57 protein-coding genes (1 of these 57 only partly in view) are annotated in these 55,266 nt (G+C 71.1%); 15 read left to right on the forward strand and 42 right to left on the reverse strand.

Annotated elements, in window-relative coordinates:
* Positions 1-143: 143 nt before the first annotated feature.
* Both AB0A95_RS16375 and AB0A95_RS16380 read right to left on the reverse strand, forming a co-directional pair.
* Positions 144-1,097, reverse strand: coding sequence for a zinc-binding dehydrogenase (locus AB0A95_RS16375; protein WP_357556553.1), 954 nt, complete (start codon positions 1,095-1,097; stop codon positions 144-146).
* A gap of 66 nt (positions 1,098-1,163) precedes the next feature.
* Positions 1,164-1,628: an Lrp/AsnC family transcriptional regulator gene (locus AB0A95_RS16380; RefSeq protein WP_357556554.1), complete on the reverse strand. Its 465-nt coding sequence runs from the start codon at positions 1,626-1,628 to the stop codon at positions 1,164-1,166.
* Between the two features lie 59 nt (positions 1,629-1,687).
* Here AB0A95_RS16380 and ddaH point away from each other — a divergent pair, with 59 nt between their 5' ends.
* A complete protein-coding gene (ddaH, locus tag AB0A95_RS16385) occupies positions 1,688-2,521 on the forward strand; it encodes a dimethylargininase (protein WP_357556555.1) in 834 nt (277 codons plus the stop codon).
* A gap of 60 nt (positions 2,522-2,581) precedes the next feature.
* Here the strand turns inward: ddaH and AB0A95_RS16390 are convergent, their stop codons facing one another.
* Both AB0A95_RS16390 and AB0A95_RS16395 read right to left on the reverse strand, forming a co-directional pair.
* Positions 2,582-3,769 carry an ABC transporter substrate-binding protein gene (locus AB0A95_RS16390; RefSeq protein WP_357556556.1) on the reverse strand — a complete coding sequence of 396 codons (1,188 nt, stop codon included), beginning with the start codon at positions 3,767-3,769 and terminating at the stop codon, positions 2,582-2,584.
* A gap of 80 nt (positions 3,770-3,849) precedes the next feature.
* The gene (locus AB0A95_RS16395) at positions 3,850-4,647 is read right to left on the reverse strand and encodes an alpha/beta hydrolase (protein ID WP_357556557.1); all 798 of its coding nucleotides are present in this window, start codon (positions 4,645-4,647) and stop codon (positions 3,850-3,852) included.
* Positions 4,648-4,730: 83 nt separating this feature from the next.
* Here AB0A95_RS16395 and AB0A95_RS16400 point away from each other — a divergent pair, with 83 nt between their 5' ends.
* The gene (locus AB0A95_RS16400; protein ID WP_357065961.1) at positions 4,731-5,333 is read left to right on the forward strand and encodes a bacterial proteasome activator family protein; all 603 of its coding nucleotides are present in this window, start codon (positions 4,731-4,733) and stop codon (positions 5,331-5,333) included.
* A gap of 3 nt (positions 5,334-5,336) precedes the next feature.
* Here the strand turns inward: AB0A95_RS16400 and AB0A95_RS16405 are convergent, their stop codons facing one another.
* The 3 genes from AB0A95_RS16405 to AB0A95_RS16415 form a co-directional block, all read right to left on the reverse strand.
* Positions 5,337-6,149 carry an HAD family hydrolase gene (locus AB0A95_RS16405; protein ID WP_357556558.1) on the reverse strand — a complete coding sequence of 271 codons (813 nt, stop codon included), beginning with the start codon at positions 6,147-6,149 and terminating at the stop codon, positions 5,337-5,339.
* Positions 6,149-6,970, reverse strand: coding sequence for an HAD family hydrolase (locus AB0A95_RS16410; protein WP_357556559.1), 822 nt, complete (start codon positions 6,968-6,970; stop codon positions 6,149-6,151). Before AB0A95_RS16410 ends, AB0A95_RS16405 begins: the two co-directional genes overlap by 1 nt.
* Before the next feature lie 531 nt (positions 6,971-7,501).
* On the reverse strand, positions 7,502-8,245 hold the full coding sequence (locus AB0A95_RS16415; RefSeq protein ID WP_357556560.1) for a hypothetical protein: 744 nt from the start codon (positions 8,243-8,245) through the stop codon (positions 7,502-7,504).
* 131 nt (positions 8,246-8,376) lie between these two features.
* Here AB0A95_RS16415 and AB0A95_RS16420 point away from each other — a divergent pair, with 131 nt between their 5' ends.
* From AB0A95_RS16420 to AB0A95_RS16430, 3 genes are all read left to right on the forward strand, one after another.
* Positions 8,377-8,808 carry an OsmC family protein gene (locus tag AB0A95_RS16420; protein WP_357065949.1) on the forward strand — a complete coding sequence of 144 codons (432 nt, stop codon included), beginning with the start codon at positions 8,377-8,379 and terminating at the stop codon, positions 8,806-8,808.
* Between the two features lie 153 nt (positions 8,809-8,961).
* Entirely contained in the window at positions 8,962-9,324 is a 363-nt protein-coding gene (locus AB0A95_RS16425) for a metallopeptidase family protein (protein WP_357556561.1), read from the forward strand.
* A gap of 102 nt (positions 9,325-9,426) precedes the next feature.
* Entirely contained in the window at positions 9,427-10,149 is a 723-nt protein-coding gene (locus tag AB0A95_RS16430) for an AIM24 family protein (protein ID WP_357556562.1), read from the forward strand.
* 50 nt (positions 10,150-10,199) lie between these two features.
* On the opposite strand, the gene pheA is transcribed toward AB0A95_RS16430, so the two are convergent.
* The 5 genes from pheA to AB0A95_RS16455 all read right to left on the reverse strand — a co-directional run bounded on the left by pheA (position 10,200) and on the right by AB0A95_RS16455 (position 13,698).
* A complete protein-coding gene (gene pheA, locus AB0A95_RS16435) occupies positions 10,200-11,156 on the reverse strand; it encodes a prephenate dehydratase (RefSeq protein ID WP_357556563.1) in 957 nt (318 codons plus the stop codon).
* 10 nt (positions 11,157-11,166) lie between these two features.
* Positions 11,167-11,793, reverse strand: a complete 627-nt coding sequence (locus AB0A95_RS16440) for a hypothetical protein (RefSeq protein WP_357556564.1) — start codon at positions 11,791-11,793, stop codon at positions 11,167-11,169.
* A gap of 84 nt (positions 11,794-11,877) precedes the next feature.
* Positions 11,878-12,267 carry an ACT domain-containing protein gene (locus AB0A95_RS16445; RefSeq protein ID WP_357556565.1) on the reverse strand — a complete coding sequence of 130 codons (390 nt, stop codon included), beginning with the start codon at positions 12,265-12,267 and terminating at the stop codon, positions 11,878-11,880.
* A gap of 66 nt (positions 12,268-12,333) precedes the next feature.
* Entirely contained in the window at positions 12,334-12,792 is a 459-nt protein-coding gene (locus AB0A95_RS16450) for a hypothetical protein (RefSeq protein ID WP_357556566.1), read from the reverse strand.
* A 168-nt stretch (positions 12,793-12,960) separates the two neighbouring features.
* Positions 12,961-13,698: a hypothetical protein gene (locus AB0A95_RS16455; protein ID WP_357556567.1), complete on the reverse strand. Its 738-nt coding sequence runs from the start codon at positions 13,696-13,698 to the stop codon at positions 12,961-12,963.
* A 163-nt stretch (positions 13,699-13,861) separates the two neighbouring features.
* Between AB0A95_RS16455 and AB0A95_RS16460 the strand changes: the two genes are divergently transcribed.
* A complete protein-coding gene (locus AB0A95_RS16460; protein WP_357556568.1) occupies positions 13,862-15,079 on the forward strand; it encodes an arginine deiminase in 1,218 nt (405 codons plus the stop codon).
* A 158-nt stretch (positions 15,080-15,237) separates the two neighbouring features.
* Here AB0A95_RS16460 and AB0A95_RS16465 read toward each other — a convergent pair whose 3' ends face one another.
* The 12 genes from AB0A95_RS16465 to AB0A95_RS16520 form a co-directional block, all read right to left on the reverse strand.
* Positions 15,238-16,125: a DUF5926 family protein gene (locus tag AB0A95_RS16465; RefSeq protein WP_357556569.1), complete on the reverse strand. Its 888-nt coding sequence runs from the start codon at positions 16,123-16,125 to the stop codon at positions 15,238-15,240.
* A gap of 124 nt (positions 16,126-16,249) precedes the next feature.
* On the reverse strand, positions 16,250-16,699 hold the full coding sequence (locus AB0A95_RS16470) for an ATP-binding protein (RefSeq protein WP_357556668.1): 450 nt from the start codon (positions 16,697-16,699) through the stop codon (positions 16,250-16,252).
* Positions 16,700-16,760: 61 nt separating this feature from the next.
* Entirely contained in the window at positions 16,761-18,215 is a 1,455-nt protein-coding gene (locus AB0A95_RS16475) for a PAS domain-containing sensor histidine kinase (protein WP_357556570.1), read from the reverse strand.
* 46 nt (positions 18,216-18,261) lie between these two features.
* Entirely contained in the window at positions 18,262-19,050 is a 789-nt protein-coding gene (locus AB0A95_RS16480; protein WP_357556571.1) for a glycerophosphodiester phosphodiesterase family protein, read from the reverse strand.
* Positions 19,051-19,060: 10 nt separating this feature from the next.
* Positions 19,061-19,396, reverse strand: coding sequence for a rhodanese-like domain-containing protein (locus tag AB0A95_RS16485; protein WP_357556572.1), 336 nt, complete (start codon positions 19,394-19,396; stop codon positions 19,061-19,063).
* 58 nt (positions 19,397-19,454) lie between these two features.
* A complete protein-coding gene (locus AB0A95_RS16490; protein ID WP_357556573.1) occupies positions 19,455-20,417 on the reverse strand; it encodes an LCP family protein in 963 nt (320 codons plus the stop codon).
* 182 nt (positions 20,418-20,599) lie between these two features.
* A complete protein-coding gene (locus AB0A95_RS16495; protein ID WP_357556574.1) occupies positions 20,600-21,862 on the reverse strand; it encodes an LCP family protein in 1,263 nt (420 codons plus the stop codon).
* 175 nt (positions 21,863-22,037) lie between these two features.
* Complete coding sequence (locus tag AB0A95_RS16500) at positions 22,038-23,264, reverse strand: LCP family protein (RefSeq protein WP_357556575.1); 1,227 nt, start codon at positions 23,262-23,264, stop codon at positions 22,038-22,040.
* A 65-nt stretch (positions 23,265-23,329) separates the two neighbouring features.
* Positions 23,330-24,307: an NAD-dependent epimerase/dehydratase family protein gene (locus AB0A95_RS16505; RefSeq protein ID WP_357556576.1), complete on the reverse strand. Its 978-nt coding sequence runs from the start codon at positions 24,305-24,307 to the stop codon at positions 23,330-23,332.
* Positions 24,308-24,388: 81 nt separating this feature from the next.
* A complete protein-coding gene (locus AB0A95_RS16510) occupies positions 24,389-26,080 on the reverse strand; it encodes a cation acetate symporter (RefSeq protein WP_357556577.1) in 1,692 nt (563 codons plus the stop codon).
* Positions 26,058-26,423, reverse strand: coding sequence for a DUF485 domain-containing protein (locus tag AB0A95_RS16515; protein ID WP_357556578.1), 366 nt, complete (start codon positions 26,421-26,423; stop codon positions 26,058-26,060). The genes AB0A95_RS16510 and AB0A95_RS16515 overlap by 23 nt, the downstream gene beginning before the upstream one ends.
* A gap of 175 nt (positions 26,424-26,598) precedes the next feature.
* Positions 26,599-27,351 carry a flavin reductase family protein gene (locus AB0A95_RS16520; protein WP_357556669.1) on the reverse strand — a complete coding sequence of 251 codons (753 nt, stop codon included), beginning with the start codon at positions 27,349-27,351 and terminating at the stop codon, positions 26,599-26,601.
* Between the two features lie 413 nt (positions 27,352-27,764).
* On the opposite strand from AB0A95_RS16520, the gene AB0A95_RS16525 reads away from it, so the two are divergent.
* A complete protein-coding gene (locus AB0A95_RS16525; protein WP_357556579.1) occupies positions 27,765-28,517 on the forward strand; it encodes a GntR family transcriptional regulator in 753 nt (250 codons plus the stop codon).
* 58 nt (positions 28,518-28,575) lie between these two features.
* Here the strand turns inward: AB0A95_RS16525 and AB0A95_RS16530 are convergent, their stop codons facing one another.
* Both AB0A95_RS16530 and AB0A95_RS16535 read right to left on the reverse strand, forming a co-directional pair.
* Positions 28,576-30,279: an ABC transporter permease gene (locus AB0A95_RS16530; RefSeq protein WP_357556580.1), complete on the reverse strand. Its 1,704-nt coding sequence runs from the start codon at positions 30,277-30,279 to the stop codon at positions 28,576-28,578.
* Positions 30,264-31,028, reverse strand: coding sequence for an ABC transporter ATP-binding protein (locus AB0A95_RS16535; RefSeq protein WP_357556581.1), 765 nt, complete (start codon positions 31,026-31,028; stop codon positions 30,264-30,266). The genes AB0A95_RS16530 and AB0A95_RS16535 overlap by 16 nt, the downstream gene beginning before the upstream one ends.
* A gap of 114 nt (positions 31,029-31,142) precedes the next feature.
* Here AB0A95_RS16535 and AB0A95_RS16540 point away from each other — a divergent pair, with 114 nt between their 5' ends.
* Positions 31,143-31,610 (forward strand): hypothetical protein, encoded by a 468-nt coding sequence (locus AB0A95_RS16540; protein ID WP_357556582.1) that lies wholly within the window; start codon positions 31,143-31,145, stop codon positions 31,608-31,610.
* Between the two features lie 108 nt (positions 31,611-31,718).
* On the opposite strand, the gene AB0A95_RS16545 is transcribed toward AB0A95_RS16540, so the two are convergent.
* Both AB0A95_RS16545 and AB0A95_RS16550 read right to left on the reverse strand, forming a co-directional pair.
* A complete protein-coding gene (locus AB0A95_RS16545; RefSeq protein ID WP_357556583.1) occupies positions 31,719-31,907 on the reverse strand; it encodes a hypothetical protein in 189 nt (62 codons plus the stop codon).
* A 125-nt stretch (positions 31,908-32,032) separates the two neighbouring features.
* Positions 32,033-32,320 carry a hypothetical protein gene (locus AB0A95_RS16550; RefSeq protein WP_357556670.1) on the reverse strand — a complete coding sequence of 96 codons (288 nt, stop codon included), beginning with the start codon at positions 32,318-32,320 and terminating at the stop codon, positions 32,033-32,035.
* 339 nt (positions 32,321-32,659) lie between these two features.
* On the opposite strand from AB0A95_RS16550, the gene AB0A95_RS16555 reads away from it, so the two are divergent.
* A complete protein-coding gene (locus tag AB0A95_RS16555) occupies positions 32,660-33,427 on the forward strand; it encodes a DUF5753 domain-containing protein (protein ID WP_357556584.1) in 768 nt (255 codons plus the stop codon).
* The gene (locus AB0A95_RS16560; RefSeq protein WP_357556585.1) at positions 33,424-33,609 is read left to right on the forward strand and encodes a DUF397 domain-containing protein; all 186 of its coding nucleotides are present in this window, start codon (positions 33,424-33,426) and stop codon (positions 33,607-33,609) included. The genes AB0A95_RS16555 and AB0A95_RS16560 overlap by 4 nt, the downstream gene beginning before the upstream one ends.
* Before the next feature lie 105 nt (positions 33,610-33,714).
* On the opposite strand, the gene AB0A95_RS16565 is transcribed toward AB0A95_RS16560, so the two are convergent.
* The 3 genes from AB0A95_RS16565 to AB0A95_RS16575 are packed head-to-tail and all read right to left on the reverse strand — an operon-like array spanning position 33,715 to position 37,149.
* On the reverse strand, positions 33,715-35,355 hold the full coding sequence (locus tag AB0A95_RS16565) for a cation acetate symporter (RefSeq protein WP_357556586.1): 1,641 nt from the start codon (positions 35,353-35,355) through the stop codon (positions 33,715-33,717).
* Position 35,356: 1 nt separating this feature from the next.
* Positions 35,357-35,770: a hypothetical protein gene (locus tag AB0A95_RS16570; RefSeq protein ID WP_357556587.1), complete on the reverse strand. Its 414-nt coding sequence runs from the start codon at positions 35,768-35,770 to the stop codon at positions 35,357-35,359.
* Positions 35,771-35,814: 44 nt separating this feature from the next.
* Positions 35,815-37,149: a DUF4173 domain-containing protein gene (locus tag AB0A95_RS16575; RefSeq protein ID WP_357556588.1), complete on the reverse strand. Its 1,335-nt coding sequence runs from the start codon at positions 37,147-37,149 to the stop codon at positions 35,815-35,817.
* On the opposite strand from AB0A95_RS16575, the gene AB0A95_RS16580 reads away from it, so the two are divergent.
* Positions 37,148-37,660 carry a hypothetical protein gene (locus AB0A95_RS16580; RefSeq protein WP_357556589.1) on the forward strand — a complete coding sequence of 171 codons (513 nt, stop codon included), beginning with the start codon at positions 37,148-37,150 and terminating at the stop codon, positions 37,658-37,660. The genes AB0A95_RS16575 and AB0A95_RS16580 overlap by 2 nt on opposite strands.
* Positions 37,661-37,745: 85 nt before the next feature.
* On the opposite strand, the gene AB0A95_RS16585 is transcribed toward AB0A95_RS16580, so the two are convergent.
* Positions 37,746-38,750 (reverse strand): ATP-binding protein, encoded by a 1,005-nt coding sequence (locus AB0A95_RS16585; RefSeq protein ID WP_357556671.1) that lies wholly within the window; start codon positions 38,748-38,750, stop codon positions 37,746-37,748.
* Positions 38,751-38,818: 68 nt separating this feature from the next.
* Positions 38,819-39,496 carry a response regulator transcription factor gene (locus AB0A95_RS16590; RefSeq protein ID WP_357065882.1) on the reverse strand — a complete coding sequence of 226 codons (678 nt, stop codon included), beginning with the start codon at positions 39,494-39,496 and terminating at the stop codon, positions 38,819-38,821.
* A gap of 183 nt (positions 39,497-39,679) precedes the next feature.
* Here AB0A95_RS16590 and AB0A95_RS16595 point away from each other — a divergent pair, with 183 nt between their 5' ends.
* The 3 genes from AB0A95_RS16595 to AB0A95_RS16605 are packed head-to-tail and all read left to right on the forward strand — an operon-like array spanning position 39,680 to position 42,059.
* Positions 39,680-40,231: a Uma2 family endonuclease gene (locus AB0A95_RS16595; protein WP_357556590.1), complete on the forward strand. Its 552-nt coding sequence runs from the start codon at positions 39,680-39,682 to the stop codon at positions 40,229-40,231.
* 60 nt (positions 40,232-40,291) lie between these two features.
* A complete protein-coding gene (locus AB0A95_RS16600) occupies positions 40,292-40,813 on the forward strand; it encodes a sigma-70 family RNA polymerase sigma factor (RefSeq protein ID WP_357556591.1) in 522 nt (173 codons plus the stop codon).
* Entirely contained in the window at positions 40,800-42,059 is a 1,260-nt protein-coding gene (locus AB0A95_RS16605; RefSeq protein ID WP_357556592.1) for a hypothetical protein, read from the forward strand. The genes AB0A95_RS16600 and AB0A95_RS16605 overlap by 14 nt, the downstream gene beginning before the upstream one ends.
* A 58-nt stretch (positions 42,060-42,117) precedes the next feature.
* Here AB0A95_RS16605 and AB0A95_RS16610 read toward each other — a convergent pair whose 3' ends face one another.
* The 6 genes from AB0A95_RS16610 to AB0A95_RS16635 form a co-directional block, all read right to left on the reverse strand.
* On the reverse strand, positions 42,118-44,190 hold the full coding sequence (locus AB0A95_RS16610) for a carboxypeptidase-like regulatory domain-containing protein (RefSeq protein ID WP_357556593.1): 2,073 nt from the start codon (positions 44,188-44,190) through the stop codon (positions 42,118-42,120).
* A 165-nt stretch (positions 44,191-44,355) separates the two neighbouring features.
* Positions 44,356-45,006: a DUF5701 family protein gene (locus AB0A95_RS16615; RefSeq protein ID WP_357556594.1), complete on the reverse strand. Its 651-nt coding sequence runs from the start codon at positions 45,004-45,006 to the stop codon at positions 44,356-44,358.
* Between the two features lie 79 nt (positions 45,007-45,085).
* Complete coding sequence (locus AB0A95_RS16620; protein ID WP_357556595.1) at positions 45,086-45,844, reverse strand: LytTR family DNA-binding domain-containing protein; 759 nt, start codon at positions 45,842-45,844, stop codon at positions 45,086-45,088.
* Entirely contained in the window at positions 45,841-47,067 is a 1,227-nt protein-coding gene (locus tag AB0A95_RS16625; protein WP_357556596.1) for a histidine kinase, read from the reverse strand. The genes AB0A95_RS16620 and AB0A95_RS16625 overlap by 4 nt, the downstream gene beginning before the upstream one ends.
* A gap of 7 nt (positions 47,068-47,074) precedes the next feature.
* Complete coding sequence (locus tag AB0A95_RS16630) at positions 47,075-48,646, reverse strand: sugar transferase (protein WP_357556672.1); 1,572 nt, start codon at positions 48,644-48,646, stop codon at positions 47,075-47,077.
* A gap of 264 nt (positions 48,647-48,910) precedes the next feature.
* Positions 48,911-49,771, reverse strand: coding sequence for a DNA-formamidopyrimidine glycosylase family protein (locus AB0A95_RS16635; RefSeq protein ID WP_357556597.1), 861 nt, complete (start codon positions 49,769-49,771; stop codon positions 48,911-48,913).
* 24 nt (positions 49,772-49,795) lie between these two features.
* Between AB0A95_RS16635 and AB0A95_RS16640 the strand changes: the two genes are divergently transcribed.
* Positions 49,796-51,061, forward strand: a complete 1,266-nt coding sequence (locus tag AB0A95_RS16640) for a glycosyltransferase family 4 protein (RefSeq protein WP_357556598.1) — start codon at positions 49,796-49,798, stop codon at positions 51,059-51,061.
* 297 nt (positions 51,062-51,358) lie between these two features.
* Here the strand turns inward: AB0A95_RS16640 and AB0A95_RS16645 are convergent, their stop codons facing one another.
* The 3 genes in view from AB0A95_RS16645 to AB0A95_RS16655 are tightly spaced (at most 26 nt apart) and all read right to left on the reverse strand, a layout consistent with a single transcriptional unit that may run on beyond the window.
* Positions 51,359-52,672 carry a tetratricopeptide repeat protein gene (locus AB0A95_RS16645; protein ID WP_357556599.1) on the reverse strand — a complete coding sequence of 438 codons (1,314 nt, stop codon included), beginning with the start codon at positions 52,670-52,672 and terminating at the stop codon, positions 51,359-51,361.
* Positions 52,662-54,917 carry a CHAT domain-containing protein gene (locus AB0A95_RS16650; protein ID WP_357556600.1) on the reverse strand — a complete coding sequence of 752 codons (2,256 nt, stop codon included), beginning with the start codon at positions 54,915-54,917 and terminating at the stop codon, positions 52,662-52,664. The genes AB0A95_RS16645 and AB0A95_RS16650 overlap by 11 nt, the downstream gene beginning before the upstream one ends.
* Before the next feature lie 26 nt (positions 54,918-54,943).
* Positions 54,944-55,266, reverse strand: partial view of a hypothetical protein gene (locus tag AB0A95_RS16655; RefSeq protein WP_357556601.1) — the 3' portion only. Its footprint extends 7 nt past the window's final position; only the last 323 of its 330 coding nucleotides appear in the window; its start codon lies beyond the right edge, outside the window; its stop codon occupies positions 54,944-54,946.

The raw sequence follows: 55,266 nt of genomic DNA on the forward strand, positions 1-55,266 counted from the left end.
GGGCCGGCCGGGGGGGGCCCCGGCCCCCCCCCGGGGGGGTTGGGGTTCCGGCCGCAAACAACACCGGTATCCGGACGAAACCGCGCCTTGCCGGATCGCCTCCCGGACTCCGCCTCGGCTCGACCGCCCTCATGAAACAGGCCTTAGACGTCCAGCAGGGTCTTGCCGACCGTCGCGCGCGCCTCGATGGCGGCGTGCGCGTCGGCGGCGCGTTCCAGCCGGAATCGCTGGCCGATGAGCGGGCGCAGGCGGCCGGCGGCACCGCCGGCCAGGGCCTGCCGGGTGTACGCCCGCAGTTGTGCGGGTGACGTGTCCGGCCGTACCAGGGTGACCTGCCGGGCCGTGGCGGCCTCCGCGGACACCGGCGACCACTCTCCGCTCGCCAGGCCGAAGCTGACCATGCGACCGCCCGGGTCCAGCAGGTCGAAGGCCGCTCGGGCCACCGCGCCGCCGACCCCGTCGAACACCACGTCGACGCCGCCCAGCGGGGCCCGCACGCGGTCGGCCCAGTCCGGTTGGAGGTAGTCGACGGCAAGCTCGGCGCCCAGGCCGGGCAGCAGGTCCACCTTGCGCGGCCCACCGGCGACGCCGATCACCCGGGCACCGGCCTGGGCCGCGAGTCGTACCAGGAGGCTGCCCACGCCGCCCGCGGCCGCTTCCACGAGCACCCGGTCGCCGGGGCGGATGCCGACCGCCTCGACAAGCATGGTGGCGGTACGCCCGTCGGCCAGCAGTGCCACCGCCTCGTCCAGGGCCAGCTCGGCGGGCACCTCGATCGGCGCGGCGGCGTCGACCGCCGCTCGTTCGGCGTATCCGCCGGAGCCGCCGGTCGCGCTGACCACCCGCCGCCCGAGCTGCGCCGGGTCGACGTCCGGGCCGACGGCGGCGATCACTCCGCCCACGCCGTTGCCGGGGATCAGGGGCGGGGTGACCTGGAACGGCCCGCGCCGGCCGGCGCGCTGTTGCGTCTCGACGAAGGTGATGTTCGCGTGCGCGACGTCGATCAGCACCTGACCAGGGCCGGGTGTCGGGTCGGTCGCGGTGCCGGGCACCAGCACCTCGGGCCCGCCGCACTCACGTAACCGGATCGCCCGCATGAAGTCCCCCTCGAACCGTGACGGCGTCCACTCGGGGACAGCGGAGCGCCTCAACCAGGGTTGAGGTCAAGCGGTGCGGGGCGACGGGCCGACGCCCGGGGACTCGGCCAGGCGGGACAGCACGATCGTGCTGCGGGTGGAGGTCACGAAGGACTCGGCGCGCAGCCGCTCCAGCGCCGCCTCCAGGTGGGCGATGTCGGCGGCGCGCAGGTGCACGAGCGCGTCCGCCTCCCCGGAGACGGTGTAGGCGCCGACCACCTCCGGGTGTCGCCGGGCGGCCACGCCGATCTGGGCGGGGGTGGTCCGGCCGGCGCAGAACAACTCGACGAACGCCTCGGTGGTCCAGCCGACGGCGGCCGGGTCCACCACGGCCGTGAATCCCCGGATCACGCCGGTGGCGCGTAGCCGATCGACGCGCCGCTTGACGGCCGGGGCGGAGAGTGACACCCGGCTGCCGATGTCGGCGTACGACGCACGGGCGTCGGCGACGAGTAACGCAATGATCCGCTGGTCTACCGCGTCTATCTGCAACGTTCCGCCTCTGAGAAGCAACGGTTGTGGCTGTTACCAAAGTTCCACGGTACCTACTCTTGGTGACCGTGAACCAGCAGCGAGTCCCGCGAAAGCGGACATATCTCATGTGCTCGCCCGAGCACTTCGCGGTCGAGTACGCGATCAACCCGTGGATGGACGTGACCACGCCCGTCGACCGGGACCTGGCCGTCAAACAGTGGGACCGGCTGCACGAGACGCTCGTCGGTCTCGGCCACGAGGTGCACCTGCTCACACCCGAGCCGGGCCTGCCCGACATGGTCTACGCCGCCAACGGCGCCTTCGTGGTGGACGGCAGCGTGTACGGCGCTCGGTTCAGGCACGAGCAGCGGGCCGCCGAGGCCGCCGCCCACCACGCCTTCTACGAGTCGCAGGGCTGGCGGTTCGTCGCACCGGGCGAAACAAACGAGGGCGAGGGCGACTTCGCGTACGTGCCGGAGGCGCACGGCGGCCTCATCCTCGCCGGGCACGGCTTCCGCACCGAGCTTCCGGCGCACGGTGAGGCGCAGGAGGCGCTGGGCCGGCCGGTGGTGTCCCTGCGTCTGATCGACCCCCGCTTCTACCACCTGGACGTGGCACTCGCGGCCATCGACGACTCGAACGTCGCCTACTTCCCGGGCGCGTTCTCCGCGGCCAGCCAGCGGGTGCTCACCCAGCTCTTCCCGGACGCGGTGCTCGCCGACGACGAAGACGCTCTGGCCTTCGGGCTCAACCTGGTCAGCGACGGCGCGAACGTGGTGCTCAACAGCGAGGCGACCCGGTTCGCCGGCAAACTGAAGGCGGCCGGCTACACCCCGGTTCCCGTCGAGTTGGCCGAGCTGAAGAAGGGCGGCGGCAGCGTGAAGTGCTGCATCGCCGAGCTGCGGCACTGACTCCCCGTACGACAGGGTCGGCCTCCCCGACGGGAGGCCGACCCTGTCGTCGCTGCGGGCTCAGCCCAGCGTGGCCAGCTCGTTGATCAGCACGTTCGACATGACCTGGCCGTCGCGCTGCACCTCCCGCAGGTACCACTTCTGCTGTGGGGTACGCGGCTGGTTGAACTGCCAGATGCCGCGCGGGCTGTCGATCTGGCCGATCCTGCCGAGTGCCAGGTTGACCTGCTGCGGGTTGGGCGAGCCGCCGGTCAGCTGGATCGCCTGGTCGAGCACCTGCGCCGCGTCGTACGACGCCATCGCGTACGTGGTGGGGGTGACCTGGTATTTCTTGCGGTAGGCCGAGGCGAAGACCCGGTTGGACGTGTTGTTCAGGTCGGCCGAGTAGTTCAGCGCGGTCTGGATGCCCAGCGCGTTCTCCTTCAGGCTTTCCAGCACTGTGCCCTCGGTGAGGAAGCCGGGTGCGTAGATCGGCCCGGCGAACTTCTCCCGCAACTGCTTGATGAACTCCACTGCGGCGGCGCCGGCGAAGAAGCAGAAGACCGCCGTGGGCTCCTTGGCCAGCGCGGTGCTGATGTCCGCCGAGAACGTGGTCTTGCCGGGGTTGGGGTTGGCGCTGGTGTAGGTGACCGGGTCGCTGATTCGCGGGTCGGTCGCGCCGAACTCCTGCCGGAAGCCTCGCACCACGTCCGGGCTGCCGACGTTCTCCGGCATGATGATCGCCACCCGGCCGTTGGCGGGCAGTTGGTCGCGCAGGTAGCGGCCCAGCGCCTTGCCGGCCTCGTCCAGCACGTACGACGTCCGCCAGATGTAGAACACGCTCTGGAGGCTGCTCGGCGAGGCGTTGGAGCCGATCAGCGGGACCTTGGCCTGCTCGACGGTGTCCCGGATGCCGACCATCACCGCCGAGTTGACCACCCCGGTGAGCGCCAGCACACCCTGCTTGAGCAGGCCGTCCACGGCGGCCTTGCCGGTCTTCGCGGTGTCGCCCTCGTCGGCGGTCAACAGCTCCACCGGGTGGCCGCCCAGCCGCTTGTCGTGCAGGTCGAGGAAGAGCTGGAAGCCGTTGGTGATGTCATCGCCGATGCTCTTGAAACCACCGGCCTGGGGCGTGATCAGCCCGATCTTGATCGGGCTGCGGTTGACAGTCGGCTCGGGGTCGGTGTCGGAGCCACATCCGGCGACGAACCCGGTGGTACCGAGCGCGGCCAACAGTTGGAGCGCCCGCCTGCGATTCATCTGCGACACCGAGTTCCTTCCAAGGAGCGTTGCAGGGCTGAACACCGCCCCTCCGGCGTTCTACCTGGTCCGCGACGCTGCGTCAATGGCTAGTGATCAACCCGCAGGGACCGCAACTCAGCGACGACGCGGGGCCAGGCGGTGGACTCCGGATCGATCAGCCCGAAATGCTCGCATCCGGGCAGCTCAACAAGGGAGATATCGGATCCCGCGGCGGTTGCCGCCGCGACGAACCCCCGGCTCATCTCCACCGGAACCTGTTGATCCTCCGAGCCGTGCACAACTACCGTCCGTGTCCGCGTCGGCACCAGTAACCGTGGATCCGTCGCCGCGTACCGGTCCGGGACCTCGGCCGGGCCGCCGCCGAGCAGCGCGGCCACCGCACCCGAGTCCAGGTCCCGCCGGTACGCCTCGCCCAGGTCGGCCACCGGGGCCAGGGCGAGCACCCCACCCACCGTCGCCGGCGCGGTGGCCGCCACGTACAGCGCCAGGTGACCACCGGCGGAGTGCCCGACCAGGATCGGCGCGACCTGGGTCACCCGGTCGGGCAGCGCCTCGGCGGCCAGCCCGGGCAGCTCGGCCACCCCGGTCAGCACGTCGGTCAACGTGCCCGGCCACCCACCTCCCGGCTGCCCGGTCCGCCGGTATTCCAGCTGCGCCACCGGATAACCGTCGGCGGCGAGCGCGGCGGCCAACGGGTCGGTGTGTCGTCTGTCGTACTCGACCCGCCAGAAACCGCCGTGCAGGACGACGACCAGCGGGCGCGCCGGACCAACTCCCGCCGGACGCCGCAGGTCGGCCACCTGATCCGGGTGGTCGCCGTACGCCACGGTCCGGTCGGGCTCCGGTGCGGGCCGGGTCAACACGGCGCGCGGGTCGACAGGCATGGCGCGACGGTAGCGCGCCCGCGCGGGTGGTTCGGTCCCGGTAGTCGGTCCCGGGCGCCACCGGTCCAGCCCGCTGGGTAAAGATGGACCCCATGACCGAAGCGCGCTCAGCTGGACAGGACGACGAGCCCGGCACCGACGACTCCGGCCACCCCGGCACTGTCGTGGTGGTCGGTCCGGACGGCCGGCCGATCGGGACGATGCAGACCGACGAGGGCCAGGGTGAGGACCCGACCCGCCTGGTCGAACAGCCGGCCAAGGTGATGCGGATCGGCAGCATGATCAAGCAGTTGCTGGAGGAGGTGAAAGCCGCACCTCTCGACGACGCCAGCCGCAACCGGATGCGCGAGATCCACGAGCGGTCGATCGTCGAGCTCAAGGAGGGCCTCGCCCCCGAGCTGCGCGACGAGCTGGAGCGCATCTCGCTGCCCTTCACCGAGGACAAGGCCCCCAGCGAGGGCGAGTTGCGGATCGCGCACGCCCAGCTTGTCGGCTGGCTGGAGGGCCTGTTCCACGGCATCCAGGCGGCCCTGGTGGCCCAGCAGATGGCCGCCCGGGTGCAGTTGGAGCAGATGCGCGGTGGCCGGCAGGCGCTGCCCAGTGGCCCCGGCGGGATCGTCCCCGGGATGTCCGGCATCGGCCAACCGGGCGGCGGCGAGGGCCACAACACCGGCCAGTACCTGTAACCCTCAGTCCACCCCGAAAACCTTCTCCAGGTACGCCGCCACGCCGTCCTCGGTGTTCGCCGTCGTCACGTCGTCGGCGACCGCCAGGACGGCGCGGTGCGCGTTGGCCACCGCCACGCCCCGGCCGGCCCAGGTCAACATCGGCACGTCGTTGGGCATGTCGCCGAAGGCCAGCACGTCTGCCGCGGCCACACCGAGTTGGTCGCAGTACCAGGCGAGCCCGGCTGCCTTGGTCACCCCGGCCGCCGAGATCTCCACCAGGCCGGAGGACGACGAGTGCGTGGCCTCGGCCAGCCCCGCCACCGCCGTGGCGATCAGCTCGGCGAAGGCGTCCGGGTCCTGCTCGCCGGCCCGCGCGAGCAGCTTCACCGCCGGCACCGAGAGCAGCTCCTCCGGCGTCTCGATCGGTCGGATGCCCTCCGGGTCGACGTCCCAGCGCAGCGGGTAGTGCGCCTCGTGCCGCATCTCCCGGCTGTCCAGGATCTCCACGGCGAAACTGATCCCGGGCACCTCGGCCCGTAGCCGTCGGGCCACCTCGGCCAGGTGGTGCGGGGCGAGCGGGTCAGCCCGCACCACCTCGTCGGAGAATGGGTCGTAGACCACGGCACCGTTGGCGCAGACCGCCGGCAGCGGCTGGGCCAGTTGGTCGTACACCATCTTGAGCCAGCGGACCGGGCGGCCGGTGACCAGGACGACGGGCGTGCCTCGCGCGGAGATCCGCGCGAGCACGTCGGCGGTGCGGGGGCTGACGGTGTGGTCGTCGCGGATCAGCGTGCCGTCGATGTCGGTGGCGATCAGGCCGGGTGTCTCTCCCATCACCGGGACAGTAGCCGGTCCAGATATACCGCCACACCGTCGTCGTCGTTGCGCAGGGTCACCTCGTCGGCGGCGGCACGCAGGGCGGGGTGCGCGTTGGCCACCGCCACCCGGGACCAGCCGGCCCACTCGAACATCGGCAGATCGTTGGGCATGTCACCGAAGACCAGCACGTCCGCCGGGTCCACCCCGAGACTCTGTGCCACCACCGTCAGCCCGGTCGCCTTGTCCACGCCCGGCGGGCAGATCTCGATGAAGCCGAGCCCGGCCTGGGTGAGCGTGGCCACCTGCGGCGGGACGATCCGGCGGGCCACCGCCAGCAGTTCGTCCACGTGGTGGTCGGCGGTCCGGGCGAACGCCTTGATCACGTCGCAGGCGAGGCACTCGTCGCGCGTGCGCGCCTCGAAGCGGTCCTGGTAGGGCCAGCTCTCGTGGTAGTCGCCCCAGAGCGGAGCATCGTGCTCGTCAGACGCTTCGACCATCACGGTCAACGGGCCGACCTCGGCCTCCAGGTCGGTGAGTAGCCCGGCCAGCACCTCGGCGGGCAGCCGCTCGTCGCGGAGCACCACGGGGCCGGCCGGGTCGCTCTGGTCGACCACCCGGCCGCCGCCGGCCATCACCAGGAAGTCCGCGGCCCGGATGTCGTTGCGGGTCAACTCGGTCAGCCGAGGGCCGCGACCGGTCGCGCCGACCACCGGGATCCCGGCGGCCCGCACCCGGTCGAGCACCCCATGGGTGTACGCGGAGACGGTGTCATCGCTGCGCACCAGCGTGCCGTCGAGGTCGGTCGCGATCAGCTTGGGCAGGCCCGGGCGGGTCATCGTTCCTCCTTCGCCCGCCGCCGTCGCACCTGCTGTCCCCTTCTGTTGAGGAGACCCGGCGTCACGGCGGGCAGCAACCGTACCTCGCGCAAAGGGTCGCATCCATGGCTTCCAGACGAATCGGACGCGAACAAACCACCCAAGCCCCCACCCCGCCCCACCCTTACCCGCCCCCACCCCCGCCCCCGCCCCCGCCCCCGCCCCCGCCCCCGCCGCCCCGCCGCCCCGCCGCTTTCCCCGTCGATCATGGAGTCCTGGTGCCTGGTTTGGTGCTATTAGGGTTTTTTGTCGCCCACCACAACTCCATGATCGACGAGGAGTGCGGGTTGACGAGCAGCCCCGCCGCCCGGATCAGGCCACCCGCCCCGATCAGGCCACAACATCAGGGAAAGTGCTGCCTCCGGATGCCTTGAGGCAGCACTTTCCCTGATGTTGTGAGGGTCTTGCGCCAGCCGGGCGCAGGGGGCGAGCATCGCGGCGCAGCGCGCAGGCGCGGGACGCGAGACACGGTGGGGCGGTGGGGCGTGGGGTTTAGGGCTGGGGGTCGGGGTGGGCGAAGGGGGCGGCGGGGGTGACTGTCAGGTCGGTTGGGGCTGGTGGGCCGTACTCGATGGGGTCGGGGTTGCGGCGGCGGCGCCAGGGTCGCGACGGCGGCCCGTCGGCGGGCCTGTCATCGTCCGGTGGCCCGGCGGACGGGCCGGGGGATGTGGCGGGGGCCAGCCGCAGGGCGGCCGCGAACAGCACACAGGCGGCGAACGCCATCACCAGCCCACGGCCGTATTCGGCCCGGAAACCGTCCGGGGGCGAGTAGAAGAAGTTGCGCTGGCCGGGGTCGTTGAGGGTGGCCGTGGCGGCGATCAGCACCGCCAACAGGGCACCGGCCAGGGTGAGACCGGCCAGCCGGGCGTTCGGCCGCACGGCCGCCGTGCCCCGCAGGGCCAGCGCCACGGTGCAGACGAGACCGAGCAGCCCGACCAGGTAGCCAACGCCGAAGCCGCCGACCTCGGACACCCCGGCCGGCACCTCGATCGTGCCCTCACCCTCGGGCCCGCCGCCGTTCGGCAGGCTCATCACCAGCCACTCCCCGACCAGCGAGGCGACCCCGGCGACCGCGCCCAGACCGGCGAGCAGCAGGGGCAGCCGAGGGTCCTGTGCGAAACCGGCCAGGGACCAGCCGAACCGCTGCCGCGGAGCCGGGTCGACAGCACCCCACTCGATCACGGCCGGCTCCTCGGACCGGTCGCCCTGCCGGGGGATCGGAAGCTCGTCGGACATCGGCCATCCCTCCGCCGGTCACGGACCTGGGTCGCATCATGGCACAGCCAGGCGATCGTGACAGGGATCGCAGGGCAGGCGTCCGTGCCGGTCGGTCGCTCGACGGTCACCTTTCCGCTAGCGTTCTCCTCATGCCTATCCGTACCGCTTCAGCACAATGGCAGGGCAATCTCACCGAGGGCTCCGGCACGGTCCGCACCGGTAAGGGCGGCCTGTCGGGCAACTACTCCTTCAAGTCGCGCTTCGAGGAGGGCGAGGGCACCAACCCCGAGGAGCTGATCGCCGCCGCGCACGCCGGCTGCTTCTCGATGGCGTTCTCGAAGGCGCTCGCCGACGCCGGCTCGACGGCCACCTCGGTCGAGACCACCGCCAAGGTCCACCTGGACAAGACCGACGCCGGCATGACCGTGACCCGGATCGACCTGGAGACCGTCGGCCAGGTCCCGGGGATCGACGACGCGGAGTTCCAGAAGCTCGCCGAGGCCGCCAAGGCCAACTGCCCGATCTCCCGCCTGCTCTCGCCGGGTGCCGAGATCACCCTCGACGCGCGCCTGGCCTCCTGAGCGGTCGACCCACAAGAGCCGGTCGACCCACAACCGCTCGTTCACGGACGAGGGTCTCCGCCCGCCCCTGGGCGGCGGTCACTCTCTCCGTGAGCCTGCGGACCCGATCGACGGTACGTCTCGACCGGCCCAACGGGTGCGTCGTCGGGCAGAATGGGTGCCGTGCCGGTAGACATGACCCGCGAGCGCTTCGAGGAGCTGGTTGCCGACGCCCTCGACGAGGTGCCCGAGGAACTGCTCGGCCTGATGAGCAACGTGGTGATCCTCGTCGAGGACGACCCGCCGCAGGGCGAGCGCGACCTGCTCGGCCTCTACGAGGGCCACGCCCTCACCAGCCGCGGCTGGGACTACTCCGGCGTGTTGCCGGACCGGATCTTCATCTACCGCCACCCGATCCTGCGAATCTGTGACAACGACGACGATGTCGTCGACGAGGTGGCGGTGACCGTCGTGCACGAGATCGCGCACCACTTCGGCATCGACGACGATCGGCTGCACGCCCTGGGCTGGGGCTGAGCCCTCCGACAGCCGCGGGCGCCGCTCGGCCGATGGCCCGTGGTTGCCCTGGTCGCCTACCTTCGGTGCAGCAATCGCAACCCTGTCAGGAGGCACCCTTTCATGCGCAGTGAGCTGTTCTCCGCGGAGAATCTGGAGAAGGAGTCCGCGCAGCCCGGCATGCGGCTGCAGAACTCCAAGATGTTGAAGATCGAACTCAACGGCGAGGCGATGGCCCGGGTCGGGTCGATGGTCGCCTACCAGGGAAATGTGCAGTTCCAGGCGCTCGGCTCGGGCGGGCTCGGCAAGTTTCTCAAGCAGAAGCTCACCGGCGAGGGCGTCCCCCTGATGAAGGTCTCCGGCCACGGTGACGTCTTCCTCGCCGAGCTGGCCAAGGACGTGCACATCATCGACCTGGAGCCGGGCGATGCCCTCTCCATCAACGGCTCCAGCGTGCTCGCCTTCGACTCGACCCTCCAGTACGACATCAGGATGGTCGGCGGCGCCGGGATGGCCTCATCGTCCGGCCTGTTCAACTGTGTGTTCAGCGGCCACGGCCGGATCGCCATCACCACCAAGGGCACCCCGGTCGTGCTCAACGTGGACGCCCCCACCTACGTCGACCCGCAGGCCGCGGTGTGCTGGTCGGCCAACCTACAGACCGGCTACCACCGGGCCGAGCAACTGGGCCTCGGCACGTTGCTGGGTCGGCGCACCGGTGAGTCGTTCACGATGAGCTTCGCCGGTCAGGGCTTCGTGGTGGTGCAGCCGTCCGAGGAGCCGCCGGTCATGGGCAGCGGTCAGCAGCAGCAGGAGGGCGGTCTGCTCGGCGGTCTGCTGAGCTGATCAGACGCGGGCGGGCGGGCGTTCCCATCTTCCGGGGACGCCCCGCCCGGTCAGGTCAACTCACCAGTGCGCAGTCGGGTCAGCCAGGCCGCCGCGTCGACGTAGTCGGCGTCGGAGAGGCCCGCCGGAGCGGGCACCGGCCGATCGCGCGCCGCCTCAACCCACCGGTGCCGGGGGTACGAGCCCAGGAAGCGGACCTCCGCGCAGACCCGGCGCAGCCCCTGCAACGCCTCGCCCAGTCGTACGTCGGCGACGTGGCCGGTGCAGTCCAGGAAGAAGACGTACCGGCCCAGTGCCTCGCCGGTGGGGCGGGACTCGATGCGCGTCAGGTTGACGCCGCGGACGGCAAGCTCCATCAGCACCGACAGCAACGCGCCGACCCGGTCGTGCGCGATGTAGACCGCCAGTGAGGTGAGGTCGTCGTCGGTCGGCGGCGGGGGTGGCCCGGGGCGGGCCACCAGCGCGAACCGCGTCACCGCGTCCGGATGATCGGCGATCTTGTCGGCGAGTGTCACGAGCCGGTGGCGGGCCGCTCCGATCGGTGCGCAGATCGCGGCGTCGTACGCCCCGGCGCCGGCGCCGGCCGCCGCCGCGCCGTTGGAGAGCACGTCGACCACCACGGCGTCGGGCAGATGGTCGCGCAGCCAGCCCCGGCACTGGGTGGACGCCTGCGGATGGGCCGCCACGGTGCGGATCGAGGTCAGCGAAGTGTCGGGTCGAGCGCCGAGCACGAACGCCACCGGCAGGATCACCTCTCGGGTGATCACCAATGGCTCGCCCTCGACCATCTCGTCGAGCGTGACGCCCACCGCGCCGCCGATCGAGTTTTCCAGCGGCACCAGCGCGGCGTCGGCGTCTCCGGTCCGGACGCTGTCCAGTGCCTCCCCGACGCTGCGGGCGGGCGTACGGGTGCCGCGCTCGGCGGCGGGAAGGGTGCGCAGAGCCTGCTCGGCGAAGGTGCCCTCCGGCCCGAGGTAGACGAAGCGTGTCGGCGGTGTTCCCGGCATGCCGGTCAGCCTACGCACTCGGCCGGCTGGCCGGAGCGGCGTCGCAGGCGAGGGCGCGGATCCCGGCCGGGCCGGTGGCGCGTACCTCGATGGAGCAGACGTCGGTGCCGGCGGTGACCAGGGTCGGCGCGGCGGCCGGGCCCCGGGTGACCACCTGGAGTTCCTCGTGCCCGGTCACCTGGAGGACTGTGTACTGCCACTCGGCGGCGCAGAGCGGCCCGGTGCGGACCTGGACCCGGACGTCTGCCGGAAGCACTCCGGCCCGGCCGCGCAACAGTTGCACCACCCGCTGGCCGGTCGGCCCGTTCCGGCAGGCGATCGCGACCAGCCCGGCGTCGGGGGTGGGCGTGAGCGTGCCCAATGGCGGTGCGGTGGCCGGCGGCGTGGTGGGTGCGGTGCTCGGGCCAGGTGTCGTCGGGGCCGCGGTGCGGGTGGGCGCGACAGTCGGCTCCCGTAACTCGGGTGGGGCGCCGCACCCGGCGAGCACCGCGACGGCGAGCACCGCGAGCGCGACCGGTCGGATCCGGGCGGTGGCCCGCGTGGGGACGTGCTCGGATGCCCGGCCACGTGTCGCCGGTGGGAGGTAGGCCGTCGCCCGCGGTGGGGGAGACGAGGGGCGGGGCGGGGTGAACGGCACGGGCCGATCCTCGGGACATCGGAGAATTCGTCGCGGCCGGGGTGGCCGAGCCCATCGTAGGGTCAGCGGCCGGTCGGGTGAAGTTCAGCCGGTGACGCGGTGCCCGGCACGCTGTAGCGCGGCCGTGCCCTCGGTCAGCCGGACGGCCGGCACCAGCAGGTAGTCGGTGTCGAAGGTGGAGAACGTGACAACACTGACCCGTGCCTCGGCGAGCGGATCGACGAGCGCGGCCAGGCTGCCGGTGCTGGCCATGTCGGCCGGGGCGGTGACCCGTAGACAGCGCCAGGCGGTCTCCACCACGGCCTGCGCCGGAACCCGATCCGCCGGGCAGATCACCGAGATCCCATCGGAGGTCCAGCTCACCGTCACCACGTCGGTGCCGCTCAGCCCGCTCGACAACGCGTACGGCAGGGCGGTGCCGGCGGCCAACCGCCACACCGCGTACTCCCCTGGCAGCACTGCGATATCGAGCATGGGGGCACCTTACGGCCTACTCGCGCGGCGCTGGGCCAGCAACGCCGTGTGCGGCTTTGTCGCAGGTCAGACCTCGGAGAAGAAGGTGAGCGAACCGGCCACGACACCGTCGGTGAGCACCGGCGTGGAGATCGCGTCGACTGTCGCGTCGGAGCTGTTCGCCGAGGCGCCCTGCACCCGGAGCAGCCCCCGGGCGAGACGACCGGAGGTGAGCGCCAGCAGGGGCGGGATCTTGTCGATCTCGGCCTCGGTCAGCTCGCCCCGGTTGGCGGTGAAGTCGAGGAGGCGCAGCCCTCCGTCGAGCAGCGGTCGCCCGATCAGGACATCCGGCTCGCCCAGGCAGAGCAACTGGCAGCCGGCGGTGGAGATCGCCACCACCAGGGTGTCGGTGTCGATCAGCAAGCACGGCTCGTCGGCCCGGGAGACTGTCGAGGACCATTGACCGACGTTGCCGGACTCCGGCTCCGTCGAGGCCCGCGCCGCCGGCACGAACGCTTCTGAGAGCGAAAGTTCGACGTGGGCCACCGCGCCTCCTATGTGCACCGATCGACTGTCCACGCTAGCGGGTCGCCGACGGAATCACCGAGCGCACCGGGTCACCGAGTCGCGCAGTGTGAACCGAGGCGACCGGTGACGGCGCGGAGACCGGTGGGTAGTCGGGGGGACCGGAGCCGCGTGGCGTCGACGGTGACGTTACCGGCGGTGGGCCGGCTTGTCAGCGGCCGTTCGGCCCTCGTCGTACCACCGGTAGTCGGCTGTTGGACGGTACGTGCCGTTCAGCCAGGTGCTGGGATGCTGTGCGACCCGGGAGAGCTTCTCGGCAGTGGCGGGGCTGATCCGGCTGCCACCAGCCACGAGGAGCCGGTCCAGCTCTCGGTGGGTGGCCATCAGACAGTCCTTGGGGAGGCCGTAGACGCTGATCACGCCGGAGCCGACGAAGGTCAGCACCGGCGTCACCGGGACGGGCAGCCCCACGGCGTCGGAGAGGGCCTTGCTGGCCCGCTTGGCGTCCCGGCGGGACTCGGCCACGTACGGTGGACGCTTGCCGTTGATCTGCACGACGTCACCGGCGACGAGGACCCTGGCCCGGCCGTGATCGGCGATGGTCACGGCGAAGAGACCGCTCGGCCCGATGGCGAGGAACCCGGCCCGCTCGTCCTGACCGCGATCGAGGACGTCTGTGACATCCGTGCGGGGCCACTCGATGACGTGCCAGGCCGGCCCGAGGTGGTCGAGTTGGCCCAGTGCCCGTGCGCCGGCTGCCTCCAGGCGGCGCGCACCCCGCTCGGCACGACGGCGGCGAGCCCATTCGAGCGGTGTCGGACGGACCGGTTCGAGAACCCCTGGCGACTCGACGCGGGGGTGTGGCACCGCGACGGGCGGCAGTGCCCGAGCGGACGGTACGGCTCGTCGTGCGGGAAAGACAGTCATCGCGACCTCCGGCAAAAGGTCCCTCGAAGTTATGTCCTCACTACCCTACGTTGCCACTACCGGTGTTCGGCAAGCCGGAGCGCCGGAGTGACTACGGATGAATGCCATATTCATCCACAGTTCTTTTCTCGGATGCCGCCAAACCCTGCCCTACGCTGCGGGAGTGACCCAATACGTCGACAGTGAAGTCGGCCGGCTCGGCACCGTACTGCTGCACCGGCCCGGCCCCGAGCTGGCCCGGCTCACCCCACGCAACAACGACTCACTCCTGTTCGACGCGATCCCCTGGGTCGGACGCGCCCAGGAGGAGCACGACGCGTTCGCCACCGCCCTGCGCGATCGTGGGGTCGAGGTGCTCTACCTGGCGACCCTGCTGGCCGAGACGCTGGCCGTCGCGGACGCCCGCGCCGAACTCACCGAGGAGGTGCTGCGCTCCCGGCGGCTCGGCGACACCCTGCGGGCCCGTGTCGCCGACCATCTCTCCTACCTCGACCCGGCAGCCCTGGCCGACGTGCTCACCGCCGGGCTGGCCCACGAGGAACTGCGGATCAGCTCGGCGCGACCGGGCGGGCTTGTCTACACGCTGATGGATCGACACGACTTCGTTATCGATCCGTTACCCAACCTGTTGTTCACCCGCGACTCGTCGCTGTGGATCGGCGATCGGGTCGGTGTGACGAGCCTGGCCATGCCGGCCCGCCGACGCGAGACCACCCTGACCGACGCCATCTACCGCCACCATCCCCGCTTCGCCGGCACCGAGTTCGTCTACCGCCCGAACCTTGAGCACCTGGAGGGCGGCGACGTGCTGCTGCTCGCACCCGGGGTGCTGGCGGTCGGGGTGGGTGAGCGGACCACACCGGCCGGCGCCGAACGCCTCGCCCGGCAGGTCTTCGCCGCCGGGCTCGCCCACACCATCCTGGTGGTGCCGATCGCCCAGAAGCGCGCCACCATGCACCTCGACACGGTCTGCACGATGGTCGACGTGGACGCCGTGCTGATGTATCCCAACATCGCGAGCACGCTGTCGGCGTACACAGTGATTGCCGGCGCGGATGGTGCGGACCCGCGGGTGGACGGGCCCGCGCCGTTCCTGCGGGCCGCCGCCGACGCGATGGACCTCGACCTGCTGCGGGTCATCGACACCGGGCTGGACCCGGTGACCGCGGAACGCGAGCAGTGGGACGACGGCAACAACACCCTCGCGCTGGCGCCCCGGCTCTGCGTCGGCTACGAGCGCAACACCGAGACCAACGCCCAACTGGAACGCGCCGGCATCGAGGTGATCCCGATCGCCGGCTCCGAGTTGGGCTCCGGCCGTGGCGGGCCGCGCTGTATGTCCTGCCCGATCACCCGCGACCCGCTGCCCGTCGCCGGCTGACCGCGCGCCGTCCGGCCCCGAACGACCGTGCCCGGCCGGGCGGCACGACCGTGCCCGGCCGGGCGGCACGACCGTGCGCGGCCGGGCGAGGCCGATCTCGCCAGGCCGCGCGGGGAGGCCGAGCCGGAAGACGCCCGGCCCAGCGAGGACGACCGCGCTCAGCGCAGGGTGAGTTGGCGGCCGAGCAGCCCCTGGCGGGCACGCCGGCCGGCGGCGTCGAGCGGGTCGGTGGCGGCGAGTGCCTCGGCGTACCGCTTGGCGAACTGCGCCACCGGCTCCTCCCACTCGGCCGCCGGAGTCTCCTCCGGCAGGTCCCAGACCGGGACCAGCCGACCGTGTGCGCGGAACATGCCGGCGAACTTGGTCTGCTCGCCGAGCGTCAGCGTGCCGGCGGCACCGAGGCGGGCCAGCGCGTCCAGGGCGGCGTCCTCGTCGTCCGGCAGCACCCAGCGCACGTGTGCCTTCTCCGGGACCTGGCACCAGTACGCGGCCTTCGCCGCGGTCAGCCGCACCGTCGGGTAGATGGCCGCGTTCGCCCGCTCCAGCGACGCCTGGACTGTCGGATCGTCGGCAGCCCCGGGGTCGAGCCAGAACTCGAAGCCCTCGTGCAGGGCGACCTCAAGGGGGCCGTCCACGAGGATGTCCTGGAGGCGGGGGCCGGGGCCGGGCAGCGGCGGCACTGTCACCTGGCCACCCGGCTCGGTGCGCAGCGCGCTGAGCAGCGCCTCGGCCAGATCCCGGGAGACATCACCGGACTGCTGGTGGCGCTGGAGGCCGATGAGCACCCGGCCGTCCGGCTTGGTGATCGCCGGGGCGGCCATCGGCAGCACAGTGGCGAGCGTCGCCGGCCGGTCACCGAACTCCTCGACCAGGGCGGGTGTCAGCCGCAGCGGCGCGGAGGCGGCGGGCACCAACTCGCGGAGCGCGATCCACTCGACCTCGTCGACGAGCCCGTCGAACGGGCGCGGCACGAAGACGTCGCGCACCTTCTCGCGGCGGGGGGTGGTGTCGGCGGTGGTGCGCTGGCTCTTTCGACGCTTACTCACGGCGTCAAAGCCTAGAGCCCCAACCGCCGGCGCGTGGTGCCGGACCCGCCCACCCCGTCCTATCGCTCCTTGATCATGGAGTTGTTGTCACCCCGCCCGGCGTGTCATGGCAATAACCTCATGATCAACGGGGTTGGCCCGCAGGGACCAGGTTGGGGTGGGGGGTTTGGGTGGGGGTTGGGGGTGGGGGTGGGGTTGGGTCGAACTCGGCCCAGACCCGCTGGCCCATCCCGTCCCGTTCGACGCCCCAGCGGGTGGCCAGCCCGGCCACGATGTGCAGCCCCCGCCCGTCGGCCGCGTCGGCGCTGGCCGTCCGGAGCCGTGGCGCGGTGCTCGCGCCGCCGTCGGTGACCCCGAGCTGGATCAGGGCGCCCTGGGCCGAGGGCCGCAACCGCCAGGCCACCCGGACCACTCCACCGGGCAGCGGCCGGGCGTGCCGCACCGCGTTGCCCACCAACTCCGCGAGCACCGCGATCAGATCCGCGAGGAGCATCGGGGGTACGACGTCCGCCAGCTCACCGGCGAGCCGGTGCCGGGCCAGCCGTGCCCCGGCCGGGTGGTGGGGAACCACCACGCACCACGCCCGATCCCTCGCTGCCGCTGCCACCGTTGCCTCCACGTCGCGCCACCCTCGCTCAGCCGCGCGGTAGCCGCACCTCTGCGACCGTACCGCCGCCGGTCCTCGGACGTAGGGATACCCATCCATTCTGTTGTTCAACGATTCGGCGGACGAGATAGAGGCCGAGCCCTGCCCCCGGGTAGCCGCGTCGGTCGCCGGACTCGCCCTGCCAGAACCTGTCGAACGCCCGCTCCACGTGCTCCGGTCGGATGCCGATGCCCCGGTCGCTGACCCGGAACGCCACAAGTTGACCGTCTGGCGAGGCGGCGATCTCGATCGGAGAGTCCGGTGCGGAGTATTTGCCGGCGTTCGTGGTCAGCTCGGTCAGCACTGTGGCCAGGCTGGGCCGGTGGCCGAGCGCCTTGGGCAGGTCGGCCGGGAGGCGGAGCACCAGCCGGCGGCGCAACTCCGTCGGCAGGTCCAGGACTGCTGAGCGCAGCGCCTCGCCGAGGTCGAACGGGGTGGGCGGATCGTCGCCCGGCCCGGCTTCGGCCGCCGAGCTGAGGAGACGGTCGACCAGCCGGGCCAACTCGTTGGCGCGTTGCCCGATGACCCGGGCGGCCTGCCGCCGGTCGACGTCGGTCAGCGACTCCCAGTGGTCGGTGAGGGTGTCCGCGTACCCCTTGATGACGGTGACGGGGGTGCGCAGCTCGTGGCTGGTCACCGCGACGAACAGCTCCCGGTCGTGGTCGCGGCGCTGCTGGTCGGTGATGTCGCGGAAGGTGACCACCCGCAACGAGCCCGGGCCGGGCAACTCGCCGGAGGTGATCCGCAGCCAACGGCCGTCCGGCATCCGGTGGTCGCGGACCTGACCGGAGGGCGGCAACGGAAACGGCAGTGGACGGCTCAGCGCCTGCTCGACCGGTCGGCCGGTGACCTGGGCGGCGGCCGGGTTCCAGAGGCGGACGTACCCGTCGCGGTCGACGACGGCCAGCCCGTCGGCGAGTGCCGCCACCACCGGGCCGTCACCGTGCACCGGCAGGCCGCTCTGGTCGCCGTACATGTGCGCGACGCAGGACGCGAGGTAGGCGACCACCCCCTGCCGCTCGGCGTCCGGCTTGTCGTCGCCGGGATAGAGCGCGTGCAGGCTGCCGACCGTGTGGCCGCCGATCTCGGCCCGCGAGACCACCATCCAGCGCAGGTCACTGCCGGCCAGCTCGCCGGCCAACTTGCCATTGAGGTGGCCCACCCGCACGTTGCGCACCCGTGGCCCGTTGAGCAGGCAGACAGTGTCCGGGTCGTCGGCCGCCAGCGGACGGCCGAGGGCCCAACCCGCCGTGCCGGTGGCGGCGATCACGCGACCACCTGTCGGACCGAACTCGACGAACGCCATACCTGTCGCGCCGAGGGACGGCTGAGCCACCCGCAGCAGTTGGGTGAGGACCGGAAGGCCCGCCTCCCCCGAATTGATCATCTCGATCACGACTGTGTGACCGGTGAGGAGAGCGGGGAAATCGATACGCTCCGGCATGTGCCGAGTCTGCCTCGCCGGCCTGGATTTGGGCACCCCCGCCGGGTCAGCGGTCCAGTCGGGCGAGGGCGTAGCCCGGCCGATCGGTGATGATCCCGTCCGCCCCGGCGGCGAGCACCAGATCGAGGTCGGTGGGCTCGTTGACCGTCCAGACGTACACCTGGTTGCCGGCCGTGCGAAGTGCGGGCAGCAGCTGCGGGCGGGCCCGGACCAGGCCGATGCCCGGCCCCGCGATGCGGGTGCCGAACGGCAGCCGCCCGAGCCGCGGCCAACGCGGCAACACCTCCAGCAACAGCACAGTGGGCAGCTTCGGCGCGAGTTCGTGCACCCGGCGGACCGCCAGCGGGGAGAACGACATGACGGTGACCTGCACCGGGTCGTCCGGTGCCGGGTCGGCGAGCCCGTACCGACGCAGCAGGCTGACCAGCCGCCGTTCCACGTTCGAGCCGTAGCGGGACGGATGTTTCGTCTCCACCAGCAGCCGGACCGGCCGGCCGGCGGCGAGCACCGCGTCCAGCAGCCGGGTCAGGGTCAGCAGCCGGGTGTGCGAGTCGTCCGGGGGTACGTCCCCGTCCGGCGCGCTGCCCGGATGCCAGGAGCCGAAGTCCAGTGCCTCCAGTTCGGCGAGCGTCCGCGCGCTGACCAGACCGCGACCGTTGCTGGTGCGGTCGAGTCGCCGGTCGTGCACGCAGACCAGGTGCCCGTCCCGGGTCAGCCGGACGTCGCACTCCAGGCCGTCGGCACCCTCGTCGAGAGCGCGCAGGTACGCGGCGAGGGTGTGCTCGGGAAGGTCGTACGAGGCGCCGCGGTGCGCGAAGACAAGTGGCCCACCCATCCCGACCGCCTCAGATGACCTGGCCGGGCTGCCCGTTCGCGTCGACCACGGGACGGCCGACGGCGGCCCACTGGCGCATTCCGCCGTCGGCGTTCCGCACCTGCTCCCAGCCGTTGTTGACCAGGTAGGCGACGACCTGGGCGGAACGCCCGCCGGAGCGGCAGATGACCGCCACGTCCCGGTCGGTGGGCACCTCCGCGAGCCGGGCCGGCAGCTCCATCATCGGCAGGTGGTGGGCGGTGGGCGCATGGCCGGCCGCCCATTCGTCGGCCTCCCGCACATCCAGCAGGTAGGTCTCGTCGGCGATCTCGGTCACGGGCACTGTGGGAACCTGGGGTCCGAACACAGGAAGCAACACTAGATCCTCGTCGACCGGTTCGGCAGCGACCTGGCCGTCGGCACCATCACAACCGGGTCACCCAGCGCGGGTTGGCCTGCGCCCACGACGGCATCTGCCGGCCGCGCACCGCCTCGAACAGCCCGTTGCCGCCGTTGTCCAACACCACGTACGAGACCTCGTCGATGGTCTGTGGGGACGACGGCACCTGGATGCCGCGCATCCCGTCGGGCGGCAGCGCGCGCAGCGCGAGGAGCAGGTCCTCCAGGGGTACGCCGTTGGTGTCCACAGTCAGCGAGCCGCCCACCGCGCGGAGCACCTGGTCCAACTTGACCGGATTGCTCCGCAGATCCGCCTTGCCGGCGCTGTCCAGCATCGCCCGGAGCAACTGCTGTTGGTGGTGCTGCCGGTCGTAGTCGCCTCCGGGCAGGTCGTAGCGCTGTCGGACGTAGTCCAGGGCCTGCGCCCCGTCCATCTGTTGGCAGCCGACGGGGAAGACCCGGTTGGTGTGGATGGAGCGGACCTCGGTGTCCACGCACATCCGCACCCCGCCGAGCAGGTCGATGACCTTCCGGAAGCCGGAAAAGTCGATCAACGCGGCACCGTCGAACCGGATTCCGGTGAGCCGGTTGAGGGTGGCGGAGAGTAGCTGGGCGCCGGCCGCTCCGCCGCCACCGTGCTCGTACGCCGCATTGATCTTGTCCGGTCCGCCGCCGAAGCCGTTCGCGGGCGGGATGGCGACGAGCAGGTCACGCGGCACGGAGACCAGGTACGCCTCCCGCTGGCCGGCCGGCACGTGCACGATGAGGATGGTGTCGGAGCGCTGGTCCGGTCCGCTGCCGCCGGGGCGGCGGTCGGAGCCGACCAGGAGATAGTTGAGGGGCCCGTCCAGGTCGGTGCGCTCGGTGCGGGCGTCCGCGTCGAGCAACTGCTCCTTGGTGACAGTGCGGTCGTACCTGTTGCTCAGCGTCTTGAGGCCGACCACGGCGAGCCCGGCCAGCAGGACGAGGGTCAGGCCGATGCCGAGCATGATCCGTGACCCTCGGGCGCGGCGTGCTCGGCGGGGCGGAGCCGATCCGGCTCGGCCCGCCACGTTCCGTCCCCACCTGGACGTGACCGCCTCCCCGCGACCGATACGTGAAACCCGCTCACGTCAGGTTACGGGCGGTGACCGCATGGTCGCCGGCTTTCCGGGACTTCCGACGGCACCGCTCACTTGCGGTTGGAGATCACCCCGGGGTGGGCGAAGACGAACTCGGCGAGCTTGTCCTGCTTGACCGCTCGGAACATCTCCTTCGTCTCGTCGTTCAACGCCTCGGTGCCGTTGCTGGTGCCGTTGAAGGTGCCGTTGTTGGTCTTCAACATGGTCAGCTCGTTCGCGGTCACCCCACGCATGGTGAAGATGAAGTTCTCGATCGACGCGCCGCCGGTGTCCAGCACGAACGCCTTGCCGGCCGCCTTGATCAGCTGCTGGAGCTTGGTCGGGTTGGTCAGCATCCCGCCGTCGGTGGCCTTCTTGGCCATCGCCTTGATCAGCTGCTGCTGGTTCTGCTGCCGGTCGTAGTCGCCACCGGGCAGCCCGTAGCGCTGCCGGGAGTAGTCGAGCGCCGCCCAGCCCTCCATCTGCTGGCAGCCCTTCTTGTGCACCACCGGGGTCATCTTCTTGCCGGTCTTCTTGGCGTCGGCGTTCCACATCGGCTTGCCGTCGACGAACGACATGTGCTTGGACTTCACCTCGTGACTCACGCAGATCCGCACGGTGCCGAGGGTGTCGATGACGTTCTTGAAGCCGCCGAAGTTGATGATCGCCGCGCCGTCGAAGCTGACGCCGGTGAGTCCCTTGATCGTCTCGGCCATCAACTGGGCGCCGCCCTCCCAGCCGCCGCCGTTGCGGGCTCCCACCTCGAAGGCCGCATTGATCTTCGCGCTGCCGCCGGACCAGCCGTTCTTCGGGCGGGCCGGAATCTGCACCTCGGTGTCCCGGGGGATGGAGATCAGGTAAGCCTGGTCGTGCGTGGCCGGGATGTGCAGGACGATGATGCTGTCCGAGCGGACGTCGTCGGCGGCCCAGCGTTCCCGCGCGTCGACGCCGAGCAGCAGCATGTCGATCGGGCCGTCCAGACTGGCCCCGCCCTCGGCGTCGGACTTGCTGGCGTCACCGAGCAGGTTGCGTTGCGCGATGTCCCCGGTCGCCTGACCGATCAGCACCTTGCCGCCGACGATGCCCACGCCACTGCTGAGCATCAGCACCGCCCCGAACACCACTGTCAGCCGGGCCCACAGCGGGTCCTTGCGCTTGGTCCGCTTCTTCGCCGACCCGCCGCCAACGACCCGACCACCATTGCCGCCGCCGGGCGGGCGACCGCCCGGTCCACCACGTGAGGGGTGCGCCTGGACCGGTATGGACGCGGCGGCACGGCCGCTGGGCGCGGCGGACCCGGGGGACGAAGGGCGACGACTGGCCTGAACCGGCATGCGTGCTCCAGCTCGTGATCAGGAGGGGGCGGCACCACTCTACGTACATCAAATCGACTTGGCGAGTTCATCACGGGTCAATCGGGACGTCGGTTACCCACGGAGTGGATCGATCGTCGTACCTCGATGGGTCGAACGGCGGGGCGACCGTCAGCCCGGCGGCCGACCGGCACCGTCAGCCGCCGTCCTTGCCCTTCGGCGGGTTGGCCTTGACCCAGTCCGCCATGGTGTCCGCCGTCATGGCCTTGTACATGGCGAGCGCCTTCTCCCGGTCGGAGACCACCACCGACTCGCCGTTGATCGTGTCGCTGCCCGAGTTCGGGCTGGTCACGAAGGTGAGGTTCTGGCCGCGCAGGTTGCGGAACTGCACCGCCATATCGGTAACCGAGAAATCCTGGTCGACGGTTACGGCCGCGGTCACCGATTTGAGGAAGTTGTTGAGCTTCGCCGGGTTCGCCAGCGTGCCGCTGCTCGCCGCCTTGTCCATCAGCGCCCGGAGAAACTCCTGCTGGTGCCGCATCCGGGCGAAGTCCCCATCCGGGAACTGCTTGCGCTGCCGGATCCAGTCCAGTGCCTCCGCGCCGTCCATGTGGTTGGTGCCCTTGGTGAACGTCCGGTACGGCTTGTGGATCGAGGTGATGTTCCGCTCCACCTTCAGGTCCACCCCGCCGAGAGCGTCGGTGACCTCCTTGAAGCCGCCGAAGTCGATCGCCATCACGTGGTCGATCCGCACGTCGGTGAAGCACTCCACAGTGCGAACCGCCAGCGGCAGCCCGCCGAACGCGAACGCCGCGTTGATCTTCGCGCGCTGGCCGGAGGCGCAGTCCGCGCCGGCGCTCTCCGGAATCGGCACGTAGAGGTCGCGCGGGATGGAGACCAGGTACGCCTGCTGGTGGTCGGCCGGGATGTGCATCACGATGATCGTGTCGGCACGCCACTGACTCTTGGCGTCGACCGGCGCGTCCGGGTCCCGTGAGTCGCTGCCGACCAGCAGGATGTTCAGCGCGCCGTCGACGGTCTTGGCCGGCCGGCCACCGGTGATCTCCGCGAACGGGTCGGTGCGGGCCAGGTCGCCGTTGAGGCTGCGCGCGTACAGCCAGGCGCCCACGCTGCCGAGCAGCGCCAGCACCAGCACCGCGACCCCCGCCACGAGGGCGATCCGGCCCCAGCGGGGTCGCGGCCCGCGTCGCCCCGACCCGCCCAGGCCACCCAGCCCGCCGGGCCCCCGTGGCCCCACCGGGCCGCCGGGCCTGGGCTGCTCCTCGTCGTACGGCGGGTAGAAGCGTGCCTCGGTCGGACGGGCACGCCCGGAGGCGGCCCGATCGGGGCCGGGCACCGACGCGCGCCCGGAGCTGCGGTGCAGGTGCGGATGCGGGACGCCGGCAGACGAGGTCGCAGACATGTCACTCAGGGTACGTAGCGGGAGCCACTGCCGCCTTCAGCCGACACTCAGCGATCGCCGTCGCGTTACCCGAGGTGAGCCCGGAAGTGCGCGATAGTGCGTCGCAGGCCGTCTTCGGGCGTCACCGTCGGCTCGTAGCCGAGCAGTTCGCGGGCCAGGGTGAGATCGGGCCGCCGCATCTCCGGGTCATCCGAGCTTCGAGTGACATAGGTCACCGTCGAGCTGCTGCCGGAGAGTGACACGATCAACTCGGCGAGTTGCCGCATGGACAGCTCGTGCTCGGTGCCGCAGTTGATCGGGCCCGTCTCGGTCGAGTCGAGCAGCAGCAGGATGCCCCGCACCAGATCCTCGACGAAGCAGATCGACCGGGTCTGGTTGCCGCTGCCGTGCACGGTGATCGGCTCGCCGCGCAGCGCCTGGGAGATGAAGGTGGGGATGGCCCGGCCGTCGTCCGGGCGCATCCGCGGGCCGTACGTGTTGAAGATCCGGACGATCGCCGCGTCGAGCCCGCGGTACCTGTGGTACGCCATGGTGGCCGCCTCGGAGAACCGCTTCGCCTCGTCGTAGACGCTGCGCACCCCGATCGGGTTGACGTTGCCCCAGTAGGTCTCGCGCTGCGGGTGCTCCTTCGGGTCCCCGTACGCCTCGGAGGTGGAGGCCATCAGGAACCGGGCGCCGTCGGCGACCGCGCGCTCCAGCAGGTGCAGCGTGCCCACCGAGCCGACCCGGAGGATCTCCACCGGCAGTTGGCCGAAGTCGGTGGGACTGGCTGGTGAGGCCATGTGCAGGATCGCGTCGAACCGCTCGGTCAGTGCCGGGTGGTTGGTCGGCAGGCCGTCGGAGATGTCCGCTTCGACGAGCGTGAAGGTCGGCCGGTCCAGCAGGTGGGCGATGTTCTCCTTGGAGCCGGTCACGAAGTTGTCCAGCGCCACCACCTCGCAACCGCGGGCGATCAGCACGTCCACCAGATGCGACGGGACGAAACCAGCTCCGCCGGTGACGAGAACGCGGTGACCGGAACCGAAGCGCTCAACAACCTTCATGCTGGTCAGCCTACCGATCCCCGATAACGGCGAGAGGCCCCCCGCGGACGCGTGGCGTCAGCAGGGGGCCCGGTGCGTGGATCAGTGGGCGCCAGCGCCGGTGAGGGCGCGCACCTCCAGCTCCGCGTACTTGTCCTCGTCGTGCTCCTTGGAGATGACGGTGCCGATCCACCCGCACAGGAAACCGAACGGGATGGAGAGGATGCCCGGGTTGGACAGCGGGAACCACTGCCAGTCGTGATCCGGGAACATCGAGGTCGCCGCGCCGGAGACCACCGGTGAGAAGAACACCAGCAGCACTGCCGAGAGCAGACCGCCGTAGATCGCCCACACCGCGCCGGAGGTGTTGAACCGCCGCCAGAACAGGCTGTAGAGGATCGCCGGCAGGTTGCCCGAGGCGGCGACCGCGAAGGCCAGCGCCACCAGGAACGCCACGTTGAGGTTCTGCGCGAAGATCGACAGCAGGATGGAGATCGCGCCGATCACCAGGGCGGAGATCCGGGCGACCCGGACCTCCTGGCGCTCCGACGCCTCCCCCTTCTTCATCACGTTCGCGTAGAAGTCGTGCGCGAGGCTGGACGAGGAGGCCAGGGTCAACCCGGCCACCACCGCCAGGATGGTGGCGAAGGCGACCGCCGCGATGATCGCGAGCAGGGCTGCCCCACCCAGGTCACCGCCGAAGAAGTCCAGACCCAACGCCTCGGCCAACTGCGGCGCCGCGGTGTTGCCGGCCTTGTCCTGGTCGGTGATCGCCTTGCTGCCGACCAGCGCCGCCGCACCGAAGCCCAGGGCCAGGGTGAGCAGGTAGAAGGTGCCGATGATGCCGATCGCCCAGAGCACGCTCTTACGGGCCGCCTTGGCGGTCGGCACCGTGTAGAAGCGGATCAGGATGTGCGGCAGACCGGCGGTGCCGAGCACCAGGGCGATGCCGAGCGAGAGCAGGTCCATCTTGTTGTAGAACGTCTGCGTGGCGTTTCCGGCGACCTCCACGCCGTACCGCAGGCCCGGTTGCAGGAGAGCATCGCCCTTGCCGGACTTGGCAGCGGCGGCGCCGAGCAGCTCCGACAGGTTGAAGTGGAACTTCGCCAGCACCAGCACGGTCATCAGCAGCGCGCCGCTCATCAGCAGGAACGCCTTGACGATCTGCACGTACGTGGTGCCCTTCATGCCACCCACGGTCACGTAGACGATCATCAGGGCGCCGACCATGATGATGGTCGCCACCTTGGCGGTCGCCGCGTCCATGCCGAGGAAGGTCGTACCCGGCTTGATGCCGAGCAGCAGCGCGACGAGCGCACCGGCGCCCACCATCTGCGCCAACAGGTAGAAGATCGACACCGTGATGGTGGAGACCGCCGCCGCCGTACGCACCGGACGCTGCCGCATCCGGAAGGCCAGCACGTCGGCCATCGTGTAGCGGCCCGAGTTTCGCAGCAGCTCCGCGACCAGCAGCAGGGCCACCAGCCAGGCGACCAGGAAGCCGATCGAGTAGAGGAAGCCGTCGTAGCCGTACAGCGCGATGATGCCGGCGATGCCGAGGAACGACGCGGCCGACATGTAGTCGCCGCCGATCGCCATGCCGTTCTGGAAGCCGGAGAAGGACCGGCCGCCGGCGTAGAAGTCGGTCGCCGTCTTGGTCTGCCGGCTGGCCCAGACGGTGATGGCCAGGGTCACCGCCACGAAGACCAGGAAGAGCGTGATGGTCAGGTTGCGGGCCGTGTGGTTGCCCGCCTCGGCCGCGAGGACCGTCTCAACCGCGAGGACCTTGCTCATGGGTCACCTCCCCGATCTCTTCACGGATCCGGTCGGCGATGGGGTCGATCTTCCGGTCCGCGTACCGGGCGTAGAGCCAGGCGATCAGGAACGTCGAGACGAACTGGAGCAGGCCGAAGACCAGTGCGACGTTGATGTTGCTGCCGAACAGCTTCGTGCCCATGAAGTCCCGGGCGTACGCGGAGAGAATGACGTAGAGCGCATACCACAGGAAGAACGCGACGGTCATCGGGAAGACGAAGCCGCGCAGCGCACGCCGCAGCCCGGCGAATTCGTCCGACCGTTGTACGGCCAGGTACTTGTCCGACTGGGAAGCGGCCGGAGCGGGTGTGTCCGTGGACATCTGTGGATCACCACCTTCACAGGCGTCAGAGGAGTTTCGCGCACGGTAGAGAGCGCACTCCCCGACAGGGAAGGCTGAGATCGACGGCGGTAGACGAGTGCGCCGAGCGGTTGGTTGCCTGCGCCAAGTGACTCAGGTCACCCCGGTGACCGGTCGGTCCGCTCGAGCCGCCCGGTCAGGCCGGCAACTCGTGGTACCGACCGCGGAAGTGCAGCAACGGAGACGCCTCCTCGGTCAGCTCGACCGTCTCGATGGTGGCCTCGACCAGCAGGCCCCAGCCGCACTCGCGGGCGCTGTCCAGCCGGCATCCGACCCAACCGCCGGCGTCCCCCGGCACCGGCCCGTGCGGGGTGTCGATCCACTCGCCGGTGGCGAAGAGCCCGCCCGGGGCGGGAAAGAGGCCGGCGAACCGGTCCGCGAGTTGCCGGTGCGGCGGGCCCAGCAGCGTGACCGCGAACCGGCCCGCCTCCTCCACCGCCGCCCAGAGGTTGGACTCCGGGTCGATGAGCCCGAGCAGCCGGTCCGGCTCCCCCTCGGCGACAAGCGTGGACGACACCGTCAGCCCGGCCGGGCCCGGCGTCGTCCAGAGTGTCACAGGCGTGGCGAGCCGACCGCGTAGCCGGCGTACCGGCGACCGCTGCCCCCTCGGCACCGCGAACGGATCGGTGTGATGGATCTCGGCACCCGGCTCATGATTCACGTGAAACATTGTGCCGTCCCGACCCCGCGCCCAACCCAGGAAGCGCTCGTGCAGGTCAATGGGTCGCCCGCCGAGCCGGGCGAGCTGATCACCCGCCTCTGTCATCAAGGCACCCAGGTAGATCAGCGGCGCCACGCGATCGTGCCGGTACTCGGCGAGCAGCGTCAGCCGCGCCGGCTGGCACGGCCAGAGCGCGCCGCAGCCGCGACACCGCCAGAGCGGGCGCATCGGCAGGTGCCGCCGGCTCACCTCAGCGCTCCGCCCCGGCGTGGCGGTGGAGCCGACCGGCTGCGGCGCGGGCCGTCGGCCGGAGGGCGATGCCCGAACAACCGGTGATGACTCAGGGGCATATTTATGACACAGAGGCATACCGCTCGTGGCGATGCCTCCGTCCCGGGCGGAAGCCGTCCCCCGATCCCGCTGCGGGCGAATCCGAACATGGGTGATCTCCTCCCGTCGACGGGGCCGCCCCGATCGGGTGGATGACCGAGGCGGCCCGAACGCAGGACCGGACGCCGGGACGTCGCCTCCACCGGCCGGGCCGCGGCGGGACCAGCTGCTGGCCGACTGCGCGGCGTCCGGACTCCCCGCAACCAGGTTGTCTGTGATCGACTGGGTGGGCTGACCGGAGGTTGTGCCCCATGGCCAAGACGCCCGCCTATTTGACGATCGCTGCGGAGCTGCGCGCGGAGATCCAGTCCGGCACGCTGGTGGCCGGCGCCAAACTGCCCAGCGAGACCACGCTCATGAACCGCTTCGGCGTGAGCCGCACCGTCGCGAAGTGGGCGATTGCCGTGCTCAAGGGTGAGGGACTGGTCGAGGGGCGAGCCGGGTCGGGCGTCTACGTCCGGACCGCCCGGCGACTGGTTCGACACGCTCACGGTCGCGAGATGCGGGGCGGCGGCCCGGGCCCTACGTCACCGTTCGCTCGGGACGCGGCCCGCGCGGGTCAGCAGGCCACCTGGGAGCACGACAGCCGCCACGCCCAGGCCGACGACCTGATCGCGGTGCGGCTCGGCGTGGAACCGGGAGCGCCGGTGATGCGTACGGCATACCGGTTCCTCAGCGAAGGTGATCCGATCCAGCTGTCGACGTCGTACGAGCCGCTGGGCGTCACCGGTGGCACACCCGTGGAGTGGCCGGAGGCGGGAGCCGCAGTCGGCGTGGTCGCCCGGATGGACCCGATCGGTGTGCACGTCGACGAGTTCGAAGAGCGGATCAACTCCCGGCCCGCGTCGGACGCCGAGGCGGAAGCGCTGGGGCTGCCCGGCCGGCCAGCGGACGTGTACGAGATCAGTCGGACGTACTACGCCGCTGGCGTGCCGGTCGAGACGGCGGACATCGTGCTCCCGCGCGGTCGGTACGAGTTGGTCTACCGGATCCCGGTGGACTGACGGCGGCTCAGGGCGTCGGGTGCACCGCATCCGCCCGCTGTGGTCGAAGGCGCGTCGGCTAACGGCGTGGCGTGACGGTGGCCAGCAGCTCCGGCTGACGCCGGTCCAGCACGTCGCCGGCCAGGTACGCGCCCAGCAGAGCCGTACCCAACCCGTACGCCGCGCTTACCGGCAGGGCCAGCCAGAGCCAGGCGTCGCCGAGCAGTGCCGCGGCCACCACGATCGGCACCGCCGTGACCACCGAGGCGAGCATGGCCACCAGGGTGAGCAGCCCCTTCGCCACACCGGCACCGCTGTTCATCGCGAACGGGTTGCTCGTCTCCGGCAGCGAGTACGCCCCGAGCACCGAGATCAGGCTGTTCACCGCCAGCCCGGCACCGTAGGAGGCGACCAGGCCGCCGATGGTGAGCCCGATCCACCCCGGTCGACCGAGCACTATCGACAGCACCACCGCGACGAACCCCAGCAGCGGCAGCACGTACAGCGAAAAGGCCACCATGCGGGCGCGCAGCTCCACCCGGCCGGGCACGCCGGCCACCACGTTCGCCGCGTACGCGCTGCCGTCGAAGCCGAACTGGTTGGCCAGGGTGACCGCGGCGAGCACGCCCACGAGGAGCATGGAGATGGTGACCACGACCGGTGAGCTGTCGGCGACAGCAGCGGTCAACCCCGCCTCGCCCTCGAACGCGAAGTCCCCGCCCGTCACGTTGATCAACACGGGTACGAAGATGCCGACCACCGCGATCGTGATCAGGTTGGCCCGGCGGCGGGCGTCCCGCCACCAGTAGCGGGCCTCCCTGGCGACCAGCGCACCGAACCGGTCCCGCCGCGCCCAGCGGGCGAACCTGGGGAACAGTTGCTCGACCGCGCCGCCGGTGGTGGCGCGTCGCACCGGTGCCCTGCCGGCGCTCGCCGCACCCACCATCGCCGACTCCAGCGACCGGGACCACCAGAGCAGCAGGGCACCGATCGCCACCACAGTGATCAGCAACTTGACCGGTGCGGCCCAGACCCGGCCCTGGGCCACGTCGATGCCCATCGTCCACGGTGCGCCGAACGGCGTCCAGCCGATCACTGTCGCCACGCCGGACAGTCGGTCCCAGTTTGCCTCCCGCAGGGCGGCGAGGCCGACGACCTGCAACGGGCCGAGCATGGCGGCGGTCACCGCCAGCAGCACGGCCGCCAGGTCGCGGACCCGACGGGACCGCAACATGGTGGCGAACGCGCTGGTCACCGCCCGGCTGGCGGCCACGCAGAGCAACAGCCCGGCGAGCACGCCGACGACGGCGACCAACCCCGCCGACCACCCGCCCAGGGACAGTGCGGTGAGCACCAGCCCGAACGACGCGATGAGCACCGCCAGCACCGGCACACTGAGCAGGGCCGCGACGAACAGGCCGGTCACCAACGTCCGGCGGGGCAGTGGCAGCAGCGCGAACCGGGCCGGGTCCAGGGTTTCGTCCACACCGAAGAAGACAAGCGGTAGGAGAAGCCAACCGAGCACCAGCAGCCCGCCGCCCGCCGCCGCGACGAGCACCGCGTACGTGCCGTCGCCGGCCAGGCCGGGCGCGGCGAAGAGGAAGAAGCCGCCGACGGCGAACCAGAGCCCGACCACCGCACCACCGATGAACAGGGCGATCCGCCAACCCTGGCCCCGGAAGCTGTTGCCCATCACCCGCAGCTTGAGCCGCGCGAAGTGTCGGGCGGAGACCGCTCGCACCGGCACGGCGGGTGCGGTGTCCGCGATCACCGGGAGAGCCACGAAAGCTCCTCGCCGGTCGCGGTACGCCCGCCCACCACCTCGACGAAGACCTCCTCCAACGAGCGGTCGCCGCGCACGTCACCGATCGTGCCGACCCGCTTGATGGTGCCGCCGGCCAGGATGGCCACGTGCGAGCAGAGCCGCTCGACGACCTCCATCACGTGACTGGAGAAGATCACCGTGCCGCCACCGCTCGCGTACCGGGTGAGGATGTCCCGGATCAGCGCGGCGGAGACCGGGTCGACCGCCTCGAACGGCTCGTCCAGCACCAACACCCGAGGGCCATGCAGCAGCGCGCAGGCCAGGCCGATCTTCTTCTTCATGCCCGCCGAGTAGTCCACCACAAGCGTCCGGCCGGCATCGCCGAGCGCCAACACGTCGAGCAACTCCGCGGCCCGCTGGTCGACCACCGCCGGGTCCATCCCCCGCAACAACCCGTTGTACGCCAGCAGCTCGGCCCCGGTCAGCCTGTCGAACAGGCGGACACCGTCGGGCATCACGCCGAGCAGCCGCTTGGCGGTCACCGGATCCTGCCAGACGTCGTGCCCGAGCACCCACGCCGAGCCGGCGTCCGGCCGCAACAGCCCGACCGCCATCGACAGGGTGGTGGTCTTGCCGGCGCCGTTCGGGCCGAGCAGGCCGTAGAACGAGCCGGCGGGGACGTCCAGGTCGACGCCGGCCACCGCGATCGTGCCGTCGAAGCGTTTGGCCAGGCCACGCAGCGCGAGCGCGGGGTGCTCAACAGTCATGTGCCGACGTTATCCGTCGATTGCCACTTCCGCCCTCCGGCACCAGGCGGACGGGGGAACATCCGGTAGGCGTATCCGCCGCGAATCGTCGACTACTGAAGTAGTGTTGATGTCATGTCCATGCCATCGGAGTCCGTGCCGTTCTCGGAGTTGCTACGCCAACCCGTCGAGACGGCCGACCGGCTCTCTCGTGCTCGCGCGGTGCGGCTGCGTCGCCGTGACGCGCCTGATCTGGTGCTGATGTCTGCCGATCGGGCGGCGGCCGAGGGCGAGGTGGTGGACCTGACGGCCCGGCTGCTGGCCAGTGTCGTACACCGGGATCCGACCCTGGTCCGAGAGGCGCTGCCGACCGTGCTGCCCTGGGTGCGGTTCCTGCCGCCGGACGACGTCGAGCAAATGGCCAGCGAGTTCGTCGTGACGGTGGAGGCGGCGGCTGCGGTGGGCAATACCGCAGCGGTGTCGCAGCTGCTCACCGAGTGGCGGCACACCGCCGAGATACACGCCGACCCCGACCTGCACCGGGTCTTGGCCGAGCCCAGCTCCGACGACTTCGGGCCGGTGGCGCGCCCGACCGGCGAGTGAGCGCCAAGCGCGGCGACCGGGCTGCGCCGCCACCCCGCCCTGGCGGCTACATCCTGCGATTCGCCACCAACGATGCGGCCAAGGATCACGACACCCGCACCTGCTGGATCAAGCACGCCGGTACGAGCCACCCGAGGGCGACCGACTGACCGAGGTGTAGCCGTTCTTCTCGACGTCTTTTCGAGCGCGGTCGAGTACCCACCCGAGGAACCGTTCGGCGTACGCCGCGGGCTGCGGATCCAAGCCCAGCTTGAACGCGTCCGTCAGCGCCGCAACGGCGTGTTGTGACAGCAGCATCGCCAAACCGTCGAAGTCGTGCTCCCACCGCCTCAGCAGCGACAGTCGCGCGGGCGAGCACGGCCAGTGCGCGCCGCAGGTCGTGCAGCGCCAGTGCGGATGCCCGGGGTGGTGCGGTCGGGCGCTCATCCGGCGCGCAGCGGGGTACGGACAACCGGGCGACGGGTGGTCGGCCTCGTCGGTGTGGCGGGCGGGGCGCTCTGCACCAGTTGAACGCCTTCGCGCCGCACGTACAACTCGCGGCGTGCTCGGGCGTCCCCCGCCGCGTCCAACTCATACCCCTCTATCCACACCCACCCGTCGTACGTGATCCGCTCCGGCAGTTCGCGAATGATACGAACGGAGATCGGGCGCAGAAATTGCACGCTCGCGTCGGTGGTCAGGTGGACGACGTCGCCGGCTCTCATCTTCACCGTCATCGCGGCACCCACCGGCAGTCCGGCACGCGGTTTGTGCGCAGGCCGGGGCGCGGCGGGACAGGGCCGATGGTGCCCGGCGGCCACGGGACCGGCGCGGGCGGTGGTGCGGGGTTCGGTGCGGGTCGCTCGTCAGGCATGTCTCTCCCTCCAGCGGGCTAGAGGGGCCGCCCCTTGAGTGCTCGCCCACGGGGCGACCCCGGGCCAGCACCGCCGCCGGGCTGCGCCTCCACCAGCGGTGCCGCTCACCTGACACCCTTGCGAACAGTAACGGGACCAGTACACGACGTTGGTCTATTCTTAAGGGACGTCCGGGACGTTCGTTATGGAGGCGGGATGAACCGTGCACTTCAGGCTGCGATGGCCGAGGCGGGCGAAACGGCCGAAAGTTTGGCAGCTCAAACGGGTGTAGATCCAAAGACAGCAGCGCGGTGGATAAGCCCGGGACGCGTGCCGCAGCCACGTCGGCGCGCGAAGCTTGCATTTATCCTTGGGAGGGACGTCGGGGACCTATGGCCTGATGTCCTGAAGCGACGCGAGCCGCAATGGCTGCGCGAGTGGGTCGACTGGGAGCGCGAGGCGGTCGCGATTCGCTGGTTCGAACACACGTGGGTACCCGGACTCTTGCAGACCGAGGCATACGCGCGGGCCACGCTCGCGGGTGAGGCGTTGACAGCGGGCGAGGTTGACGACGTCGTAGCGTCACGCATCGACCGACAATCGATCCTGCGCCGGGAACGACCACCGCTGCTGGTCGCGGTCGTTCATGAGCTGGTGCTGTATCAGTCGGCCTACGGTGATCGGCAACTGATGCGTGAGCAGTGCGAACATCTCGCCGCGTGTGCTGTGTTGCCCGCGGTTCAGGTCCTTGTCGTGCCCCGGGACGTCGGGATGTACCCGGGCCTGGGCGGGGGGTTTGTCGTGGCCGAGCTACCCGACGGCGAGCATGTGGCACACGTCGACAGTCAGGTGCGAGCGCAGATCATTAATGGGGCTGCGGACATTGCTACGCTGAATCGCAGATGGGAGCGCATCAGGAGCGAGGCTTTGTCCCGTCTTCAGTCCCTAGATCTGATCAGAAGGGCAGCAGCATCATGGACATGACCGGGGCGCGGTGGCGTAAGAGCACGAAGAGCGGCAACAATGGAGGATCGTGCGTCGAGGTTGCCGACAACCTTCCGGGTGTCGTCCTCGTCCGGGACACGAAGGACCGTGACGGGGGAACGCTGAGCTTCAGCGTCGCCGCGTGGCGTGGGTTCGTGTCGATGGCGCGCAACGCCGGCTGACCGACCGGCCGACCGCGAAGGCTCCCGGCGCTGGTCGGGGGCTTTCGACGTGTCCAGCCCGCGACGCGCCGCCTCGCCGGGTCCGACGACGAGCACGTCGACCAGCTATAGCCGGACGGTCTCGGGGGTGTGCAGGCGGAGCATGGTGGCCGCGACGTCGGCCGGGGCCCGACGCCGGGTCGCCATCGACACCACGACCATCACGGTGAAGGCCAGCGGCACCGTCCAGGCGGCCGGCTGGGTGGTGAGCGTGGCCGGCCAGCCGGACAACGGCGGTCCGAGCACGGTGACCAACACCGCCCCGATCGCCGCGCCGCCGCCGACCACCACACCGGCGGCGGCACCCACGTCGGTCAACCCACGCCACCAGATGCCGAGCACCAGCAGCGGGCAGAAACTCGACGCCGCGACCGCGAAGGCCAGGCCGACCACCTGCGACACGTCAAGTCCGGAGACGTGCAGCGCCAGCAGCGTCGGCACCGCACCGGCGAGCACCGTGGCCAGCCGGAAGCCGCGTACCGAGCCCTGGCCGAGCACATCCGTCGAGATCACGCCGGCGACGCTTGTCAGCAGCCCGGACGAGGTGGAGAGGAACGCCGCGAACGCGCCCGCCGAGACCAGCGCGGCGAGCAGCCGCCCGACCGCCCCGTCGCCGAGTGCCGCACCGGGCAGCAACACCACCACCGCGTCGGTCTGCCCGCTGACCAGTAGTTGCGGCGTGTAGATCCGGCCGAGCACCCCGTACAGGGTGGGCAGCAGATAGAAGACGCCGACGAGGGCCAGCACGACAAGTGTGGTCCGGCGTGCCGCCGCGCCGTCCGGGTTGGTGTAGAAGCGGACCAGCACGTGCGGCAGCCCCATGGTGCCCAGGAACGTGGCAAGGATCAGCGAGTACGTGGCGAACAGCCCCCGGTCGTCGTTGCCCGCGGCGCTGGGCAGCAGCCAGTCGCTGGCGCCGGTGGCCACCCCGGACACGTCCGGCACCGGGTCACCGGCGGCGAAGGTCAGCTCGTCGCCGGGGCGTACCTCCCGAATGTCACCGGCGGGCAGGGTGAGGGTCGCGCGGTGCTCGACCACGACGGTGGTCGCGGTCCGGAACGTCGGCCCGTCGGGCGGCGTCACCGTCGGGCGGCCGTCGGCCTGCCACTGCAACGCCAGGAAGATCACCGGTACGGCGAGCGCGGTCAGCTTGAGCCAGTACTGGAACGCCTGCACGAAGGTGATGGCCCGCATCCCGCCCAGCGCCACGTTGGCGGTGACCACGGCGGCCACCAGCAGGGCACCGACCGGGTACGGGGAACCCGCAACCGTGGCCAGGGTGAGCCCGGCGCCCTGGAGTTGCGGCACCAGGTACAGCCAACCGATGAAGATCACGAACGCGGTGGCCAGGATGCGCAGCCGGCGGGACCCCAGCCGCAGCTCGCAGAAGTCGGGCAGGGTGAACGCGCCGGAGCGGCGCAGCGGCGCGGCCACGAACAGCAGCAGTGCCAGGTAGCCGGCGGCGAAACCGACCGGGTACCAGAGCACGTCCACGCCGTACTTGAGGACCAGGCCGGCGATGCCGAGAAAGCTCGCCGCCGACAGGTACTCGCCGCCGATGGCTGCGGCGTTCCACGTCGGGCTGATCGCCCGGGACGCCACCAGGAAGTCGGACGTGGTCCGCGCCAACCGCAGCCCGTAGAAGCCGATCCCGACGGTGACCAGGGTGACCGCGACGATGGCCGGGACCACGAAGTCGTTGCCCACCTCAGTGCTCCGGCCGCTGCACCAGATCGGTGAAGTCCTGCTCGTTGCGCTCGGCCAACCGCACGTACGCCCAGCCCACCCCGATCAGGAACGGGAACGAGGCCACCCCGAGCAGCAACCACGGCAGGTTGACGCCGCCGACTGTGGTCCGGCCGAGCGAGGGTGCGATGGCGAACAGCCACGGCAGCCCACCCAACCCGATGACCACCACCAGGGAGAGCCGCAACGCCAGCGCGAGTTGGGCCCGGACCAGGCCGCGGACCAGCGCCTCGCCGACCTGGGTCTGCTGGGCCAGCTCGGCGCGGGTCCGCTCGGCGCGGGTGTCCTGCCGGCTGATCTCGGCCAGCACGATCCGGGCCCGCCGGGGCGGCGGTGCCGCACCGCCCGACCCCACGTCAGGGAGTTGCTTGGCCACCCCGGCAGTCTTGCCCGCCGCGCGCGATTGTCAAGCGGTGGCCCTCACCAGCGTCGCGTACCGGGACAGTCCGTCACACCGGTGACTGTCGGGATCGTGGCGAGGTCCTGTCGTGCCCTCTCCCGGCCGAGGTTCGCCCCCCACAGACCGTCGTGGGGCAGTTCGGCGGCGATCTGCCCCAGCGCGCAGGCGCGCATCGGCTCGGGCAGCCGAGCCAGGGCCGGTACGGCGTCCGCCGACAGCCCGGACAGGTAGCTGACGTCCAACCGGCCGGTCTCCAGGTATCTGTCGACGTTGCGGTCGGCGATCAGCCGGTCCGGGTTGACCAGGGCCAACCCGAGCAGCGCCAGCACCGCCGTGCCAACCACCAGCCGGGGCAGCCAGGCGGCCCGCAGCCGCACCACCGCCACCCCGACCACGACGAAGAGCAGCCCGAGCCAGAGTTCGACTGTCGTCACGAAGAGCCGGAGCCGGGTCGCGCCGTACGCGTCGGTGTAGACCTGCATCCGGTAGAGCGCGGAGGCGACGACCACCAGGCTCAGCGCGGCGAGTGTGCCGAGCAGTACGCGAACCAGGAGTCGATCGGCCCGGGTGGCCTTCGGTGCCCGGCGGGCGGCGATCGCGATCACCAGCAGGGTGAGCGCGGTGACGGCGAGCAACTGCCAGAAGCCGCCCCGGGCGTACTGGGCGTAGGTGAGCCCGGCCGTCCGCAGCACATGCCCAGCGCCGCCGAAGAAAACAGTGAGCTGGACCAGCACGAACGCGGCGAACAGGGTGTCGAGCAGCACCAGCGGCAGGGTCCACTCCAGCCGGTGGGCCGGTCGCGCCGGGCCCGGCCGCAGGCCCTCCAGGTCGGGTGGCCGACTGACCAGGTACGCGGCACCGAGCAGACCAGCACCGATCAGCGCCAGACGCACCAGCCAGCCAACCACACTGGCCGCCGAGATGTCCGGCAGAAGACCCGTGACCAGATCGGCGAAGACCGCGTCGGCGGAGGAGAAGAGCAGACCGAACAGCAGCAACAGGCCGGCGGAGATCGCCAAGCTGGTCAGGATGCGGCCGACCCCGATCCCCGCCCCGGCCGGGCGGGTGTCGCGCAGTCCGCGTACCGCCCAGGGGAGCGCCCGTACCGTCGCGGCCGGCGGCAGCGTCGCGGCGACGAGCATCCCGAGCGGGCTTCGCCCGCCGGTCACCGCGAGCGTTCCGGTCACCGCCGCCGCGACCAGGCAGAGCGCGAAGAGCCAACCGGCCGCGCGGACCGTGCCGACGGCCACCAACGCGATCGTCGCGGCGGCCCAGGCGACCTGTGCCGCCCGCCCCGGTGCCCCCGTGGCACCGGGACGGACGGCCGCCTCCGCAGTAGGCGGTGCGGTCGACATGCTGCTAGTTGGCGTGGTGGCGGTGGTCGGCGTGGTCGGGGCGTTGGTGATCGGCGGCGGCGTGGTGGCGTTAGCTGGCGCACCCGGCGCTGCTGGCCTGCCGGGCTGCGCAGTTGGCGGTGCCGCCGTGGTGGCGGTCTTCGATGCGGCGGTGCCGGCCGGTACGGCGGTCGGCGTCGCCGGCTCGCCCGGTGTGGTGGTGGCGGTCGGGGTCGGCGGCCTGCCCGGTGCGTCGCTGGGCACGGCCGGCGCGGTGACGCCCGCTGGCGGGGACGACGACCGGGAACGGGCGTTGCTGGCGGTGACCAGGGCGGCGGTGACAGCCAGTGTGGCCACCAGCCAGCCGAGGCCGGGACGAACCATCGTGAGCGTCGCGGCGCCGACGACCGCCGCCATCGCCACCGCCGTCAAAACCAGCGGACGGGCGGAGCCGGACGGTCCCGGCCAGCGCCGCTCGATCAGCGACGGCGGCCGTGGACGGGCCGGCGCGATCGGCCACGGTTGGGGCTGACCGACGGCCGGGCCCGGTCTGACCGGCGGAAGAACCTGCGGTGCGGTCGGTCCGCTGGCCGGAAGCGGGGTGGAGCCAGGGCTGGTCATGCGACCTCTTTCCGGTGTGACCCGTCGCGCGGGATGGTGACCTGGATGCGGCAGCCGGGCCGATCGACCCGGTGCGGTGGTGTGACGGGGTCGAGGACGGCGATCCGACCGCCGTGCAGTTCGACGACCCAGCGGGCGATTGCCAGGCCGAGCCCTGTCCCGCCGCCGGCGGAACGATCGCCTCGGGTGAACCGTTCGAAGACCCGGGACCGCTCGCTCGGCGAAATGCCCTGGCCCTCGTCGCTGACCTCGAAGCGGAGCTGGTCGGCGTGTTCCTCGACGCTCAGTCGCACCGTGCCGCCGGGCGGGCTGTGCCGTGCCGCGTTGTCGAGCAGGTTCGCGAAGACCTGGTGCAGCCGCCACGGGTCGGCGTAGACGGTCAACGGTGCCGGCAGTTCCCGGAGCTGGAAGCGCACATCCTGTGCGGCGCCGACCGCGCTGGCGGTGGCATGCTCCACCGCCTCGTCGAGGAAGTCGTTCACGTCAATGCGTACCCGGCGCAGGGGCACCACCCCGGCGTCGAGGCGGGACAGGTCGAGCAGGTCGGCGACGAGGTGCCCGAGCCGTTCGGTCTGCGACAGCGCCGAGCGCAGCGCGGCCGGTTCCGGATCGGCCACCCCGTCCACCATGTTCTCCAGCACGCCCTGCAAGGCGGTGATCGGCGTACGCAACTCGTGCGAGACGTTGGCGATCAGCTCGCGTCGACGCTGGTCGGCGGCGTGCAGATCCTCGGCCATCTTGTTGAACGCCTGAGCCAACTCGCCGACCTCGTCGCGGGACGTGGCGCGTACCCGTCGGGTGTAGTCGCCACGGGCCATCGCGCCGGCCGCCGCCGTCATCTCACGCAGCGGCGAGGTCATCCCGTGGGCGAGCACCTGCGAGGTGACAAGCGCGATGCCGATGCTGGTGATCGCCGTGCCTGGCGGGAGCCACCCGACGCCGTACCAGAAGTAGCCGATGGCCACGGCCCAGGAGGCGACAAGCAGGACGCCGAGCTTCATCTTGATCGAGCGGACCGGGTCCAGCGGACGGGGTAACACCCGCTCCAGCCAGCCCAACAGCCGACCGGTCACGCGGGCACCTCCAGGGCGTACCCGACGCCGTGGACGGTCCGGATCAGGTCGGCGCCGAGCTTGCGGCGCAGCGCCTTGATGTGGCTGTCCACAGTGCGGGTGCCACTCCCGTCGACCCATCCCCACACGTCGGCGAGCAGCCGTTCCCGGGGGAGCACCGTGCGGGGCCGCCCGGCGAGGTGGACCAGCAGGTCGAACTCCGTCGGCGTGAGGTGCACGTCCGCGCCGGCCCGACGGACCCGCCGCTCGGCCTCGTTGATCTCGATGTCGCCGAGGTGGATCGCGGGCGGCGCCGGGGTGGCGGCCCGCTCCACCCGTCGGAGCAGGACGTGCACCCGGGCGGCCAACTCCCGCATCGAGAAGGGCTTGGTGAGGTAGTCGTCAGCGCCGACCGCGAGCCCCACCAGCAGGTCGGTCTCGTCGTCCCGGGCGGTGAGCATCAGCACCGGCACCGGCCGGTCGGCCTGGATCCGGCGGCACACCTCCAGGCCGTCGAAGCCGGGCAACATCACGTCGAGGACGACGAGATCCGGCTGGCCGGTGCGGAACTGCGCGACGGCGCTGGGCCCGTCCGCCGCGACCTGCACAGTGAAACCCTCGGCGCGCAGTCGGGCGGCGATGGACTCGGCGATGGTCCGTTCGTCCTCGACGACCAGTATCCGGCGTTCCTTCATGGGTCCCGACTGTAGGGAGCCGCCGTGGAGATCAGTGGGTCGCATTGTGAATAACCTGTGGAGAACCGTTCACGCCTGTGGATAACTCCGCCACCATGCCAGCTGGCGTGGGTGAACTCCCGAGGCTCGTTGTGGACGACCGGGTGAGCTGTCAGGGTGGTCCGGTAGAGAGGAGGTGTGACGGTGACGAACCCTGCCCGGCCCGGCTGGGGCGACGCCTGGACGGTCGACGACCTTCAGAGCCTCCCCGCGGACGACCAGGTCTACGAGATCTTCGACGGGAGTCTGCTGGTGTCCCCCCATGCGGACGTCTTCCACGGCGCGGTCGCCAACCGCCTCCGCCGGATCCTCGACCGGCAGGCCCCGACCGGCGTGCTCGTCGGTCAGGACATCGGTGTCAGTGCCAAGCGCTCGTCGTACTTCGTGCCGGATCTCTTCGTCGCCGCCGAGAGCGCACTGGACAGCGGCGGTGCCGCGCTCGACCCGGCCGACGTGCTCCTCGTCGTCGAGGTGATCTCACCGAGCAACGCTGGCCGAGACCTGGTGCTCAAACGTCACGAGTACGCGGCCGTCGGCATTCCGCTCTACTGGCTGGTCGAGCCCCGTAAGCAGACTCTGACTGTGCTAGCGAACGGCGCGGGTGGTTACCGCGAGCAGGCCGTCCTCCCGGTCGGCGAGGTCTACCGCACCGCGCAGCCGTTCCCCCTCGTCCTGCCGCTGGCCGACATCTTCTGACCGTCGCTCGGAACCTTTCCCTTCGCCCAGGAGTGGGAAAGGTGACGAGGGGTGGTGAGGGTGTCCGACGCTGATCTGATTGCCGAGCTCTACGCGGGCTGTTTCCGACGACTCGTGGTGCAGCTCTACGCGGTGACCGGCGATCTGTGCGAGGCGCAGGAGGCGGTCCAGGAGGCGTTCACCCGGGCGCTGGCGGCACCCGGTCGGCTCGCCCGCCTCGACAACCCGGAGGCGTGGCTGCGCCGGGTCGCGGTGAACATCGCGCGTAGTCGTCACCGGCGGCGGCGGGTGCTGGACGGGCTGCTGCGTCGGATCGACCAGCCTCCGACGGTTGCCGACCGCTCGCCCGAGCACCTGGCGCTGCTCGCCGCGTTGCGCGAACTGCCTCCGGGGCAACGACACGCGCTGGCCCTGCACTACCTGGTCGACCTGCCGATCGACGAGGTGGCGGCGACGCTCGGCGTTTCGCCGGGCACTGTGAAGTCCCGGTTGTCCCGGGGCCGGCAGGCGTTGAAAGCGCTGCTCACCGACTCAGCGATCAGCGAGAGCATGACCATCGGGAGGATCGATGTCCACACGTGAGTTCACCGGATTCGACGTCGACACCGTCGCCGACGCGGTCCGCCAGCCACCCCTGGACGACATGCGGACGGCAGCGCGGGCCCGACGTCGGCGGCGTACCAGCGGGGTGGCGCTGGCTCTGGTTGTCGCCGTGGCCGGCGTGGCGATGCTGCCGCTGTTCCACAGCACCGGCCGGGGTGGATGGACAGGTCCGGACCAGCCGCCGGTCACGCCGGACCGCGGCGGCCAGCTCTTCCTGACCGGGCCGGAGTCGGCAGTCGTCGCGGGGGTGTGGGACGCCGACGACGATTGCTTCACTGTGCGGTTCCGGCACACCGACGACGGCGGGCGGAACTGGACCGATGACGAGATGACCCGGTACCGCACCAGCTTCTGCGGGAAGCACGCAGACGGAAATCCGCTGAGCAACCCGGAGTTCTCGGTGCTAAGCCAGCGCTCCTACCTGGTCCGGGATGGTGACCAGCTCCGGCTCTCCACCGACTACGGCCGCACCTGGCGGGACGCCGAGCAGGCGATGGTGACGGTGCCGGCCTTTCCGGCGAAGGCGCAGCCGGTCTTCTGTCAGTGGAGCCAGGGCTGCGGGGCGCTCCGCGAACCGGTGGCGGTTTCGCCGACGGGAACTGTCTACCGGCTCGGAGGCAAGCCGCCGTCGCCCCGTCCACCCACGAACATCTATCCGAGTGCGGACGGAACCATCTGGGCAACCTACTGGCCGGGTTACATCGGCGCCTTTGTGGTGGCTCGGAGCGTGGACCGGGGAGCCACCTGGACAACCTGGCAGTCGGCCGAGGGGGCGAACGTGATCGCGATAGCCGGGGTCAGCGCACAGGAGGCGTACCTGTTGATCGCGCTGCCACCACCGGGTGGGCCCCAGCCGACGGAGGTCGAGGGCACGTCGCAGTTGCTGCGTACCACGGACGGGGGGCGAACCTGGGCGGACATGGGCACCGACCTGCCCAACGCGTTGGAGAACCGGTGCCTGGTCGTCGGCTCGGACGGCTCCCTGCTGCTCGTCGAGACGGGAAACAGGGAGACCTCCAACAACAGGTCCGCGGCCATGATCGGCCTGGATGCCGGGCGACACTTCAAGACGGTCCGCGAGTATGACAGACGCGACGGGCGCGTCGGTGCCGCGCCCGGATACGCCTGGCTCTACGGCCGGGACGACCTGGCGGCTGGCGGTGCGGACCACGTGCAGCTGACCGGCGACGGCGCATCCTGGACGCGCCTACCGCTCCCGGACTGAGCGCGGGTACGCGGCGGGGCCGGTGGCGTGGTGCCACCGGCCCGTTGCGTCGAACCCGTCAGCTGGTCGGCACGACCAGGTCCGCGGTCACGCTGCCGCTGGCCGGGATGGTGAACCGGGCCAGCTTGCGGGTGCCGTCCGGCTGGGTCGCCAGGTAGCGGCCGTCGAACTGCTTGTCACCAAGGGAGACGTTGTAGGTGAAGAAGACCCGCTGCGGCCCCTTGACGCGGATGCTGAACTGCCCGTCGGTAAGCCAGGTGCTGCCCGCGATGTCGCCGGTGTCGACGTTGTGGGCGATGACGAACCCATTGGTGAACGGGGTGCCGTCGGGCGTGCGGAAGGTGCCGCTCAGTTGGACGCCCTGGTCGAGCTGGACGTTGTGGGTGGCGGCCGCCCCGGCGGTCACCGGCACCGGGGTGGCGGTGAACCGGCTGGGCTTGTTGCCGGACCACACGCTCGCGTACGGGTTGGCGCCGACCACCACCGGCCAGGCGTACGGGCCGAGCCGTTCGAGGGTGTAGACGCCGTGCTCGTCGGTGGTGGCGTCCTGCGCACCGACCCCGGGGTGGGCGGTCAGCACCGAGACGGCGGCATTCTGCACCGGCCTACCGGCCGGGTCGGTGATCGTGCCGGTGACCGTGCCGGCCCGGTCCAGCCTGATCTGCGGGCCGGTGCCGACCTGGCCGACGGTCGCGGTGACGACCGCTGCCTCCCGCTCGTCGCCGCTGCCGCCGTTGACGCCCACCCACTGGCGGCCGTAGTTGCTGTCCCGCGGCACCGCGAAGAGCTTGTAGCTGCCGGCGGCGAGCGGCCCCACCGTGATCTTGCCGGTCTGGTCGCTGCAGTCGCCGTAGCCGTCCGAGAGCTTCGCCTGCTTCGGCAGGAACGTGTCCAGGCAGACGTCCGGCACGGGTTTGCCGCTCTGCCGATCGAGGACCGTGGTGCTGATGAGCGCGCCGGGCCGCATCTTCACGGTCAGCTTGGTGTCGCGGTCCGCCTTCACCCGTACCCCGGTCACCTCGCGGTTGAAGTGGAGCCGGTCCGGCACGTCCAGGTAGATGGTGTGGCTGCCCTGCGGCAGGCCGGTGACGGTCACCGTGCCGGTGCCGTTGCTACAGACCGACTGGGCGCAGAAGTTGGCGATGGGCGCTCCACTGACCGAGTCGATCGCCTGCACGGTGACCGAACCGGTGCCGAGCAGGCTGTCCGTGATCCTCGTCTGCTGCCCGCCGCGTACCTCGACGCGGTCGGCTTCCTCGGAGGTCAACTTGCCGCGGTAGTACTGCTGGCGATCACCGGCGTACAGGCCGACGATGTACGAGGCCGGCAGTAGTTGCACGGCGAACTCACCGTTCGCGTCGGTCTCCGTGTACGCCCCGCCGCCGCCGCTGCCGGTGCTGATGCTCACCTGGGCATCGGCGAGCGGGGCACCGGTGGCGGTGGTGAACCGGCCGCTGAGGGTGCCCGCCGGCAGCGCTGTCTCGTTAACCACCGTCGCCTCGTCCGCCTTCACCTGGAAGACAGTGGCGCTCTCCTGATCGAGCTTCCCGGGCACGTACTGCACCTGGTCGATGCCCTCGATCGGCTGGAGGCTCAGCACGTAGCGGCCCGGCCGGGTGGCGAAGGTGTACCGACCCTGGTCGTCGGTCAGGCCCCCGGTCACGGCGCCCGTGTCGACCTCGCGGGCGTTGACGGGCAGGTCCGGCATCGGGTCGCCCGCGGTGTTGACGATCCGACCGGTGAAGGTGCCGACGGCGAAGAGTTGGTCGTCGGCCCTGGCGGTGCCACCGGCGGTGACGGTCACCGGGTTGGCGGTCCAGATCGTCGCCTGCTGGCGGTAATACTGCCCCGGCTGTTCGAGAGGGAAGTAGCCCACCAGGTACGGGCCGGCGGGCAGCCCGGCGAGGGTGAAGTTGCCGTCGGCGTCGGTGCTGGTGTCGTCGACGTAGGAGTAACTGTCGGGGTCGTAGACCAATACCTGGACCTCGGCGGCGGCGGTGCCGGCGCTGGTGGTCAGTCGTCCGCTGACCGCACCGGTGGCTGCGGCATGGGCCGGGGTGGCCCCGGGCAGCACGAGTGCCGCCACGAGGGCACCGGCCAGCAGGGCGCGGCGAGCTGTGGTTAGCTGCATCGATGTCCCAATGTGAGGGTGGTGGGGCGACCCGAGCAGGCTTCGCCCACACCGACCCTGCGCCCCGTACGGAATCGGCAACCGGAGAATAGGCGACTGACGATATCCGTCGGCAGGGCCGGTCGGGCGGACCCGCCCGACCGGTCATCCCTCCTCAGCGGACTGTCACTCCAGGCCGACGCGCTCCGGCCGGGCCGAGGCGGAGCCGAGCCAGGTGTGCGGGTTGCCGTACCAGCACCAGCCCAGCTTCGGCGCTCCCTGGCTGATCCAGATCGCCGGCACCCGCTTGTCGCCGCAGCGGGAGCCGACGAGCGAGAAGCACCTGTTGCTCGCCAGCGCGGCCGGGTGCAACGTGACGAACGCGAGCCCTTCGTCGATGGTGAGCGGCAGCCGACCCTGGGCGGTGATCCCCTCCATCGCGGTGACCGGGGGCAGGTTGCGGAACTCCTCGCCCCGATCGACGTCGAAGAGCAGGTACGCCGGCCCGGCCGGCACCTCCAACTCCTTGATCGGGTCGAAGCGGGGCAGGTCGTCGTCGGCGTAGTTGCGGTCGACGACGCCGGGCTTGCGCTTGCCGGCCAGGGTGGTGCGGCCCACGCGTTCCGGCACCCCGACCAGGTCTCTGGTGATCACCAACAGGAACGGCACCCGGGCGTCGGTGGGGTCGGGCAGGCCGGCGGTGCCCTCGACCGCCCTGGCCCGCAGCGGCGCGACCAGGTCGCGGAAGGCGCTCTCGGACAGCCCGGCCAACTCGGGGTAGCCAAGGTGCACGAGGTGGTCGAGCTGACTGTCGAACTCGGTGGCGGCGTCGAACACGGCGGCTCCATTCGTCGTCCATAAAACGTACCGTACGACGTACGGGGAGGCGGGGTTATTCCCGCTGCGGCAATCCGGCTCAGCGACCCCAGTCCTGCTTCGCGGCCCGGACCAGTTTGTCCTTCAGCTCCCGGGTGTGCCGCCGACTCACCGGCAGCTCGGTGGCGTCGATCACCACCACATAGCCCGAGTTGACAAGCCGCAGCTCCGCGATCAACTTCAACTGCACGAGGTACGACCGGTGCACCCGGACGAAACCGGCATCGGCCCACCGTTCCGCGAGCGTGGCCAGCGAGACGCGTACCAGATGCGAGCCCTCCGCGGTGTGTAGCCGGGCGTAGTCCCCCTGCGCCTCCACCCACCGAACCGCCGATCGGGGCAGCATCCGGGTCGTGCCGGCCAACTCGATGGGGATCGTCGGGTCCTCCTCGGCGCGGGCCAGCGCCGCCGGGTGCGACGGCACCACCCGCGAGCCGATCACCCGGCGCAGCGACTCGGCCAGCCGGTCGGCGCGCACCGGCTTCCGCACGTAGTCGGTGGCACCCAGGTCGAAGGCGTCCACCGCGCCGTCGTCGTACGCGGTGACGAACACGATCGCCGGTGGCCGGGCGAAGCGGCGCAACACCCGGGCCAACTCCATGCCGTCCAGACCGGGCATCCGGATGTCCAGGAAGACCACGTCCACGTCGCCGTCGCGCAGCAGCCGCAGCGCCTCGGTCGCGTCCCCGGCGGTGTGCAGCCGGGCCACCCGAGGGTCGGCCCGCAGGTGGTACGCCAGCTCGTCGAGCGCGGGCGGTTCGTCGTCCACCGCGAGCACCCGGAGAAAGGCAGCAGTCACGAGCCTGCCCGTACCCCGGGATGGAACTTCGGCACCCGCATGCTCACCTTCGTACCCGAACCCAGCCCGGTCTCCACGACCAGGCCGAACCGGTCCCCGAAGACCGACCGCAGCCGCTCGTCGACGTTGGAGAGGCCGACGTGCTGGCCCGTGTCGTCGCCCGGATCGGCGGAGCCGCGGGCCAGCTCGGCGATGCCGGCGGTCAGCGTGGTCGGGTCCATTCCCACTCCGTCGTCCTCCACCGTGATGTGGCACTCGGCGCCCGCGTCCCGGGCCTCGATGCTCACCATGCCCGTGCCCGGCTTGCGGGACAACCCGTGGCGGACGGCGTTCTCCACGAGTGGCTGGAGGCAGAGGAACGGCAGCGTCACCGGCAGCACCTCCGGGGCGATCTGCAACCGCACCTGCAACCGGTCGCCGAACCGGGCCCGTTCGATGGTCAGGTAGCGGTCGATCGACCGCAGCTCCTCGGCGAGGGTGGTGAACTCCCCGTGCGCCCGGAACGAGTACCTGGTGAACTCCGCGAACTCCAGGATCAACTCCCGGGCCCGCTCGGGATCGGTGCGGACGAACGAGCCGATCGCGGTCAGCGCGTTGTAGATGAAGTGCGGGCTGATCTGCGCCCGCAACGCGCGGATCTCGGCCCGGGCCAGCCGCTCCCGGGACGAGTCCAACTCCGCCAGGGCGAGCTGGTTGCCGGCCCAGTGCGCGGTCTCCAGGGTGGCCTGCACCAACCCCGGGGCCGGCGGACTGTCGGCGACGGCCACCAGCGCGCCGACCACCCGGCCGTCCGCCCCCTGCAACGGGGCGACCACCGCCCCCCGGATCGGGCAGTCGACCCGGTCGCAGTGCAGATCCTGCTCACCCAGCACCGCCGAGCGGCCGCTGTGCACTGTCCGCTGGGCCGCCGCGAGCAGTTGCCCGCCGTGGTGCGTGCCGCGCCCGTCGAGGGCCAACAGCCGGTCGGCGTCGGTGAGCGCCAGCCCGACCGCGCCCACCAGGGCCCGCAGATGACGTACGGCCTTCGCCGCGCCCGCCTCGCTCAGCCCCGCCCGCAGCGGCTCGGCGGCCAGGCCGGCGGTGTGCAGCACCTCGTAGGTGGCCCGCTGGGTGGCGGTCGCGATGCCCCGGCGAGCCCGCAGCCGCAGCACCGCCAACAGGGCCGCGGTCAGCGCGGTGACGAGTGAGACGACGCCGACCACGGCGGAGAGGTTGGCAGCCACGCAGCGATTAGTACGCGCCCTTGCGGGCGAGCACCACCCCGACGGTGCGCCACAGGATGCTCAGGTCGTACGCGAGCGACCAGTTGTCGACGTAGTAGAGGTCCAGTCGGACCGACTCGTCCCAGGACAGGTCGGAGCGGCCGGAGACCTGCCACAGGCCGGTCATGCCGGGGCGGACCAGCAGCCGCCGGCGGACGTCGCCCAGGAAGTCGCCGTCGTCGGCCGGCAGCGGGCGGGGCCCGACCAGCGACATCTCGCCCCAGAGCACGTTGATCAGCTGCGGTAGCTCGTCCAGCGAGGTGGCCCGGAGGAAACGACCGACCGGGAAGACCCGGGGGTCCTGCTTCATCTTGAAGAGCATGCCGTCGGTCTCGTTCCGGTCGACCAGACTGGCCAGCCGATCCTCCGCGTCGACGTACATGGTCCGGAACTTCCACACCCGGAACGTGCGCCCCTCGTGCCCCACCCGGGGCTGGCGGAAGAAGACCGGCCCACGGTCGGAGATCCGGATCGCCACGGCGATGGCCAGGAAGAGCGGGATCAGCAGCAGCAGGCCGAGGCCGGCGGCGACCCGGTCCATCAGGTTCTTGGCCAACAGCGCCGGACCGGAGAGGGTCGGCTCCTCGACGTGCAGCAGCGGCAGACCCTCGATCGGGCGGATGTGCACCCGAGGGCCGGCGATGTCTGTCAACTGCGGGGCTACCACCAGATCGACACCGGAGCCTTCGAGCTGCCAGGCCAGCCGGCGCAGCTCGCCCGGCTCGGCGCTGGCCGACCCGCAGACCGCGATGGTGTCCCCGCCGACCTCACGGACCAGGGCCAGGACGTCACGGCCGGCGTACACCGGAACCGGGGTCGGCATGCCTTTGGCTGCCGCGTACCCGTCGGTGATGTGGATGGCGACGGGCATCAGCCCGGCGGCCGGGCTGCGGGTGACCGCCGCGTAGACCTCCAGGCACTCCGGCAGGGTGCCGACCAGCACCATCCGGTGCGCGGCCTGACCGGCCCGCCGACGGATGTAGTGCAGCGCCCAGCGGGCCACGAACCGGCCCCAGAGGATCAGCAGCAGCGCGCCGAGCAGCGCCGTGCCGACAGTCCAGCGGGACAACTCGGTCTTGGTGGCGAAGGCGAGGAACGAGACACTCGCGGCGACCGTCACCCCGGCCCGGATCACCCGCTTGAACTCGTCCGGACCCAGCCCCAGGTAGCGCCGGTCGTACCCCCGGTTGCTCCAGAGGATGACCACCCAGCCGAGCGGGAGCAGCAGGTAGGAGACGGTGTGGAACCAGGTCGGGTCCTGCTTGAGGTCGTTGAACCCGGAGGCGGCCTGGTCGAAGAGCTGGATCGCGATCCAACTGGCGAACGCCGCCGCGCCGAAGTCGAGCAGGAGCAGGACGGCGATGTAGGGGCGGTGCCAGCGGGAGACCCGGCGACGCGACCTCGTCCACGCCGACCGGGGGACGCCGTTGTGAGACGGCGGCGTCGGCGGCTGGATCTCGAAGCTGTCGACGTGCCGCACGAGTCTGCTCCGGCCTTCGTTGGATACCGGGCGCTGGAGGCTTGCCGTCACCTCACCCATGTCCTCCCGCATGACACGGGCCGCTCACTCGGCGTGAGGGCCCGGGTCGCCCACCGTCCCAGTCTCCCACGCGGGCTCCGACTGGTCGCCGCCCCGAACGAGATTGGCGACCGATGGTGCCGGAGGGATCTGGCCGGCTCCGCACCATTTCAGAAGCCGGGGACCGGGCCACTATACCGATGGATGCGCACATGGCCAGAACGGCGGACCGGAGGTTCCGCTCACTGTGGGCGATTCCGCTGCGTAGTCACCGGGTGGTGTGACTCACCGTACGAGTCTGGACAACCGGCGGTCAGCGAGCGGCTTTCCCCCGGTCTGGCACGTCGCGCAGTACTGGAGGCTGGAATCGGCGAACGAGACCTCGCGCACGGTGTCCCCGCAGACCGGGCAGGGCAGCCCGGTGCGGGCGTGCACCTTCAACCCGGAGCGCTTCTCGCCCTTCAGCTCCGCGGCCCGCTGACCGAGGGACCGCTCGACGGCGTCGCCGAGCACCTGCCGGGTGGCCGCGTGCAGGGTGGCGAGCTGGTCGTCGGTGAGCCGATCGGTGATCGCGAACGGGGACAGCTTCGCGGCGTGCAGGATCTCGTCGGAGTACGCGTTACCCACCCCGGACAGCACCGACTGGTCGGTCAGCACCCCCTTGACCTGCCCCCGCCGGCTGCGCAGCCGCTCCGCGAAGGTGGCCAGATCGGCGGCCAGCGCGTCCGGGCCCAGCTTGACCACCCCGGGCACCGCCGCCAGGTCGGTCACCAGGTACGCGGCCAGCTTCTTCTGGGTGCCGGCCTCGGTGAGGTCGAACCCGGAGCCGTCGTCCAGGCGTACGCGCAGCGCGATCGGACCCTTGCCGGGGCGCAGCGGCGTGGTGGCCGGGAACGCCTCCCGGTAGTGCAGCCAGCCCGCCCGGGCCAGATGCACCACCAGGTGCAGGTCACCCTCGAAGAGCACGTCGAGGAACTTGCCGTGCCGACTGGCGTCGACCACCGCCCGGCCGGCGACCGCTGTCGGAGCCGGCTCGTACGTCTTCAGGGCGCTGATCGCGGCGATCTCCAGCCGATCGACGCGCCGGCCCACCGCGCGCTGTCGCAGATAACCCGCGAGCGCCTCAACCTCCGGTAGTTCGGGCACCACACAACGGTAGCCTTTCTCCCCGTGAGAATCGTGGTGGCGCACAACCGGTACCGGGAAGCCCAACCCTCCGGCGAGAACACCATCGTCGACTCGGAGATCGCCCAGCTCACCGCCGCCGGCGTCGAGGTGCTGCCCTTCCTCCGCAGCTCGGACGAGATCCCGTCGATGTCGAAGGTGGCGAAGGCGCTGCTGCCGATCTCACCGATCTGGGCTCCACGCGCCCAGCACGACCTGAGCCGGCTGCTCACCGAGCACCGGCCGGACGTTCTGCACCTGCACAACCCGTACCCATTGTTGTCGCCCTGGGTGGTGCGGACCGCGCACCGGCACGGCGTTCCGGTCGTGCAGACGGTGCACAACTACCGGCAGGTCTGCTCGTCGGGGATCTACTTCCGCGACGGCGTGATCTGTCAGGACTGCAAGGGTCGGGCGCTGGGGGTGCCGGCGATCAGGCACCGCTGCTACCGCGACTCGGCGGCGCAGAGCGCGTTGATGGCGACCACCCTGGCCGTGCACCGGGGCACCTGGCGCTCGGTGGATCGGTACGTCGCGCTCACCTCGGCGATCGCCGACCACCTCCGCGACTACGGCATTCCGGACGAACACGTCGTGGTGAAGCCGAACTCCGTCCCCGACCCGGGTACGCCGGCGCCGCTGGGTGACGGGTTCCTCTACATGGCCCGGCTCTCGCCGGAGAAGGGCGTCGACCTGCTGCTGAACGCCTGGCGCCGGCACCCGGTGGGTGCCCTGGGCACGCTCCGCGTGGCGGGCGACGGGGAGCTGCGCCCGCTGGTGGAGGCCGCCGCCGCCGAGCGACCCGACGTGGTCTACCTCGGGCAGCTCGACCGGGCCGGAGTACGCGCGGCGGTCGAGGCGAGCGCCGTGGTGATCGCCGCCTCCATGTGGCACGACGTGCTGCCCACCGTGATCATCGAGGCGCTGGCGAGTGGCCGGCCGGTGCTCGGCACGGCGTTGGGCGGCATCCCGTACCTGGTCGGGGCCGACGCCCCGCACGAGCCCGCCGGCACCGGCCCCGCCGAGGTCGCCTCCGCTGTCGTCGGCGGCGGGTCGCCCATGCCGGCCGGCATCGACGTGGGCGAGGCCGGCTGGGTCGTCGCACCGGAGGCGGCCGCGCTGGCCGCCGCCCTGCCGGTCGCCCGGGCGGGTGCGGCCGGGCTGGCCCTGGCCGCCCGCGCCCGCTACGAGCGCACCTTCCACCCCGACGTGGTCACCAAGCAGCTCATCGACGTCTACGCAGGCGTAGCCCGATCCCCCAACCGAGCCTGACCCAGTGCCGGGCGGCCCTGCGCTGCCAACGCCCGCCACCGTCCCGTCGCCCGCCACTACCCCGTCGATGCCCCGTCGCCCGCCACTGCCCTGTCGATCATGGAGTTGTGGTGGGCGACAAAGCGCTCGTATAGCGTCAAATCAGGCACCACTACTCCATGATCGAGGGCCCGAAGGTCGCGCGGGGGCGGGGGCGGGGGCGGGGGTCAGCGGAGGGAGGCGCGGGCGGAGAAGGCGATGCTGGCCAGCAGGAAGCCGCCGTTGACGATGCTGAAAGCCTTGGCAGAAGGCCCTTCCTCACCGGCCTTCCGCGCGTTGTTGGCGGAGTTGTTCGAGGAGGGCGGTGTCGGCTTCGAGGTCGGGGTGGTCGACCTGCCGGTCGAGGTCGACGACGTGTTCGAGTTCCCGGATCGCCTGGTCGAGGTCACCGCCCGCCCGGTGGATCATCGCGATGTTGTACCGGGTGGTGGCTTCGCCGGCCCGGTCACCGACCTCCCGCCGGATGGGGAGGGCCTGGTGGTAGTGGTCGAGGGCCCGCTGTAGATCCCCCAACCCGTCGTACGCGTGACCGATGTTGTTGAGGGTGGTGGCTTCGCCGGCCCGGTTGCCGACCTCCCGCGTAATGGGGAGGGCTTGGTGGTAGTGGTCGAGGGCCCGCTGCCGATCCCCCAGGTTGTCGTGAACGCTGCCGATGTTGTTGAGGGTGGTGGCTTCGCCGGCCCGGTTGCCGACCTCCCTCAGGATGGGCAGGGCCTGGTGGTAGTGGTCGAGGGCCCGCTGCCGGTTCCCCAACCCGGCGTACACGTGACCGATGTTGTTGAGGGTGGTGGCTTCGCCGGCCCGGTCACCGACCTCCCTCAGGATGGGCAGGGCCTGGTGGTAGTGGTCGAGGGCCCGCTGCCGGTTCCCCAACCCGGCGTACACGCGGCCGATGTTGTTGAGGGTGGCGGCTTCGCCGGCCCGGTCACCGACGTCCCGCGTAATGGGGAGGGCTTGGTGGTAGTGGTCGAGGGCCCGCTGCCGATCCCCCAGGTTGTCGTACACGTGGCCGATGTTGTTGAGGGTGGTGGCTTCGCCGGCCCGGTTGCCGACCTCCCGCTGGATGGGGAGGGCCTGGTGGTAGTGGTCCAGGGCCCGCTGCCGATCCCCCAACCCGTCGTACACGTGGCCGATGTTGTTGAGGGTGGTGGCTTCGCCGGCCCGGTCGCCGACCTCCCGCGTAATGGGGAGGGCCTGGTGGTAGTGGTCGAGGGCCCGCTGCCGATCCCCCAGGTCGTCGTACACGCTGCCGATGTTGCTGAGGGTGGCGGCTTCGCCGGCCCGGTTGCCGGCTTGCTGGTACATGGTCAGGGCCTGCTGCAAGTCCTCCAGCGCCGGCCGGGGCCGACCGGTCGACGACCGCGCCCAGCCACGCTGATAGAGAGCGCTGGCGTCCGGGCCGAGGGTCAGGGTCGCGGTGGCCATGGCCTCGACCGCGGCGAACCGCGAGGTACGCAGCCACACCCGACACACCCGGTCACCGAGGTCCCGGGCGATCGCCGGCTGCTGACCGGCGACAGCAAGCCGATGCACCTCGACCCAGCGGGCGAGGACCATCGGGTCAGTGGCCATCGGGGGCGGCGGGGTCGAGGACCCAGAGCTGATAGAGGGACTGGGCGGCGGCGGCGCAGGTGTCGGTGTGCTCGTCGTCGGTGAGCAGGGGGCGGACGAGGGGGTGCAGGATGTTGGAGACGTAGTAACGGGGCTGGCGGGTCTCGGGGTCGATGCCCTCTTCGAGTAGGCCGAGTTGGACGGCCCGCTGGATGTGCCGGGTGGCGTCGGGGTGTTGGTGCAGGGCGTGGACGGTGGCGGCGGGTACGGGTAGCTCGACGACGTTGATCCTGGCGAGCATGCGGCGGAGTTCGAGGGGCTGGGAGTCGAGCAGGTTGTCGGCCAGGACCGTCTCGCGGAACCGGTGGGCTTCGTTCTCGATGGCGGTGAGCAGGCCGTCGATGTCGAGGGTGGCATCGTCGACGATCCGGTTGAGCCAGTCGAGCAGCCGGGGGTTGCCAGCCGCGGCCTTGATCGCCCGGTCCCGGATGGCAGTGTCGATAGTGGATTCGGGGCGCAGGTTGGCCAGGTTGGCGATCTTCTTGGTCTGCTCGACGAGGGTGAGGGTCTCCAGGGCCTCGACGGCGATGGTGGTGCCGGCCGGGGCGGGGAAGCGGTAGCGGCTGGTGATGATGACGCGGCTCGGGCTGCCGGTGTCGCGGATCGCGGTGAGCAGGGCGGGCAGGATCTCGGCCATCGCCGGGGCGAGCACCCGGCTGCCGTCGTCGCGGGTGTCGAGGTTGCCGGTCTCGAAGTCGTCGAACACGAACAGGCAGGGTGTCCCACCAAGTAGCCCGTCGGCGTCGAGCAGGTACCGCAGCCGGGTCAGGAGCGGAACCCGCTCGTTGTCGAGAATTTTGCCGGCCTCTTCGGCCTGCTCGACGCTGTCGAAGCGGATCTTGTCGGTCAGCTCGCGGAACTTGATGGCGTCGACCCGGCCGTACCAGACGGCGTGCTGGTGGATGGGCATGCGTTCCAGGAGCCGGGAGGCGAGGCTACTCTTGCCGAGCCCACCCATGCCGGCCAACAGCAGGCCCTGCGCCGCGCCGGGGGTGTCGGCGGGTTGCCGGAGGGCGCGCAGGCACCGTTGGATGAGTCGACGCCGGCCGACGAACTCGGCGCGGGAGGCGACCCGGGACAGTTGGGTCTGCGGGTCCAGGAACTGCTGGTCGACGGCGCGTACCTGCGACCGTCTGCGGCCCCGGGTGTGCAGCGGGGTGACCATGGGCGTCAGCGGGGACCGGTCGGCGTAGACCCGGAGCAGATGCCAGTAGCTGCTCTTCCTGTCGTGGAGCAGGTGACGGCGGGCCTCGACGACGGCCCGGTCCAACGATTGGCCGTCGGCCAGGGCCTGGTAGAGCGCGGCGGCGAAATCGGTGGCGGAGACGTCACCGACCGGCAGCGCCCAGCCCAGCACCACAGGGGCACCAGCCTGCACCAGGCTCTCACTCATCGACGGAAACACCCCACCGTCGGGGGCGTCAGCGGTCAGGCAACCGGAGACGAACACCAGCCTCGGCCAGTGCCCCTGCATCGCCTCGGCGATCTGGTCGGCCGTCGCCTTGGCTCGCGCGCCGAACTCGTCCTCCACCACGAAGACCGGCTTTCCACCGTCGGTGGTGGCGTGCCCGCTCAGATGCAGCACGTCGAAGTGGCCGGGCCCGTAGTCGCGGCTGAGGAACCGGAGCCCCTCCAGGGTGCCGCTCTCCTCGACCACCAGATCGGTGCCGGACCGTCGCGTCGCGGCCAGGATCGCGGCTTCCTCGGCCTCGAAGTTGAGCACCGGCTCGACCCCTTCGGGCGAAGCCGCCATGAACAGCACCCGCAACGGCCGGTTGCCCGGCGTGACCGGGCTGGTCAGCGCCGCGTGGGTGCCGACCGCACGGACCGGCAGCAGCGGCGCCCGCCCGGCCACGGTCAGGAACGCGCCCTCCCGGGCGAGCAGTTCCCAGGGCAGGTGCCGCAGCCGCTGCTCGGCGGTGATCCGCAGCACCGCCCCGGCCGGATGGGCCAGCATCGAGGTCAGCCACCGCTGGTCGCCGTCGAGGAACTCCGCCAGCCGCGCCCCCAGCTCAGCCAGCCGGACCGCGCCGTACACCTTCTGCGCGGCGGCGTCGGTGCTGTAGTCACGTCGTACCAGCGTGATCAGCTCATCGATCGCGGCCCGGTCCAGGCTGCGGGTCCGGGGCGGCTCGCCGTCGGCGGACAGCCGCAGCTCGTAGTAGTTCGAGGTCTGCGCGAAGACCTCCAGTTCGAAGGTGCCCATCTGCCCATCCCGTCGTGGCGGTCAGTTCAGTGCGGCCCGGTGTCGTCCGGCCGCATGGCGATCTCCAGCCGCGCCTGGCTGCCTTCGGCCAGCTCGATTCGGGTGCCGTCCGGCAGCAGCACGGTGACCGCGGCACCGTCCCGGCGGCGGGCACTCCACCACTCGGTGATCGTCTTGGCCACTTCGACCCCGGAGAACACCAGCCCGATCACCGCGATCACCATCTCGGCCGACCGCTGCACCTGGACCGGCGACACGCTGCCGTCCGGCCCCACGGCCCCGACCAGCGCGGCCCGCAGCTCCGCCGCCCAGCTCGCGGCTTGCGCCCCGGACACCTCCACCGTGGCGT

The organism is Micromonospora sp. NPDC049230, from assembly GCF_040647875.1.
Lineage (GTDB): Bacteria > Actinomycetota > Actinomycetes > Mycobacteriales > Micromonosporaceae > Micromonospora.

Excerpts from the sequence above, each read along its gene's own strand:
- AB0A95_RS16375 (WP_357556553.1), bottom strand. The coding sequence starts at position 1,097 with ATGCGGGCGATCCGGTTACGTGAGTGCGGCGGGCCCGAGGTGCTGGTG.
- AB0A95_RS16395 (WP_357556557.1), bottom strand. The coding sequence starts at position 4,647 with ATGCCTGTCGACCCGCGCGCCGTGTTGACCCGGCCCGCACCGGAGCCC.
- AB0A95_RS16400 (WP_357065961.1), top strand. The coding sequence starts at position 4,731 with ATGGACCCCATGACCGAAGCGCGCTCAGCTGGACAGGACGACGAGCCC.
- AB0A95_RS16405 (WP_357556558.1), bottom strand. The coding sequence starts at position 6,149 with ATGGGAGAGACACCCGGCCTGATCGCCACCGACATCGACGGCACGCTG.
- AB0A95_RS16410 (WP_357556559.1), bottom strand. The coding sequence starts at position 6,970 with ATGACCCGCCCGGGCCTGCCCAAGCTGATCGCGACCGACCTCGACGGC.
- AB0A95_RS16415 (WP_357556560.1), bottom strand. The coding sequence starts at position 8,245 with ATGTCCGACGAGCTTCCGATCCCCCGGCAGGGCGACCGGTCCGAGGAG.
- AB0A95_RS16420 (WP_357065949.1), top strand. The coding sequence starts at position 8,377 with ATGCCTATCCGTACCGCTTCAGCACAATGGCAGGGCAATCTCACCGAG.
- AB0A95_RS16425 (WP_357556561.1), top strand. The coding sequence starts at position 8,962 with ATGGGTGCCGTGCCGGTAGACATGACCCGCGAGCGCTTCGAGGAGCTG.
- AB0A95_RS16430 (WP_357556562.1), top strand. The coding sequence starts at position 9,427 with ATGCGCAGTGAGCTGTTCTCCGCGGAGAATCTGGAGAAGGAGTCCGCG.
- pheA (WP_357556563.1), bottom strand. The coding sequence starts at position 11,156 with ATGCCGGGAACACCGCCGACACGCTTCGTCTACCTCGGGCCGGAGGGC.
- AB0A95_RS16445 (WP_357556565.1), bottom strand. The coding sequence starts at position 12,267 with ATGCTCGATATCGCAGTGCTGCCAGGGGAGTACGCGGTGTGGCGGTTG.
- AB0A95_RS16455 (WP_357556567.1), bottom strand. The coding sequence starts at position 13,698 with ATGACTGTCTTTCCCGCACGACGAGCCGTACCGTCCGCTCGGGCACTG.
- AB0A95_RS16475 (WP_357556570.1), bottom strand. The coding sequence starts at position 18,215 with ATGCCGGAGCGTATCGATTTCCCCGCTCTCCTCACCGGTCACACAGTC.
- AB0A95_RS16480 (WP_357556571.1), bottom strand. The coding sequence starts at position 19,050 with ATGGGTGGGCCACTTGTCTTCGCGCACCGCGGCGCCTCGTACGACCTT.
- AB0A95_RS16490 (WP_357556573.1), bottom strand. The coding sequence starts at position 20,417 with ATGCTCGGCATCGGCCTGACCCTCGTCCTGCTGGCCGGGCTCGCCGTG.
- AB0A95_RS16495 (WP_357556574.1), bottom strand. The coding sequence starts at position 21,862 with ATGCCGGTTCAGGCCAGTCGTCGCCCTTCGTCCCCCGGGTCCGCCGCG.
- AB0A95_RS16500 (WP_357556575.1), bottom strand. The coding sequence starts at position 23,264 with ATGTCTGCGACCTCGTCTGCCGGCGTCCCGCATCCGCACCTGCACCGC.
- AB0A95_RS16505 (WP_357556576.1), bottom strand. The coding sequence starts at position 24,307 with ATGAAGGTTGTTGAGCGCTTCGGTTCCGGTCACCGCGTTCTCGTCACC.
- AB0A95_RS16510 (WP_357556577.1), bottom strand. The coding sequence starts at position 26,080 with ATGAGCAAGGTCCTCGCGGTTGAGACGGTCCTCGCGGCCGAGGCGGGC.
- AB0A95_RS16515 (WP_357556578.1), bottom strand. The coding sequence starts at position 26,423 with ATGTCCACGGACACACCCGCTCCGGCCGCTTCCCAGTCGGACAAGTAC.
- AB0A95_RS16520 (WP_357556669.1), bottom strand. The coding sequence starts at position 27,351 with ATGCGCCCGCTCTGGCGGTGTCGCGGCTGCGGCGCGCTCTGGCCGTGC.
- AB0A95_RS16525 (WP_357556579.1), top strand. The coding sequence starts at position 27,765 with ATGGCCAAGACGCCCGCCTATTTGACGATCGCTGCGGAGCTGCGCGCG.
- AB0A95_RS16535 (WP_357556581.1), bottom strand. The coding sequence starts at position 31,028 with ATGACTGTTGAGCACCCCGCGCTCGCGCTGCGTGGCCTGGCCAAACGC.
- AB0A95_RS16540 (WP_357556582.1), top strand. The coding sequence starts at position 31,143 with ATGTCCATGCCATCGGAGTCCGTGCCGTTCTCGGAGTTGCTACGCCAA.
- AB0A95_RS16545 (WP_357556583.1), bottom strand. The coding sequence starts at position 31,907 with ATGCTGCTGTCACAACACGCCGTTGCGGCGCTGACGGACGCGTTCAAG.
- AB0A95_RS16555 (WP_357556584.1), top strand. The coding sequence starts at position 32,660 with ATGAACCGTGCACTTCAGGCTGCGATGGCCGAGGCGGGCGAAACGGCC.
- AB0A95_RS16560 (WP_357556585.1), top strand. The coding sequence starts at position 33,424 with ATGACCGGGGCGCGGTGGCGTAAGAGCACGAAGAGCGGCAACAATGGA.
- AB0A95_RS16580 (WP_357556589.1), top strand. The coding sequence starts at position 37,148 with ATGCTGCTAGTTGGCGTGGTGGCGGTGGTCGGCGTGGTCGGGGCGTTG.
- AB0A95_RS16575 (WP_357556588.1), bottom strand. The coding sequence starts at position 37,149 with ATGTCGACCGCACCGCCTACTGCGGAGGCGGCCGTCCGTCCCGGTGCC.
- AB0A95_RS16585 (WP_357556671.1), bottom strand. The coding sequence starts at position 38,750 with ATGAAGCTCGGCGTCCTGCTTGTCGCCTCCTGGGCCGTGGCCATCGGC.
- AB0A95_RS16590 (WP_357065882.1), bottom strand. The coding sequence starts at position 39,496 with ATGAAGGAACGCCGGATACTGGTCGTCGAGGACGAACGGACCATCGCC.
- AB0A95_RS16605 (WP_357556592.1), top strand. The coding sequence starts at position 40,800 with ATGTCCACACGTGAGTTCACCGGATTCGACGTCGACACCGTCGCCGAC.
- AB0A95_RS16610 (WP_357556593.1), bottom strand. The coding sequence starts at position 44,190 with ATGCAGCTAACCACAGCTCGCCGCGCCCTGCTGGCCGGTGCCCTCGTG.
- AB0A95_RS16630 (WP_357556672.1), bottom strand. The coding sequence starts at position 48,646 with ATGGGTGAGGTGACGGCAAGCCTCCAGCGCCCGGTATCCAACGAAGGC.
- AB0A95_RS16645 (WP_357556599.1), bottom strand. The coding sequence starts at position 52,672 with ATGGCCACTGACCCGATGGTCCTCGCCCGCTGGGTCGAGGTGCATCGG.
- AB0A95_RS16650 (WP_357556600.1), bottom strand. The coding sequence starts at position 54,917 with ATGGGCACCTTCGAACTGGAGGTCTTCGCGCAGACCTCGAACTACTAC.